The organism is Leptospira harrisiae (assembly GCF_002811945.1).
GTDB lineage: Bacteria > Spirochaetota > Leptospiria > Leptospirales > Leptospiraceae > Leptospira_A > Leptospira_A harrisiae.
This window is the reverse complement of record NZ_NPDX01000002.1, coordinates 230687-288357: the sequence shown is the minus strand read 5'-3', so window position 1 is coordinate 288357 and position 57671 is coordinate 230687. Positions and strand designations below refer to the sequence as shown.

At 38.1% G+C, this 57671-nt stretch carries 58 protein-coding genes and 3 pseudogenes (2 of these 61 running past the window's edge); 28 read left to right on the top strand and 33 right to left on the bottom strand.

What is annotated here, in order from left to right; translation table 11 throughout:
• Positions 1-328: the 3' portion of an acyl-CoA dehydrogenase family protein gene (locus CH364_RS11215; protein ID WP_100743979.1), read on the top strand. 1385 nt of this gene lie to the left of the window's left edge; 328 of the gene's 1713 nt are visible here — the last part of the coding sequence; its start codon lies beyond the left edge, outside the window; its stop codon occupies positions 326-328.
• 86 nt (positions 329-414) lie between these two features.
• On the opposite strand, the gene CH364_RS11210 is transcribed toward CH364_RS11215, so the two are convergent.
• Together CH364_RS11210 and CH364_RS11205 are read right to left on the bottom strand one after the other, a co-directional pair.
• The gene (locus CH364_RS11210) at positions 415-1596 is read right to left on the bottom strand and encodes a fatty acid desaturase family protein (protein ID WP_100743978.1); all 1182 of its coding nucleotides are present in this window, start codon (positions 1594-1596) and stop codon (positions 415-417) included.
• A gap of 58 nt (positions 1597-1654) precedes the next feature.
• On the bottom strand, positions 1655-2740 hold the full coding sequence (locus tag CH364_RS11205) for a flavin reductase family protein (protein WP_100743977.1): 1086 nt from the start codon (positions 2738-2740) through the stop codon (positions 1655-1657).
• Between the two features lie 149 nt (positions 2741-2889).
• On the opposite strand from CH364_RS11205, the gene CH364_RS11200 reads away from it, so the two are divergent.
• Positions 2890-3513 (top strand): TetR family transcriptional regulator, encoded by a 624-nt coding sequence (locus tag CH364_RS11200; protein ID WP_100743976.1) that lies wholly within the window; start codon positions 2890-2892, stop codon positions 3511-3513.
• A gap of 22 nt (positions 3514-3535) precedes the next feature.
• On the opposite strand, the gene CH364_RS11195 is transcribed toward CH364_RS11200, so the two are convergent.
• Together CH364_RS11195 and CH364_RS11190 are read right to left on the bottom strand one after the other, a co-directional pair.
• Positions 3536-5347, bottom strand: a complete 1812-nt coding sequence (locus tag CH364_RS11195) for a PAS domain S-box protein (protein ID WP_100743975.1) — start codon at positions 5345-5347, stop codon at positions 3536-3538.
• Between the two features lie 417 nt (positions 5348-5764).
• Complete coding sequence (locus tag CH364_RS11190) at positions 5765-6166, bottom strand: 6-carboxytetrahydropterin synthase (RefSeq protein WP_100744742.1); 402 nt, start codon at positions 6164-6166, stop codon at positions 5765-5767.
• Positions 6167-6231: 65 nt separating this feature from the next.
• Here CH364_RS11190 and CH364_RS11185 point away from each other — a divergent pair, with 65 nt between their 5' ends.
• The 3 genes from CH364_RS11185 to CH364_RS11175 all read left to right on the top strand — a co-directional run bounded on the left by CH364_RS11185 (position 6232) and on the right by CH364_RS11175 (position 7935).
• Entirely contained in the window at positions 6232-6453 is a 222-nt protein-coding gene (locus CH364_RS11185) for a DUF1858 domain-containing protein (protein ID WP_002973441.1), read from the top strand.
• 88 nt (positions 6454-6541) lie between these two features.
• Positions 6542-7504 carry a fumarylacetoacetate hydrolase family protein gene (locus CH364_RS11180; protein WP_100743974.1) on the top strand — a complete coding sequence of 321 codons (963 nt, stop codon included), beginning with the start codon at positions 6542-6544 and terminating at the stop codon, positions 7502-7504.
• A 5-nt stretch (positions 7505-7509) separates the two neighbouring features.
• A complete protein-coding gene (locus CH364_RS11175) occupies positions 7510-7935 on the top strand; it encodes a DUF2721 domain-containing protein (protein ID WP_100743973.1) in 426 nt (141 codons plus the stop codon).
• On the opposite strand, the gene CH364_RS11170 is transcribed toward CH364_RS11175, so the two are convergent.
• From CH364_RS11170 to CH364_RS11135, 8 genes are all read right to left on the bottom strand, one after another.
• Positions 7891-8901 (bottom strand): zinc-dependent alcohol dehydrogenase family protein, encoded by a 1011-nt coding sequence (locus CH364_RS11170; RefSeq protein WP_100743972.1) that lies wholly within the window; start codon positions 8899-8901, stop codon positions 7891-7893. The genes CH364_RS11175 and CH364_RS11170 overlap by 45 nt on opposite strands.
• Before the next feature lie 50 nt (positions 8902-8951).
• On the bottom strand, positions 8952-9383 hold the full coding sequence (locus CH364_RS11165) for a VOC family protein (protein WP_100743971.1): 432 nt from the start codon (positions 9381-9383) through the stop codon (positions 8952-8954).
• Between the two features lie 176 nt (positions 9384-9559).
• Entirely contained in the window at positions 9560-10807 is a 1248-nt protein-coding gene (gene ccrA, locus CH364_RS11160; protein WP_100743970.1) for a crotonyl-CoA carboxylase/reductase, read from the bottom strand.
• 65 nt (positions 10808-10872) lie between these two features.
• The gene (locus CH364_RS11155; RefSeq protein WP_100743969.1) at positions 10873-11784 is read right to left on the bottom strand and encodes an LIC11086 family outer membrane transporter; all 912 of its coding nucleotides are present in this window, start codon (positions 11782-11784) and stop codon (positions 10873-10875) included.
• Positions 11781-12575 carry a hypothetical protein gene (locus CH364_RS11150; RefSeq protein ID WP_243401353.1) on the bottom strand — a complete coding sequence of 265 codons (795 nt, stop codon included), beginning with the start codon at positions 12573-12575 and terminating at the stop codon, positions 11781-11783. The genes CH364_RS11155 and CH364_RS11150 overlap by 4 nt, the downstream gene beginning before the upstream one ends.
• 98 nt (positions 12576-12673) lie before the next feature.
• The gene (locus CH364_RS11145; protein WP_100743967.1) at positions 12674-13879 is read right to left on the bottom strand and encodes an MbnH family di-heme enzyme; all 1206 of its coding nucleotides are present in this window, start codon (positions 13877-13879) and stop codon (positions 12674-12676) included.
• A gap of 57 nt (positions 13880-13936) precedes the next feature.
• On the bottom strand, positions 13937-14776 hold the full coding sequence (locus CH364_RS11140) for an MbnP family copper-binding protein (protein ID WP_100743966.1): 840 nt from the start codon (positions 14774-14776) through the stop codon (positions 13937-13939).
• Positions 14777-14891: 115 nt separating this feature from the next.
• A complete protein-coding gene (locus CH364_RS11135) occupies positions 14892-15359 on the bottom strand; it encodes an LIC_11090 family protein (protein ID WP_100743965.1) in 468 nt (155 codons plus the stop codon).
• Positions 15360-15482: 123 nt separating this feature from the next.
• Here CH364_RS11135 and CH364_RS11130 point away from each other — a divergent pair, with 123 nt between their 5' ends.
• Both CH364_RS11130 and CH364_RS11125 read left to right on the top strand, forming a co-directional pair.
• A complete protein-coding gene (locus CH364_RS11130) occupies positions 15483-15809 on the top strand; it encodes an LB_289 family protein (protein ID WP_100743964.1) in 327 nt (108 codons plus the stop codon).
• Positions 15810-15878: 69 nt separating this feature from the next.
• Positions 15879-17855, top strand: a complete 1977-nt coding sequence (locus tag CH364_RS11125; RefSeq protein WP_100743963.1) for a 7TM diverse intracellular signaling domain-containing protein — start codon at positions 15879-15881, stop codon at positions 17853-17855.
• A gap of 15 nt (positions 17856-17870) precedes the next feature.
• Here the strand turns inward: CH364_RS11125 and CH364_RS11120 are convergent, their stop codons facing one another.
• Positions 17871-19547 carry a Na/Pi cotransporter family protein gene (locus CH364_RS11120; RefSeq protein WP_100743962.1) on the bottom strand — a complete coding sequence of 559 codons (1677 nt, stop codon included), beginning with the start codon at positions 19545-19547 and terminating at the stop codon, positions 17871-17873.
• Between the two features lie 93 nt (positions 19548-19640).
• Here CH364_RS11120 and CH364_RS11115 point away from each other — a divergent pair, with 93 nt between their 5' ends.
• Together CH364_RS11115 and CH364_RS11110 are read left to right on the top strand one after the other, a co-directional pair.
• Positions 19641-20132 (top strand): FKBP-type peptidyl-prolyl cis-trans isomerase, encoded by a 492-nt coding sequence (locus CH364_RS11115; RefSeq protein ID WP_004785810.1) that lies wholly within the window; start codon positions 19641-19643, stop codon positions 20130-20132.
• Positions 20133-20388: 256 nt separating this feature from the next.
• Positions 20389-20652 (top strand): RNA recognition motif domain-containing protein, encoded by a 264-nt coding sequence (locus CH364_RS11110; protein ID WP_035983131.1) that lies wholly within the window; start codon positions 20389-20391, stop codon positions 20650-20652.
• 149 nt (positions 20653-20801) lie between these two features.
• On the opposite strand, the gene CH364_RS11105 is transcribed toward CH364_RS11110, so the two are convergent.
• Positions 20802-21209: a P-loop nucleotide/nucleoside kinase family protein gene (locus CH364_RS11105; protein ID WP_207762289.1), complete on the bottom strand. Its 408-nt coding sequence runs from the start codon at positions 21207-21209 to the stop codon at positions 20802-20804.
• A 142-nt stretch (positions 21210-21351) separates the two neighbouring features.
• On the opposite strand from CH364_RS11105, the gene CH364_RS11100 reads away from it, so the two are divergent.
• Entirely contained in the window at positions 21352-21723 is a 372-nt protein-coding gene (locus tag CH364_RS11100; protein WP_100743960.1) for a hypothetical protein, read from the top strand.
• Between the two features lie 141 nt (positions 21724-21864).
• The gene (fumC, locus tag CH364_RS11095) at positions 21865-23244 is read left to right on the top strand and encodes a class II fumarate hydratase (protein ID WP_100743959.1); all 1380 of its coding nucleotides are present in this window, start codon (positions 21865-21867) and stop codon (positions 23242-23244) included.
• Between the two features lie 61 nt (positions 23245-23305).
• Here fumC and CH364_RS11090 read toward each other — a convergent pair whose 3' ends face one another.
• Both CH364_RS11090 and CH364_RS11085 read right to left on the bottom strand, forming a co-directional pair.
• Positions 23306-23662, bottom strand: coding sequence for an SRPBCC domain-containing protein (locus CH364_RS11090; protein ID WP_243401352.1), 357 nt, complete (start codon positions 23660-23662; stop codon positions 23306-23308).
• Between the two features lie 155 nt (positions 23663-23817).
• Positions 23818-25431, bottom strand: coding sequence for a fumarate hydratase (locus CH364_RS11085; protein ID WP_100743957.1), 1614 nt, complete (start codon positions 25429-25431; stop codon positions 23818-23820).
• Between the two features lie 152 nt (positions 25432-25583).
• On the opposite strand from CH364_RS11085, the gene CH364_RS11080 reads away from it, so the two are divergent.
• Together CH364_RS11080 and CH364_RS11075 are read left to right on the top strand one after the other, a co-directional pair.
• Positions 25584-26546 (top strand): LA_2444/LA_4059 family outer membrane protein, encoded by a 963-nt coding sequence (locus tag CH364_RS11080; RefSeq protein ID WP_100743956.1) that lies wholly within the window; start codon positions 25584-25586, stop codon positions 26544-26546.
• A gap of 60 nt (positions 26547-26606) precedes the next feature.
• Entirely contained in the window at positions 26607-27203 is a 597-nt protein-coding gene (locus tag CH364_RS11075) for a class I SAM-dependent methyltransferase (RefSeq protein WP_100743955.1), read from the top strand.
• Between the two features lie 217 nt (positions 27204-27420).
• On the opposite strand, the gene CH364_RS11070 is transcribed toward CH364_RS11075, so the two are convergent.
• The 5 genes from CH364_RS11070 to loa22 form a co-directional block, all read right to left on the bottom strand.
• Positions 27421-27879: a DUF1801 domain-containing protein gene (locus CH364_RS11070; protein WP_100743954.1), complete on the bottom strand. Its 459-nt coding sequence runs from the start codon at positions 27877-27879 to the stop codon at positions 27421-27423.
• 79 nt (positions 27880-27958) lie between these two features.
• Positions 27959-28198 carry a hypothetical protein gene (locus CH364_RS11065; protein WP_100743953.1) on the bottom strand — a complete coding sequence of 80 codons (240 nt, stop codon included), beginning with the start codon at positions 28196-28198 and terminating at the stop codon, positions 27959-27961.
• Between the two features lie 19 nt (positions 28199-28217).
• Positions 28218-28760 carry an LIC_10705 family lipoprotein gene (locus CH364_RS11060; RefSeq protein ID WP_207762263.1) on the bottom strand — a complete coding sequence of 181 codons (543 nt, stop codon included), beginning with the start codon at positions 28758-28760 and terminating at the stop codon, positions 28218-28220.
• Positions 28757-28894, bottom strand: coding sequence for a hypothetical protein (locus CH364_RS18745; protein WP_207762301.1), 138 nt, complete (start codon positions 28892-28894; stop codon positions 28757-28759). Before CH364_RS18745 ends, CH364_RS11060 begins: the two co-directional genes overlap by 4 nt.
• Positions 28895-29206: 312 nt before the next feature.
• Complete coding sequence (gene loa22 / locus CH364_RS11055) at positions 29207-29776, bottom strand: OmpA family outer membrane lipoprotein Loa22 (protein WP_207762288.1); 570 nt, start codon at positions 29774-29776, stop codon at positions 29207-29209.
• A 56-nt stretch (positions 29777-29832) separates the two neighbouring features.
• Here loa22 and CH364_RS11050 point away from each other — a divergent pair, with 56 nt between their 5' ends.
• From CH364_RS11050 to CH364_RS11035, 4 genes are all read left to right on the top strand, one after another.
• Positions 29833-30771: an RluA family pseudouridine synthase gene (locus CH364_RS11050; RefSeq protein WP_100743951.1), complete on the top strand. Its 939-nt coding sequence runs from the start codon at positions 29833-29835 to the stop codon at positions 30769-30771.
• Between the two features lie 153 nt (positions 30772-30924).
• Positions 30925-32364 carry a hypothetical protein gene (locus tag CH364_RS11045; RefSeq protein ID WP_100743950.1) on the top strand — a complete coding sequence of 480 codons (1440 nt, stop codon included), beginning with the start codon at positions 30925-30927 and terminating at the stop codon, positions 32362-32364.
• Between the two features lie 73 nt (positions 32365-32437).
• Positions 32438-33175: a TerC family protein gene (locus tag CH364_RS11040; RefSeq protein ID WP_207762287.1), complete on the top strand. Its 738-nt coding sequence runs from the start codon at positions 32438-32440 to the stop codon at positions 33173-33175.
• Positions 33175-33741, top strand: a complete 567-nt coding sequence (locus CH364_RS11035) for a DUF1569 domain-containing protein (RefSeq protein ID WP_100743948.1) — start codon at positions 33175-33177, stop codon at positions 33739-33741. The genes CH364_RS11040 and CH364_RS11035 overlap by 1 nt, the downstream gene beginning before the upstream one ends.
• Here CH364_RS11035 and CH364_RS11030 read toward each other — a convergent pair.
• On the bottom strand, positions 33733-36165 hold the full coding sequence (locus tag CH364_RS11030; protein ID WP_165779508.1) for a hybrid sensor histidine kinase/response regulator: 2433 nt from the start codon (positions 36163-36165) through the stop codon (positions 33733-33735). The two genes, CH364_RS11035 and CH364_RS11030, sit on opposite strands and share 9 nt — an antisense overlap.
• Before the next feature lie 6 nt (positions 36166-36171).
• Between CH364_RS11030 and CH364_RS11025 the strand changes: the two genes are divergently transcribed.
• From CH364_RS11025 to CH364_RS11010, 4 genes are all read left to right on the top strand, one after another.
• On the top strand, positions 36172-36768 hold the full coding sequence (locus CH364_RS11025; protein WP_100743947.1) for a response regulator transcription factor: 597 nt from the start codon (positions 36172-36174) through the stop codon (positions 36766-36768).
• A gap of 45 nt (positions 36769-36813) precedes the next feature.
• Positions 36814-37326, top strand: a complete 513-nt coding sequence (locus CH364_RS11020) for a SixA phosphatase family protein (protein WP_100743946.1) — start codon at positions 36814-36816, stop codon at positions 37324-37326.
• Entirely contained in the window at positions 37323-37844 is a 522-nt protein-coding gene (gene hpt / locus CH364_RS11015) for a hypoxanthine phosphoribosyltransferase (RefSeq protein WP_100743945.1), read from the top strand. Before CH364_RS11020 ends, hpt begins: the two co-directional genes overlap by 4 nt.
• A 134-nt stretch (positions 37845-37978) precedes the next feature.
• Complete coding sequence (locus CH364_RS11010; RefSeq protein WP_100744740.1) at positions 37979-39421, top strand: putative Ig domain-containing protein; 1443 nt, start codon at positions 37979-37981, stop codon at positions 39419-39421.
• Between the two features lie 24 nt (positions 39422-39445).
• Here the strand turns inward: CH364_RS11010 and CH364_RS11005 are convergent, their stop codons facing one another.
• The gene (locus CH364_RS11005; RefSeq protein WP_100743944.1) at positions 39446-40357 is read right to left on the bottom strand and encodes a phosphate ABC transporter substrate-binding protein; all 912 of its coding nucleotides are present in this window, start codon (positions 40355-40357) and stop codon (positions 39446-39448) included.
• A gap of 109 nt (positions 40358-40466) precedes the next feature.
• Between CH364_RS11005 and CH364_RS11000 the strand changes: the two genes are divergently transcribed.
• The gene (locus tag CH364_RS11000; protein WP_100744739.1) at positions 40467-41831 is read left to right on the top strand and encodes an OmpA family protein; all 1365 of its coding nucleotides are present in this window, start codon (positions 40467-40469) and stop codon (positions 41829-41831) included.
• Here the strand turns inward: CH364_RS11000 and CH364_RS10995 are convergent.
• Both CH364_RS10995 and CH364_RS10990 read right to left on the bottom strand, forming a co-directional pair.
• Positions 41828-43096 (bottom strand): lysophospholipid acyltransferase family protein, encoded by a 1269-nt coding sequence (locus CH364_RS10995; RefSeq protein WP_100743943.1) that lies wholly within the window; start codon positions 43094-43096, stop codon positions 41828-41830. The genes CH364_RS11000 and CH364_RS10995 overlap by 4 nt on opposite strands.
• Positions 43097-43143: 47 nt before the next feature.
• Positions 43144-45552, bottom strand: coding sequence for a sulfatase (locus tag CH364_RS10990; protein ID WP_100744738.1), 2409 nt, complete (start codon positions 45550-45552; stop codon positions 43144-43146).
• Between the two features lie 11 nt (positions 45553-45563).
• On the opposite strand from CH364_RS10990, the gene CH364_RS10985 reads away from it, so the two are divergent.
• The 5 genes and pseudogenes from CH364_RS10985 (at position 45564) to CH364_RS10960 (ending at position 48013) form a co-directional block, all read left to right on the top strand.
• Positions 45564-46430 (top strand): alpha/beta hydrolase, encoded by an 867-nt coding sequence (locus tag CH364_RS10985; protein ID WP_100743942.1) that lies wholly within the window; start codon positions 45564-45566, stop codon positions 46428-46430.
• Between the two features lie 14 nt (positions 46431-46444).
• Positions 46445-46882 carry an FAS1-like dehydratase domain-containing protein gene (locus CH364_RS10980; protein WP_002988441.1) on the top strand — a complete coding sequence of 146 codons (438 nt, stop codon included), beginning with the start codon at positions 46445-46447 and terminating at the stop codon, positions 46880-46882.
• 15 nt (positions 46883-46897) lie between these two features.
• Positions 46898-47317, top strand: coding sequence for a MaoC/PaaZ C-terminal domain-containing protein (locus CH364_RS10975; protein WP_100743941.1), 420 nt, complete (start codon positions 46898-46900; stop codon positions 47315-47317).
• Positions 47318-47669: 352 nt separating this feature from the next.
• A pseudogene (locus tag CH364_RS10965) lies at positions 47670-47801 on the top strand (type II toxin-antitoxin system HicA family toxin); the annotation flags it as partial.
• A 5-nt stretch (positions 47802-47806) separates the two neighbouring features.
• Positions 47807-48013 carry a type II toxin-antitoxin system HicB family antitoxin gene (locus CH364_RS10960; RefSeq protein WP_100743938.1) on the top strand — a complete coding sequence of 69 codons (207 nt, stop codon included), beginning with the start codon at positions 47807-47809 and terminating at the stop codon, positions 48011-48013.
• Positions 48014-48016: 3 nt separating this feature from the next.
• On the opposite strand, the gene CH364_RS10955 is transcribed toward CH364_RS10960, so the two are convergent.
• The 8 genes and pseudogenes from CH364_RS10955 to trxA all read right to left on the bottom strand — a co-directional run bounded on the left by CH364_RS10955 (position 48017) and on the right by trxA (position 57512).
• Positions 48017-48694 carry a M15 family metallopeptidase gene (locus tag CH364_RS10955; RefSeq protein ID WP_100743937.1) on the bottom strand — a complete coding sequence of 226 codons (678 nt, stop codon included), beginning with the start codon at positions 48692-48694 and terminating at the stop codon, positions 48017-48019.
• Positions 48695-48930: 236 nt separating this feature from the next.
• Positions 48931-50517, bottom strand: a pseudogene (locus tag CH364_RS18935) (efflux RND transporter permease subunit); the annotation flags it as partial.
• A 104-nt stretch (positions 50518-50621) separates the two neighbouring features.
• Positions 50622-52179: pseudogene (locus CH364_RS18930) on the bottom strand (efflux RND transporter permease subunit); the annotation flags it as partial.
• A gap of 424 nt (positions 52180-52603) precedes the next feature.
• Positions 52604-53596: a GDSL-type esterase/lipase family protein gene (locus CH364_RS10945; protein ID WP_244280411.1), complete on the bottom strand. Its 993-nt coding sequence runs from the start codon at positions 53594-53596 to the stop codon at positions 52604-52606.
• Between the two features lie 32 nt (positions 53597-53628).
• Positions 53629-54516: a VanW family protein gene (locus CH364_RS10940; protein ID WP_100743935.1), complete on the bottom strand. Its 888-nt coding sequence runs from the start codon at positions 54514-54516 to the stop codon at positions 53629-53631.
• Positions 54506-55828 carry a hypothetical protein gene (locus CH364_RS10935; protein ID WP_100743934.1) on the bottom strand — a complete coding sequence of 441 codons (1323 nt, stop codon included), beginning with the start codon at positions 55826-55828 and terminating at the stop codon, positions 54506-54508. Before CH364_RS10935 ends, CH364_RS10940 begins: the two co-directional genes overlap by 11 nt.
• A 6-nt stretch (positions 55829-55834) precedes the next feature.
• The gene (locus CH364_RS10930) at positions 55835-57127 is read right to left on the bottom strand and encodes a discoidin domain-containing protein (RefSeq protein WP_100743933.1); all 1293 of its coding nucleotides are present in this window, start codon (positions 57125-57127) and stop codon (positions 55835-55837) included.
• Positions 57128-57197: 70 nt separating this feature from the next.
• Positions 57198-57512 carry a thioredoxin gene (gene trxA, locus CH364_RS10925; protein ID WP_100743932.1) on the bottom strand — a complete coding sequence of 105 codons (315 nt, stop codon included), beginning with the start codon at positions 57510-57512 and terminating at the stop codon, positions 57198-57200.
• A 121-nt stretch (positions 57513-57633) separates the two neighbouring features.
• On the opposite strand from trxA, the gene CH364_RS10920 reads away from it, so the two are divergent.
• Positions 57634-57671 carry the 5' portion of a Crp/Fnr family transcriptional regulator gene (locus tag CH364_RS10920; RefSeq protein WP_100743931.1) on the top strand. 529 nt of this gene lie beyond the right edge of the window, so the window shows 38 of its 567 coding nt (coding positions 1-38); it begins with the start codon at positions 57634-57636; its stop codon lies beyond the right edge, outside the window.

Sequence of the window (57671 nt, the reverse complement as noted above, 5' to 3'; positions counted from 1 at the left end):
TTCGGGGATGAGTCCTACAGGTACGTTTCGTGCTTACTTAGATCTACTAGCAAAGGGTTCAGAATCAAATCCCAAACTTCTAGAAGTTCGTAATCTTTTTGAATCAATTGTTGAGACTTACAAATCAATTGAGAACCAAGAGACTAAAGAAACATATAGTTTTGAAGTTGTGGAATCTGCTGCCAGAGTCGTTGTCGGATACTTAATGGAAAGAGCAAAAAACAAATCTTCCAAACGTAAAGAACTGCGTACAACTTGGTGCAAAGCGTTCCATGCTGATAGTTTAGCAATTCTTTCTGCAAACAAAATTAGACTCACGGAAAGGTAAAAAAAAGGGTCCTCTACCTGAGGACCCGAAGAAAGGAAAGGGATGGACCCCCACAATGCGCCAGTGGGAATCCAAAATTGTTCAGGTTAAGTGAGAGTAACGGATTTCTCTTTCGCAGGAAGGGAGATCTGGAAACTGGGTTGTGTGATCATTCCTGTTGGTTCCAAATATACTTTTCGATTTCCCATTAATTTTCCGGCAATCGAATCTGGAAAAGAATAAGCAATGATACGTTTCCACACAGAAGCAAACTGTTTTAGAAAACTTCCTGTATTGTAGTGTTGACCATACTTTGCACAAATTTCTTTCAAACGAGGTGCCACTTCCCTATAACGTTTTGCCGGCATACCTGGAAACATGTGGTGTTCAATCTGGTGACTCAAGTGTCCAGTCATTGTATAAAACAACTTACTGCCGTCCAAGTTTGACGAACCTTTCAGCTGTCTCAAATACCATTGTGCTTTGCTTTCACCAACAATTTCTTCAGTAGAAAAAGATTCTGCATTTTCTGTAAAGTGACCACAGAATATCACCGCATAGGTCCAAAGGTTACGAATTAAATTCGCAATCATATTCCCTAAAATGATTTTTGGAAAATTAAGTCCGGCAAGTACTGGAAACAATAAGTAATCTTTTACAACCTGTAGTTCAATTTTTTTAAAGAACACTTTCTTAAAATCTTTTAAGGTTCTTTTATTTCTTTGTTTTTTGGGAATTTCTAAGTGTTCAACACGGAATCCATGTGCACCAATTCCCCATTGAAAGTTCATAGCAAGGAATAGATTAGTGAAAGGCTGTGTTAAATGAACCGGCTTCCATTTTTGCCCTTCTGTCAAACGTGTAAAATTATAACCATAATCATGGTCTTTGTTTAAAACATTCGTAAAGGTATGGTGCATATAGTTATGATAAAATTTCCACTGATGTGCATCACAGACGATATCCCACTCGAAAGTTCTTGAATTAAAACGTGGATCGTTCATCCAATCATATTGACCATGTAGGACATTATGACCAAGTTCCATATTGTTGATAATTTTAGATGTCGCCAGTAACAAAGTCCCAGCTACAAACGATATTGGTTCAAAACTAAAATGAATGAGTCCACGACCCAAAATTTCAGTATATCGGTATGTTTTATAGATGAAACGGATATGATCAGCATCTTCCTTTCCAACTTTGGACATCACTTCTTCTCGTAGTGCTTCTACTTCATTACCAAATGCTTCGATTTCTTCTTTGTTTAATTTTTTGCTAATCGTTTTCATTATTTTTTCCTATGATTAATTCGTCCTTTCAATTTTGTTAGCTTCGACTATAAGAGCTTTACAGTTCTAATTCCAAATTTGATTCCGCGCGAGAGATACAAATTTGAATATTTTCTTCACCTAACTCAGATACTTCGCCTTTTGATAGATCCGTAACAGAACCAGCAGCTTTTTTACAAACACAAGTATGGCAAATACCCATTCTACATCCACTTTGTGGATAAATTCCTTGGTCTTCTAACTCTTCTAAAAGGGAACGTTCCCCTTTTACCTGTATGGTTTTATGACTCAAAGAGAGAAACACATCCACTGTTCCCGTTTTTTTCACTTTTAATAAAGATTGGCCTGGCAACATAAATAACTCAGACTTCACTTCATTACCTTCTAAAAGAGAAAGTGCTTTGGTTTGCATGGGAGCTGGACCACATACATAAACAGAATAGGATTTTAAATCATCCGTATACTTCTGTAAAATTTCCTTTGTTAAAAAACCGGAGTCGTAACCTTCTTTAGGAACATCAGAAAAAATATAACGTATCTCTAACCAACCTATATCTTTTGTAATTTCTTCTAAAGAAGAACGCAAGATGATATCTTCAAAGGACCTAACAAAGTAAAGAAGTGTCGCTTTACCATTGTATTTTATAGATTGAAGTTGTTTTAGAATCGAGTGGATAGGAGTGATTCCACTTCCACCGGCTAAAAATAAAAATTTAGAAGGTAATGTTTTAGGAAGAATGAACTCACCTTGTGGTTCACCAAGTTCCAACAAATCACCTTTTTTGATATTTTGATTGATAAAGTTCGAAACAAGACCACCTGACTGACGCTTTACGGTGATTGAAACATACTTACTATTTGGTGCGGAGGATAAAGAATAAAATCTTGTGACTCTTCTTCCCGCAATTTCTAGAGTGACGGGAACATGTTGGCCTGACACAAATCCTTTCCAAAGCCAGTTGGGTTTTAAAACGAAAGTTTTTGCATCGGCAGTTTCTTCACGGACTTCGATTACTTTTGCCTTGGTGGTAGTGACTGAAAACTGCGGATTGATTTCTCCTAGAAGGAAATCAGCCCAATCTTTCAATTGGAGGGATCCCAGGAATTCCTTGGGTTCATTGTAAATAAAAGGAAATGTCTTCATTTTCGCCTCATGTTTCGCATTTAAGTGAACACTCGTTCACGGAGATATTTAATAGTGTTAACTTACGACGTTAGCTATGTCAATCCCAAAATCCACCTTTTGTCCTTGCTTTTTAAAAAAAGTGAACAATCGTTTACTGAATTCAAACCATGAAACTCAACAAACGCTATGCCCAAAAGCTCCGTACCCATAGCAATTTGCTCGAAGGAGCCTTGCGCCTGATGGGAGAGGAGAAAGGTCTGGGGGATTTGAGCCTTAGAGAAGTGGCAGGAGAAGCTGGGATCGTTCCAGCCGCATTTTATCGGCATTTCAAAAATATGGAAGAACTGGGTTTGTCACTGGTAGACGACTGTGGTGGTCGCATTCAAACCATTGTTGGGGACGCCAGAACAAAAGGAGCCTACAAGTCCGCTTTGCAACTTACGATTGGGTTTTTCTTTGATTACGTAGCCAATAACCGCTCCCTCTTTCGTTTTATTGCGAGAGAAAGAACCGGAGGGAATCGAAAGATTCGTGAAAAAATTCGTGAGTCGATGAAACTGATCGCAGCCGAACTAGCAAAAGACATGCGAATGCCAAAAATGATTCCCGTACAAGACATCCAATTTGCTTCCGAATTGATTGTGAGTATTTGTTTTCAAATGGCTTCCGATTTTTTAGATCTGGCAACCGATGCCCATTCAGAGATGAGAAAATTAAAATTGCAGACGATCAAACAAGTGCGATTGGTTTTTATTGGAACTATCCGAGGAAGAAAACGAAAAGAAAAGTAAGTTTGGTGAATAACAAAACGTTTTAGTTTTTATCTTTTTGGTTTAGTGGGAAAGAAATCATGATATTAAGACCTTCTCCTTTTTTGGAAATAGAAGAAAGCACCCCTTTTAATTGAGAAGTGAGGCTACGAATTAATTCATACCCAAAATGATTTCCTTTTTCGATATTCACTGAATCCGGTAAACCTTCTCCATCATCTCCGACGGACAAAATAATATTTTCATTTGATTGTGATAAATGGATACGAACATCGCCGCCTTTTTCATTGGGATAAGCATATTTTAATGCATTGGTTAATAGTTCATTTAGTATCAAACCAAGTGGCAATGTACGTTTTAAATCCAATCGGATTTCTTCTAACTTTACATCAAATCGAATTTTTGTAGGATTCAGGACAAAGATATCATGAAGACTGAATACTAAATCCTCAATGTACTTACGCAAATCAACAGATTCCAAATCTTCTGATTGGTATAAATTTTCGTAAACTTTGGACATGGACATGATCCGAGACTGCGCATTTAAAAATGATTGTTTGGCGATATCATTTTCAACTTTAAAAGATTCTAAATTCAAAAGTCCAGAAATGATAGCGAGTGTATTTTTAACTCGGTGTTGTAATTCTTTCAGTAGAACATCTTTTTCTTCTAAAGATTTTGCGAGCCTGTTTTCTATATCCAAAATTTTTGTCACATCTAAATTGATCCAGAGTATAAACCTTTCTCCAGCAATTTCAAATGCTTGGCTAAACACCATTACATCAAATTTTTTACCATCGGAATGTTCGACTGACATTCTTTCGCCGTTCATCCTACCTTTTTCTTGATAAATTTGCGTTAGGCGGGCAATTTGTTCAGGATTACTCCATGCCTCAAAGTCTGTGGTTTTTCTTCCAATGACTTTTGATTTTTCCATTTGGAAAATGTTTTCCATTGAAGAATTAACATCTAAATACGTTCCATCTTTTACAGTCGAAATTGCCATTGCAATGGGACTAAGTTGAAACACCTTTGCATAAAGGCTTTCCCCATCTTTTGGAGGAACCATAACAGAAGTATTTGGAGTTTCTCTAAAAACAATCACAACTCCACTTAGTTTTTTGTTTGAATCTAAAATAGGAGAAATAGTTTCTGTAACGTGCGTTTCACGACCACTTCGAGAAACAATAATGAGATCATTTCGTCTTTCTGTTTTTATTAGCCCACTTGGTGAATTGAAAAACGGATAGGATACTCTGTTACGAGCTTCTGACTGCACTAAATACAAAAATGAGGATAAATCCTTTTCTAATACTTCTGATTTTCGGTGTCCCAACAAATCTAAAGCCTTATGATTGATTTCACGTATCAAACCTTCTGGCGTTAGGACAATCACACCATCTCCCATGGCTTCAAATGTTATACGAAGTTCTTTTTCTCTAAATGCTAACGATTGTTCAGCCTTGTAAAGTTTGAGAGCCGATCGTATCATACACTCAACTATATCTGGACTAGATATTTTTGGAATGAATCCGTAGTGTTTTATTTTACATACACGATCTAATATTTTATTATCTGAATAGCCACTAACAAATAAAATTGGAATCTCACGATACGAAAGAATTTTTTCAGCAAGTTGGATCCCATCCATTCCATCAGAAAGATTTATATCCATAAGGATCAAGTCTACTTTTTCACCTGAAGTGATGTAGTCATATGCATCATTTGTATTTGATACATACTGCACGGAATACCCTTTGTTTTTAAGGAATTCTGATTGTGAGATAGCCAAGATAGCTTCGTCTTCCACAAGCAAAATATGACCTAAACTGTGTTTGAGTTCCGTGTGTGGCATAGAGTGTTCTATCGATTTTCATAATGAGTGGGTAGAAAAGCAATCGATTAAGATGCTAAAATTTTATGAAAAAAAACGGAAACATCTGCAATAAAAACAAAGCGTGAATGTTGAGGATAAAAGTGTTCTTGTTTGCGAAAGTTCTCAGGACTGATGAATTATGTCGATTTTAAAGCACAAACGAATGTTTGTTGACATAAATTTTACGTAAGAAACTGAGCTACGAAGTTTTTTTCTACCAATCGTTCTTTTTTCATATTCGTCGCATTTAAAATAATTTATTTCCGAGACAACTCAAAAGAGCGCATTACATGATTTTGGATTTATATTGAACAACCTTTCGCAATCGAAAGTGGGTCCGGAAAAAACTAAGGAGTAGTACCTAACTATTGTTACGAATGAGATGTAATTAGGCTCTCATTCCGGTTCGAAGAATGCAAGGTTTTCAGGCCCCTCGTGGATTACGATCCGGCGAATTTTCCCTTCAGAAGAATTGACTTCAGATTTTAAACCTGCATAAAACCATCGTGCTACGTTCTCGGAAGTGGGATTTGTTCCCTTAAAGTCCGGATGGTCGTTGATTAAAATATGGTCGATGGAATGGACTAACTCAGTGAGGCGGGTCCTAGCTGTCAAAAAATCGTAAGAAATACCATCTGGACGAATGTTTGTATTTCCCTCTAAAAACACCTCAACCTTCCAAGAATGGCCATGGATGGGCTCATCGGAGCCGTCTGCAAAGTACTGGTAGAGGAAATGGGCCGACTCAAACCGTCCCTCAATTCGAACATAAAATTTCCCGTTTTCCTGGGTAAACATTCCATTGACGAATAGAGCATAGTCCAATATTTGTATAGTAATTTCCTTCCCGAGGGTTTGATAAGATGACTGAAACAACAAAACCGCGTTTTTTTAAAGAAATGACTGTGGGAGAAGCAATTGCAATCCACCCAGAAGCAGGACTCGTTTTCTCCAGCTACCATTTAGGTGGATGTTCTCATTGTTCGATTAACGAAGTTGAGACGATTGAACAAGTTTGTATGGGTTACGGTGTAGAAGTGGACACTCTCATCGATTCACTCAACAATCTTTTTTCTGAAGAATAAACCAACTTTTCACTTTCAGATCACAAGGGCCAACGTTTGGCCCAGGTGTTTTTTTTCCCACCCCCAAACTTAGTTTCTTAGGTTTACAATGGCAAAACACTTTGTACGTTTTCAAAATAAAAATAAAATTGATTGGGGAATGGTCACTGGTGATACAATCTTTCCTTTACAAATAGGAGATTTATCCACCAAAGGTCTGCTAGCTGACCTCCAAAAGAAAAAAATAAAAATTCCTTCGAACTTTATTTCAAAGAATACAATCCCCAAAAATAAAATTACTATTTTGTCTCCTATCACTACTCCTTGCCAAGTAGTTTGCCAAGGTGCTAATTACAAAAAACATTCGTTAGAAGCTGGAATTGATCCAAAATCAAAGACGTATAATTTGTTTTTTACTAAATCAGATGTTTCCATTACAACTGCGTTAGGTGAAGTGATCCGACCAAAACAGGTAGAACTTTTAGATTATGAAATTGAATTAGGAATTGTATTTGGAAAAGAAATCAATGAACCTCTTGATTTTTATTCTTATAACCCAAATGAATATATAGCCGCTCTCTTTATTGCCAATGATATTTCTGCAAGAGACATCCAACTTCCCCAATTGCAATGGTATAAAGGAAAATCCTACCGAACCTTTTTCCCTGCGGGACCCGTTCTTGCTGTTTTAGAACCAAATGATTTTGACAAAATTGATCTGTTAGAATTAAACCTAACTGTCAATGGGCAATTGAGGCAATCCGCAAAAACAAATCAAATGGTTTATCCCCCTAAAGAAACCATCGCTGAACTTTCACAGTTTACTCATATACAAGTGGGAGATGTTTTATTAACAGGAACACCATCTGGTTGTGCACTTAAGGCTCCAGGAAAGGTAAAACAAATATTTGCAAGTTTTCTGTCTGAACACAAAAAATGGGAAGTTTTTATCAAGGGACAAAAAAAACGAAAAGAATATTTACAACCCGGGGATCTCATCAAAGCAAATATTCGCACTCCTGATGGAAAAATTGATTTGGGAGAACAAGTCCTTCAGGTAAAACAAGGATAAATTCATTGGACAACCTAACATACAGTATACCAGGACTATTGTTTCCTGCAATCTCTTTGCTTATGCTTGCTTATACCAATCGTTTTTTTGGATTGGCAAAATTATCCAGACAACTGCTCAGTGAATACGAAACAACAAAGTCGGACATTATAGAAAAACAAATTCATAATTTACGTTTTCGTATTTCTCTAATCCTATATGCTCAGAGTGCGGGGATTTTTAGTTTGATCCTATGCACTTGTTCGATGGGGATGATTCCATTTTATAATATTGTTGCTTGGATTTTATTTGCTTTATCATTATTATTTATGGTGATCTCGCTTATTTTAGCGTTGATTGAAATTCATTTATCTGTGATTGCCTTGGACATTGAAAGGAATTCAATTTTAAATACGAATGACAATTTTTCCAAAGTGAGAGCCCGATCGTAAGTATCGGATTGCCTCAGCGGATTCTTCTAAGGTAAAAACTTTATCAACTACTGGTCTTAGGCCAGAAGTCTCGATCGCTTGGTTCATTTCGATAAAGGCGTTCCTTCCACCGACAACTAAACCTTGGATCTTTAAATTGTTCATCACTGCTGGAAGTAAATTCAGCTCTCCTGATTTACCGGCAAGAATCCCAATCAAATGGATTACGCCAAACGGACGACAGGCGGCAATGGATTGTTCTAATGTCCCTGCCCCACCGACTTCAATAATATGATCGGCTCCTACTTTTTCGGTGATCCGACGGACTTCTTTTCCCCATTCAGGTGTTTCTTTATAATTGATTAAATAATCAGAACCTAACTCTTTTCCACGTTCAAGTTTTTCTCTACTTGAGGAAGTTAAAATGACTTTGGCACCCACCAATTTTGCAAACTGTAATGCAAAAATAGACACTCCACCTGTTCCTTGTACTACGACAAATTCACCAGGTTTTAATTGACTAAACTGAAATAATCCTGACCAGGCAGTGAGTGCAGCGCAAGGTAAGGTGGCTGCTTCTTCGTAAGTTAAATGGGAAGGAATTCGAACAAGTCCTGTCTCCGGAACCAAAGCAAATTCGCGTAAGGTGCCTGGTAGTGGGCCTCCAATGGTATGGCGCATTTCTGCATGGGTTGCTTCTTTCGCAATCCACTTTGGTGCAAATGTGAGAAGTACACGGTCTCCCACTTTCCATTCTGTTACTTGCGATCCAATCGCCACCACTTCGCCTGCACCATCACTACAAGGGATCAAAGGTAGTGGAAATTTAGGATTGTATTTACCGTCAACAACCAAAGAATCACGATAGTTTAATGAAGCTGCTCGCATTCGAACCAAAACTTCTGTTGGATTTGGATTTGTTGGCTCCGAAACTTCTACAATTTTTAAATGATCCAAACCAAAATGACTGACTTGCGCTTGTTTCATAATTTTCCTTAAAAAGATTTCAAATTAAAAATATAATAGAAAAAATGTGGTTATTTACTTAAAACAATTTCACCTTTTTCATTTAATGGGAAAAAAGGATTGTAAGCGACTTCAAAAATATGTCCGTCAAAGTCTTTAAAATATCCACTGTAACCTCCCCAAAAAACTTTTTGAGGTTCTTTGAGAATCTCTGCACCTAACGCACGCACTTTGTTGATTACAACATCAACTTCGGCTTCACTAGTTTGGTTTTGTGCAAGTGTTATTCCCGAAAACTCTTGTCGTTTTTGAAATGGGATTCCAATGTCTTCAGCCAATGCTTTTTCACCGAATAAACCAAATACGAGAGTTCCAATTTGAAAAAATGCAACACTATCGTTACTTTCTTTTGATCGTTTCCAACCCAGGCCATTCTCATAAAAATTTATGGAACGTTCTAAATCGGAAACACCGAGTGTGATTAAATTGATTCTTGGATGCATAAACGAACTCCTATTGTTAAAATATGAACTTTATAGAAATAAAAACTGCGATGACGGAAAAATAATTCACAAAACGGAAGTTTCATGGTAGATGGAGCCATTGGGTGGCGGGTGGATAACCCCACCCAGTCTCAATAGGGTGGGGACATGTACTCTAAATACACACCTGGAAAGAATTACTTCTTTCCAAGACCTGTAGTTTTTGCACCAACGAGGATTGACATGTTTCCTGCTGGGTGTTTATTTTCTCTCATCAATTGGTGGCATTCACCTGTTTGATCGAAAGTAAAAGTTTGTGCCAAAACTGGATCCACTTTTTTATCAATCACCAATTGGTTGAGATCACGACAATTGTCGTCGTTTGCGAAGTGAGAACCTTGCAGACGTTTTTGTCTCATCCACAGATAACGTAAGTCAGCTGTTGCATTAAAACCAGTGGTTCCCGCGCAAATCACCACCATACCACCTGTTTCACAAACAAATACAGATGTAGGAAGTGTCGTTTCACCCGGATGTTCAAATACGATTTGTGGGTTTTTGCCTTTTCCAGCAATGTCCCAAATCGCTTTTCCAAATTCACGAGCTTGTTTCGTCCATTCAACAAATGCTTCTGGTTTGTTGATATCAGAAGTAAGTCCACCCCAATGTTTGAACTTGTTACGGTTGATGACACCGGCAGCACCTAAGTTTTTACAAAAATCAATTTTGTCATCGGAAGAAACAACTGCGATGGGAATTCCACCAGCTGCTTTTACAATTTGGATTGCCATAGCACCAAGGCCACCAGCTCCACCCCAAATCAATGCAACATCACCAGGTTTTACATCGTTTGGTTTCCAATGGTGTAACATTCTATAGGCGGTAGCAGCGACTAACATATAAGCAGCTGATGCTTCCCATGTTAGGTGTTGCGGCCGAGGAAGACACTGATGGTCTTGCACTTTGCAAAACTGTGCGAAGGAACCCCAGTTGGATTCATATCCCCAAATGATTTGAGAAGGTGCATACATTGGATCTTTTCCAGAAAGAACCCACGGATCTTTTGGATCCCACATTGCACAATGGACAACAACTTCGTCACCCACTTTTACATTTTTAACATCGGATCCAACTTTATAGACAATACCAGATGCATCAGATCCACCGATGTGGAATTTTTCTGGTTCGCCTTTTTTATTACGAGCTGCAATCACATCAACTGGATATCCTAAAGCTGCCCAAACATTATTATAGTTAACTCCAGCAGCCATAGTGGCTACGAGAACTTCGTTCGGACCGATCTCCGGAACATCAATGACTTCTGATTGGAAAGAAGTTTTCGGTTCGCCGTAACGTTCCGGGCGAATGACCTGTGCGTGCATTTTTTTGGGCACAACTCCAATAGGAGGGAGTTCCCCTACTGGTACGATTTCTACGTTGCTCATAGATTACCTTTTACGATTAAAAATTTATAGAGTTTCTTAGAACGTTTTAAAAAAGGCATCAAATGTCAATCGCTTCCCCACTCCATTGAGAAGGCAAATGTCCATGCAGATTGGTAGAGTCGATACTCACGATCTCTTTGCAAAGGATAGCGATAGGCTAAACTCATATTATATTTCTCTGAAAAATTCCAAGAAAATCCCGCACTCGCCTCTGTAAAATAAGATGGATTCGCTTTGTCTTTTTCTTTGGAATAATCCACTCCGTTATAGGGATTCCGATACAATAACCCAGTAAAGAGTGAAATTTCAGGCAACAAATAATACGTCACATAACCAGAAATGAGAGTGGTTTTTTTGAACTCGTATTCTGGTTCAGGTGGAGAAGCTGAAGGTTTTCTATAATAATATGGAACTCCGTCGTTATCTTGTAAGTTGTTTGGTTGTGGACGAGAGAGTGGATTTAATCCACCGATCTTCGTGACGAATGACCACTTCTCATACAAATAACCAAGTTTGATAAACCCAGAACCAGTATAATAATTTCCACCAGTAAACCTATCTGTATCCGGGCCACTCGGAAAACCAACGGATCCCTCAATGACAAAGAAATAAGGTTTATCTAAATCAAAAAATGGTTGGTATTTAAAACCAAGATACGTTTTTCCAATCCTTGTCGCATCTTCCCTTCCTCTTTGTTGGTAATAGTTCCAAGGAACAGAAGCATTGAGAGCAAACCTTCCATCAAAAAAATTCATCTCAGCAAATGCTGTCGTTGTGAATAGATGACTATTTTCACGAGTCGATTGATAATAATCTTGTGTCATTACCAAATAGTTGGTTGGTTTTTCTCGTTTTCCAGTAAATGGATCCACAAACCTTGCTGTTGCATTGGGACTATCCGACGAACCCGTGTGATGCGAATGAATCGATTGAAAGCTAATTAAAAAAAGAAATAAAACTAAAACACTTTGTTTCATCGTTCCACTCCAGGGAAACAACCGGGAAAACTAAAAACGATATCTTCTGCTTGGAGATTTTGTAGAAGTATATTGTATAAATTTATATTGGATACTTTAGAAATGACTACAGGCCCCGCCACGAGTGACAATTGTTGTAAAAACCGCAGAGGTGTGCCAGAAACGGTGCGATCTTGGAAAAGTGAAGATAAAGAAAATAAAATTTCAATATTGCCAGATCGACTAGGTTTAATTGGGATTTTACATTTAGGAGTAATGGATTTATTTCCTTGTGGAAGTAAAATTGTTACATCCTTTCCTGCGACATCCATCCTGATAGAAATCTCCTCCCAACTCACATTCGCAACCGCTACCACTCCTAATGGCATACTCGAAATCTTCGTGTATGGAAAAAGAAAACTAGCACCAGTTTCCATTGTGCTATTGAATTGAGTGATATTCGATACAATTCCTGTGGGTAAGAATGCATAGGATTTTCCGTACAAATCATCGGCTGGCAAATCGAGAGGCACAGTATAGGGAGTATGAGTTTTTGCAGTTGCGTTAGAACTTTTTTCCGAACCAGAAGTAGAGACACCTAAAACCTGATTAGGTGGATTGATGCGGTAAGTTCCAGTTTCCCAATTGATATAAGTACTACTTTGAATGGTGATATTGTAAACTACAGAATTACTAGTTAAACTAAACTGATTTAGATTATCATCCGCTTGGTCATCGTAACTTCGCAGATTCGTTCCAATAGGAATCGTCTGGTTGTTATTAAAAAAAATTAAGTTCTGAAGGATTTCCATTTTTTCCTTATTGCTATCGCCCACCGAACCAAAGGTACAGTGGGTGAATAAAAATACGAAAAACGGTACAGCCCAAATTTGAAAGATCAGGCGCTTCATTAAAAGGGACTCGCAAATTTTGGATTCGATAAAAACTCGTCATCGGTCAGTGCTAAAAGGAAATTCACCATATCATCTCGTTGGGAATTTGTTATGGTGAAAGCACGAATTAAAGTGCTATCTTTTACTGTATGATTTTGACCTCCAGATCTGTAATGATCTACCACTTGCGTCAATGCATCGCGTGCGCAATCAACCTTAGTTTTCCCACTTCCTGCAGGTTTGTCTGGATTGTTCGCATCCGCACACATAAAAATTCCATCATGCATATAAGGATAAGTAACCCCAATATTACGCAACGACGGTGCTCGGAATTTTCCCGTATCTGAAGCAACACCTGTTAAATCAAACAATCCTCGTTTATTACTGGGAACACCCGCATAGTATGCATCATCATGAATTCCATTACTATGGTAAAAGAATTCTTCTATTGCTCCACCATGAAAGGAAGTATCCGTAAAATTAAATCCACCATGACAGTGAAAACATTCTGCCACTTCCCCATTAAATAAATTGAGTCCTCGAATCTCAGAAGCAGTTAAGGATGATTTATTATTTCGAAAAGTATATTGATCATATCTTGAATTTCCTGAAATCATTGATCTTTGGAAACTAGCAAGGGCATATCGTACATTTTGTTCGGTAATCCCAGAACCACCAAACGCTCGCTGAAACATAGGTGGATAAATTGCATTAGATGATAATTCATTCAGAAAATTATTATTCTGCAGGCCAAGTTCAATCGGAGTTTCGCCAAACATGGGAGCACGTGCTTGAATCTCCAAACTTGACATTTTCGGATTACTCCAGGTAAGTCTTGGCATATAGGCTACATTAGAAAGATGTTGTGCATTTCTTGGATGAGATTGGCCCGTAATTCCACTTGGAAAATCTTTCCCGTCTGCAAATGCCAATGATTGAAAATGGCAACTGCTACAAGCCATCGTACCATTCCCTGACAATTTCTTTTCATAAAACAAATGCCTGCCCAGTTCTACTTTTGCTTTGGACATGGGGTTATCAGACGGAACGATGGGCTGCGGAAAACCTGGTGGCAAATCCCAAACCCAATCGGAAGCTGTTGCCAAAATCCCAAGTGCGGCAAGCAGCATATCATTATTAGTTTCTTTTTTCTGGAACGGAAGTATGTTACAGCTAAAGAGAAAACTAGAAAGTACGAACAAAGGAAAATGAAAATACTTCATATATATATCCTATAAAAAGCAAGGTTGGTACTAAAAATACCAACCTTGGATAAAAATTTATTTGAGACTAAACACTCGTTGTGTGATAGAACTATCTACCGCCCCGCTAGTAATATTCAATCCAAATGCTTGAACCAAAGTATCACATGGTGCCCCAGTTCCAGGCATACACATACCCATAGCACCGAAAGTATGCCCATTTATTAACTTATCAACGTCAAACGAAACCTTTTGGTTACCTGGGCTAAACTGACCTGTTAATCGAATTGATGCTCTAAATTTTTTAGAACAGTTACCATAGTTAGGTGCTCCGTTACAGGTAGTCGATCCAACATGTAAACTTGTCCAATCAGTTCCGCTATTATATGTGAATTCAATTTTCGAATGTTTATATCCGCCTGTCCAAGACCAATACATAGCTCCGTTGTTTAATGGTGCAGTCTGATTTGTTTTATCTAAGTGATTTAATGCCTCAGGAACGCCGACAGTAAACTGGACTCCAGTATAACTTCCTGCAGGTGCAGTTCCAGAGACCTTCGTATTTGTTTCAGTAGTCTGAGTTGTTTCTAGATCCACTAGAGCAACTCCATTAGATTGCCAAACATTATCCGTAGATAAAGACACATCCGCAGTCGTTCCATCTGCTTTCACTAGTTTCACTTCTGAAATATACAATCGGAAGTCACGAAACTGCACAGTGCGACTATCTGCAGTGATATTCGAACCGGTAACCAAAGGTTGTCCATTGGCAAGGGCTTCAAAATTCAAATTCACCGTTTGTGGTAAAGCTAATGCCAGAAGAGCTAAAGTTTCGTTGTCATCAGATTTGGAATTCGGGTTACAGGAAATAACTCCCACTACCGAAAGGAAAATTAAAAAAGATTTAAATATGTTCATAAATACCTAATATTCTAAAATACGATTATTGTTTTGTTATTGATTGGTATGAAAAATAGAGAATGTAAATTCATCAATCAATCAATCAATCTACTAAATGTAAATTTATAGAATCTTAGATACGAGGTGGCCGGAGTAAAGAAGGGATTCTTCCATCTTGAAGAGTGGAAGGAGACTCAGTCATTATATAAATGATAACTGAAGAGGTAACCAATTTCATTTCTAAATTTGGTCGATCCATAGTTTGGTGGTGTGTCCGCAAAGAAAGTGCATCTTTTTTTTGTTTTTTACAGGAACAGAGGTGAGCTTCACCCGATTTAGCATCATGACAACTTGGTTTCATTGTCTCTTCTTCTGGGTTTTGGTGGTTTTGAGAAGAAGCTAAGGTAACGGTTGTTTCTCGGTCTTCTGAAAAAAGTTGGTCTTCCGCGTTCCCATGTTTTTCCTTTTTGGATCCATGGTTGCATTGGCAGATTTTTGATGCTGACTCGACACAATACCCAAGTAACCCACTCCCCAAAAATAGGAATTGAGTACATAGGAATAAAGTCAAACTTCCGGCAATCCACCGTTTGAGGAACATCCTCCCCATCTTTGGCCACCCAACGCAAAAATCGAGACAATTTTTGGACAAATTTGGTGTCGTCCCTCCTGCCCTCTGAAAACATGGTCTTGGAACCAATGCAAACGAGCTAGAGGCCATCAGATGAAACGCACGGAACTAGAACGCAGGGAACGAGAACTGCGAAAAGCAGAAAAGAAAAAAATCCAACCTGGTGAAAAAGAAGCCATGAGCGTTGGAGATTATATCGACGCCCTTTTCGGAATGTTTCGTTATGATTCGGAAGAGATTTTTAACGCATCCGATGACGAAAACATTTTAGAACTTCTGGAAAACATGAAAATGGAACATCCAGAAAAACAATGGGATGTGATCATCCGCAAGGCTGTGAACAAAACCAAAGTAGAACAAAAAGAAAAAGCTTACGACTCCCTTAGAATCTTAGCAGGAATTCCTGCAGTTACAGCTTAATTCCTTTTTTTTCTAAAACAAACATATTTACAAAGGAAGGTCTTCGTCTTATACTTGTGACCTTCCTGTATGAAACAGACATTCACCGTCATCCTGTTATGTCTCTTTTATACAAACCTCTTCGCTGAATCAAAAGTTTGTCCTAATGCAACGCCTGTTACACTCTCATCCTTCCGAGGCGAAACATTTGATCTATCAAATCACCTCATTTATTTCTCAATAAACCCGGCAATACAGTCGGTCACCGAAGTTTCAGACCGCTTCCAAACATTCCCTACGGAAAAATCAGATGGGATCATTCCCAATTTTGGAAATACAGAAAAACAATATTGGTTTTGTTTTGTTTTACATAATGATGAAAATCATTACAAACGCATTATTACCTATATCAAGTATCCATTACTAGACGAAGTTAAATATTACGCCTTACGCGAATCAGGTGAAATTTTAGAAAATGTACAAGGAAGATTATTTCCACTAAGAAACAGAGAAAGGGATTATCGTGGGTTTAGTTATGCAAACGATTTATTACCGAGTGAAACCGTTACATATTATGTAGGTATCAAAACAGATAGTTCCATGTCCGTCCCTCTGATGGTAGCTGATGAAAAAAATTTTGATAGCTTTGTATCTTTAGATACTTTGTTACAAGGATTTTTTTTCGGAATTGTCGGAGTCATGACTCTTTACAATCTATTTGTGTATTTTATGGTTCGAGACAAAGCGTATATTTTTTATGTTTTGTATTTATTCATTTCTGCAATTTTGTTTCAACTTTCGTTGCAAGGATTGTTGCCTGTTTATTTTTTCCCAAATTCTCCCGAAATAGTATACGATACTCATAACCTCCTATACTTTTTATTTTTACTCACTTGTTTTCCAATGAGCATTACCTTTATGAACTTAAAGGAAAATGCACCATTCATATATAAATGGTTTTTAGGTTTAATGATTATTCCTATTGTAAGCCTTTGTTTACTTCCTTTTTTACCTTACCGTTTGATGAACAGGTCCGGTGATATATTTTCTTTTCTTTTGGCCTTTTATGTATTGTTTGTATCCTATTATATAGCCTATATTAAAAAATTCCCGCCGGCAAGATTTTACTTTTATGGTTACTTCATGGTGATCATTGGAGGACTTGCCACAGTCCTCAAATATATGGGTTTATTCCCAGTCAATTCATTTACTGAAAATTCATTTCAGGTAGGAATGGCCATTGAAGTTTTACTGATGGCATTTGGCCTGGGTGATCGGATTTCTGTAGTTCGAAAAGAAAAAGATAAAATCCAACTCAAAGCAGAAATCAACAAACAAAAGTTAATTGCTTATGGAAAAGAATTAAAGTTAGCTCAAAAACTACAAGAATCCACTCTCCCACAGATTCTTCCCAAAATTCCTGGTCTTATCATCAAAACAGGATATTTTCCAGCTTCGTTAGTGGGTGGAGATTTTTATGATTTAACTGCTTACGGTAAACACCAAATATGCGGGCTCATTGCAGATGTCACAGGACATGGTGTACCGGCAGCTATTGAAGCTGCCATGTTAAAAATTGCTTATATGCAAACCTTGGCCTTTGCCAATAAACCAGGAAAAGTATTGGAGAGTATTAACGTTTCGTTAGTTGGTAACTATAAAAACCAATTATTAACTGCGAGTGCAATTTTTATCGATTTGGAACAAAAACAATTAAAAGTGGCCAATGCAGGACATCCCGCCTTATACAAGTTCAATCAAAATTCAAAATCGATTGAGGTCATTCGGCCCAAAGGAAAACTCATAGGATATTCCAAAGATGTCCATTATCCAGAAGAGGTTCATCTCCTATCTACGGGAGACAAAATTTTACTTTTTACTGATGGGATTTGGGATTTGTGGGAAAATGGTGACTCGGGAGAAGAGGAACTACTCCAGTGGTTACTCACAAGAAAAAGTGAATCAGTGGAATCTTTGTATGGAGGAATTGATGAACACATTCGCCTACGGAACAAAGAAGGTTCCGCAGACGATGACATAACATTTATTCTATTAGAAATTACTTAAACAATTGAAAGCGGACTAAACGTCCGCATAAATTGCCGCATTCAATAGTCTGGAAATATTATCCAAGTTACGAGAAATATCACGATAAAGGAGAGCTGGCATCAAATTGTCTTTTTTCTGATACTTTTTCTTCTTCACTTTAGAATCGTTCTTTTTAATGGAACGAATCATTTGAAAACGATACTCGCGACTTTGGTTACGAATTTGTGGATTTCCAAGGATGTCAAAAGTTTCACTTTGGTCCAAATTCACTAGTAGAATGTCATAGTGGTGTTTGAGTAAGTCCATTTGGTCTTTTACAGATTGGCCGAATGTTTTGTCCAAAGATACTTTTTGGCGGTGAGACTTTCTCATTTTTCTTGCAATGGATGCAAAGTTATCACCCATCTCTTCCACTGCTTTTACTCTTTCCATAATTCCTAAAACATCTTTCGCATAGTTACCAGTGACACCGGTTTCTTGGATTTGATTTAGGTAGGTCAGAACTTCTGTGCGAACTTGGTCCAATTCTTCTTCTTTTTTCAATACTTGGCCAATTCTTGTAGCATCGTATGGTTGGAGTAAAATTTGTTCTGTCAATCGAAGGAAATCATAGGTATCACGAATGATTTTTTTAGTGAACTCAACCAGTTCCACCATCGCAAGTTCAGTAGTTTTTACAGTACCAGCTTGTAGAAGGCGAATGGAATCTTTGTCTTTTCCTGTTTTGGATGCAAGTCCATCGACAATTGCACTCACCACTTTGGAGATTGTATTCACAAACCAAATAAGGATCAGAGTATTCGTGATGTTAAACATTGTGTGAAACAGTGAAATATGGAACCTTGTTGATTCTTTATCTGTTAGTGGATCACCAGGAATCAAATCATCTACAATTCCAGTAAATAGTTTAAAGAATAGAAGTGCCCAAACGACTCCAAACACATTGAATAAGGTATGTGCAAGGGCTGCTTTTTTGGCATTTCGATTTCCCGGAATGGCTGCAAGGTTTGCTGTAATTGTTGTTCCAATGTTTTCACCAAGAATCATACCATAGGCAGCATCAATCGGAATGTAACCTGAGAATGCAAGTGTGATGGTGATGGTTGTGGAAGCCGAAGAAGATTGGATCACAATGGTGAGTAAGGCACCAATCAAAACAAACAACAATATAGTATTGAATCCCATATTGGTGTATTGTTGTAAAAAGAGAAAACTATCTGGATCTTTTGCGCTATCAGGAACGGATGTTTTTAAATAATCCAATCCTAAAAATAAAAAACCAAATCCAATGAGGAAACTTCCCCAACCGGATCTGCTTTCTTTACGTGAAAAATTTAAGATCACCCCTGCTGCTACCGCTGGTAATGCAAAGGATGCAATGTTAAACTTAAAACCTAAAAAGGATACAATCCATGCAGTGATGGTGGTTCCAATGTTGGCCCCCATAATGACACCGATGGCTTGGGCGAGTGAAATTAAACCAGCATTCACAAATCCAACCACAAGAACGGTAGTTGCCGAGCTGGATTGTATTGTAGATGTAATAAATAGTCCGCTGAACACAGCAGAGACTCTGTTTCTCGTCATAGACGAAAGAAAGGAACGAAGCCGATCTCCCGCCACACGTTGTAAGGACTCACTTAGTAATTTCATCCCGTAGATGAAAATCCCGAGCCCACCTAAAACTTGAATAAGTAGTGACCAATTCATAGATGTAATATTTCCAAGGTTCAATTTCTTCGATTACAATTTGGTACCAACCTTTTATTCGGTTGCAGTATTTTTTTCCATTGGTACAATGTAATGAATATGTCAAAAACCATCAGCAAAGGAATGGTTGTAGGATTTTCCTATCACCTAAAGAACGCCCAGGGAGAAACTCTGGACCAATCAGACGAACCACTATTATACCTCCACGGCTGGCAAAACATCATTCCCGGTTTGGAAAAAGAACTAGAAGGATTAGTAAACGGAGATTCTAAAAATGTAACTGTACCACCTGAAGATGGTTATGGGACATATAACGAAGCTCTGATTTTTCAAGTTCCCAAAACGGAACTACCTCCAGAAGCCGAGTTAGAAGTAGGAATGGAATTCCAAACGGACACTCCCGAAGGTAGAATGGTTCTATACTTACAAGAAGTTCGTGATGCAGATGTCATTCTGAACGGCAATCACCCGTTAGCTGGAGAAACACTCCACTTTGCAGTCACCATCAAATCCATTCGCGAAGCCACGGAAGAAGAATTACAACACGGTCACGTACATGGCCCAGGCGGACACCACCACCACTAGAAATCTCTTTTTTCGTAATTTTCTCTCTGAGTCTTCTTTCAGATTGCTTTTTTTAGAAAGGGTAATTAGACTGACAGAAGATTCAGAGTATTGTTGATTTTCACCGCCGAAGTAGTCCTTTCAAGCTTGCACGCTGGTAGCTTTCCCAAGTTTTTCCCTGCATTTTTCTGGAGTTCTTACCCAAAATCCCTTTTAGGGTTCCGACGATTGTAAATCTAGAATTCCCGAGTCAACTTTAACAAACAGGACAAAAACTATGTCAGTAAACATTTACGTTGGCAACCTCTCTTACGATATGACTGAAGGTAAACTCAGTGAACTTTTCGGAGCACACGGAGCAGTAACTTCTGCAAAAATCATCACTGACCAGTATTCTGGCCGTTCTAAAGGTTTCGGATTCATCGAAATGAAAGATGGAAAAGAAGCTGATAACGCAATCAAAGAACTTAACGGAAAGAACATTCTTAACCGTGAGATGAAAGTAAACATCGCAAAACCTAAAACAAACAACTGGAGATAATCCAAGTTTGTTAAAAGACCGTCGCTTAACTTAAGGTTACGCGGCGTTTTTTTTTTGCCTTTTTTGTTTTTAGGAAAAAATTGAAATGCTGCGTCCTATCTTTCTTTAAACATATTTCCCTTTTCCTTCATTACAAGCCCAATCCCTCCTTACAAAACCACCTGGTATTTCCCCTTCATCTTCTCGATTTGTTCTTCCGGAATCTGATGTACATTGTTTCCGCCATGTCGATTTTCCACAGTCACAACAAAAAGTTTATATTCACATTCTTTCGCTAAACGGACGTAAGGTTCCAGTTCCCAATCTAAAGTAAATGTATTGTCCACGATAACAAAAGGAATTCCCTGTTCGAGGGCATGTTTTGTTTTCGCTTCACAATCTTTGTAAGCTAAGTGATTTTTTTGATAATCGAAAATATAATTACCAGCTTCATCTTCAAAATAGGAATCAATCGAAAAGATAGGTGCACCATTGGTAATAGAAATGGCTTTTGCTAAACTTGTTTTTCCTGAACCGGGAATTCCTCGTAAGGCGAGTAATGTTTTCGATGGTTTGATGGAAGTGAGATCTATTCTCAAATCTTCTGAATTCTTAGATTCCATTTTCCAAATCTTGGTTCTTTTTCCTAGTAGGGAAAGAGAAAAATCTAGCCTAGAATGATTCTATCTGAAAGAATAGAGCAGGAACAAGGAGACTTTTGTGTCATACGAAGCGTATAAACTCATCCATATTTTCGGAATGTATCTTTTATTTTTATCCCTCGGCGGAATTACCCTCTATACCATCAATGGGGGAAAAAAATCGGAAAACAAATTCAAAGCAGCGGCAGCCATCTTTCATGGTGTTGGACTTTTGCTTTTAATCGTTGCTGGCTTTGGCCTCATGAAGTTCCGAGGAATTTCTCATTCGGCACTCCCAGTTTGGGTGATTTTGAAAATTGTCATCTGGCTTGCGTTTGGTGGACTTTTAGCGATGGCATCTAAAAAAGAAAAATTTGCCAAAATCCTTTGGTTTGTATTCCCGATATTGGGTTTATTCGCAGCTTACCTCGCATTTTACCAACCGTTTTAATTTTCTAAAACAAAACACTCCTGCAGATTCTAATGTAGGAGTGTGTCATTTTTTCATCCCTACCATTTTCTTTTTCGATTCTCCAAACAAACTCTGTCTACATAAAGAATACAATGAATCTCTATTGATTCGCGAGGGTATATGAAAACAAGAATCGAAACCGACTCTATGGGTGAAATTGAAGTAGAAAACACTCGTTACTGGGGTGCCCAAACGGAGCGTTCCCTCCACCACTTTCATATAGGTACTGATAGATTTCCCAGAGAAATGATTCGAGCATTCGGGATATTAAAAAAGTGCGCAGCTCTCACCAATCAAAACCTGGGAATCTTATCCACAGAAAAAACAGAACTCATCGTAAATGCGGCCGAAGAAGTCATAGAAGGTAAATTGGACGACCACTTCCCTCTTGTGGTTTGGCAAACGGGATCGGGAACACAAACCAATATGAATGTGAACGAAGTCATATCCAACCGTGCCATCGAAATGGCAGGTGGGGTTCTAGGTTCGAAAACACCCATCCATCCGAATGATGATGTCAATAAAGCCCAAAGTTCAAACGATACCTTTCCCACAGCCATGCACATTGCTTGTGCCGAACAACTCGTTCACAAACTCATTCCTGCCTTACAAACACTTCATGACACTTTGGAGAAAAAATCAAAAGAATTTGCGAGCATCATAAAAATTGGAAGAACTCATTTGCAAGATGCCACTCCTCTTACTTTAGGTCAGGAATTTTCTGGTTACGTACAGCAGCTTTCTTATTCGATAGATAGAGTCAAACGAGTGTTACCTTCTGTATATCGATTGGCACTCGGGGGAACGGCCGTAGGAACAGGACTCAATACGCATCCAAAGTTTGCAGTGGAAGCGGCGGCGGCGATTGCATTAGAAACAGGGCTTCCCTTTATCAGTGCAGAGAACAAGTTTGAGGCACTTGCCGCCCATGATTCATTAGTCGAAGTCAGTGGAGTTTTGAAAACCATCGCCGCTTCTCTGATGAAAATTGCAAACGACATTCGCTTGTTAGCCTCTGGCCCACGCTCCGGGATTGGAGAAATCTCTATTCCCGAAAACGAACCTGGCTCTTCGATTATGCCAGGAAAAGTCAATCCCACACAATCCGAAGCCATGACTATGGTGGCAGCTCAGGTGTTTGGGAATGATGTGGCTGTGAATGTGGGTGGTGCATCAGGAAATTTTGAATTGAATGTATTCAAACCAGTCATTATTTTTAATGTGCTCAATTCCATACGACTGTTAGCTGATGCAACTGTGTCATTTGAGGAACATTGCGCACGAGGCATTGAACCAAACCTAGACACCATCCATCAGAACTTAAACCGGTCACTGATGTTAGTGACAGCACTGAACCCGCACATTGGGTATGACAATGCAGCCAAAATTGCAAAACTTGCCCATAAGGAAAATATCACACTGAAAGATGCTGGGATCAAATTAGGTATTATAACTGCAGAACAATTTGATCATTGGGTAAAACCGGAGGATATGATTTGAAATCAACTTCTATTCTAAAATACAAACTGCATTGAGTAGATCTGGTTTTCTTTTTGTAATCTCATTTAGATTGTGTTTTCACAGTAGTCCGAATTTTATCCCAATAATTTTGGCGCCAACTTTCTTCCACATCAGGGATCAGTTCCTTCGGTACACCACGGTGTGTCAGTACAACTTCTGTTCCACCTTCTGAAGTTTCTTTCAATGTAAACGTAGCCATTGAAAAAATTCCTTCGGGAAAATCGGATCTTCTCCATGCTTGCACAATTCGTTTCGAAGGAGCAAGATCGACGATGATTCCGGAAACTTTTCCAGACATAGTGGAAAACGTACCACCGATATGTTTGCTGATCGTGGCCGTTTCCCCAGTGAGTGTAGTGACTTTCTTTGAGTCAGCGATGCATTGGTATATCGTCATTGGTGAGGCTTTAAATTTCACTTTCTGTTTAATTGTTTTACACATCGCAACTTGCCTTACCTTGTATGAGTTCCAAAATTTTGTTTTTTACCGTACTTTTAGTACGGTTTTTCAAAATTTTGATCCAACGAAAAACTACGAATTTAAATCTAAATTTAATTCAACATTTGGAAAAAATCATTTCCTTTGTCATCCACTACGATGAAGGCTGGAAAGTTTTCCACATCAATGGACCAAACCGCTTCCATACCTAACTCTGGAAAGTCGAGGACTTCTACTTTTTTGATATTTTCTTTTGCAAGAAGGGCCGCCGGACCTCCTATAGATCCGAGATAAAACCCGCCGTTCTTTTTGCAACTATCGGTAACCACTTTGGAACGGTTCCCTTTGGCAAGTGAGATCATCGAATAACCTTTCTCTTGGAAAAGAGGAACGTAACTATCCATACGACCGGCAGTAGTGGGGCCAAATGATCCTGATGGCATACCTTCTGGAGTTTTGGCAGGGCCCGCATAATACACTGGATGGTTTTTGAAATATTCAGGAAGTGGTTCGCCCTTATCTAATTTTTCCTTTAACTTAGCGTGGGCAATGTCACGAGCCACAACGAGGCGACCAGACAACATAACACGTGTTTTAACAGGATATTTGGTAAGAACCTTTAGAATTTCAGGCATTGGTTGGTTAAGATTGATATGTACAGATTCTGTACTTGCATCCACTTCATCGATTGTAGGCAAAAACTTAGAAGGATCATATTCTAGTTTTTCTAAATAAATTCCGTCTTTTGTAATTTTTGCTTTGATATTACGATCCGCACTGCAACTCACACCAAGTCCAACAGGGCAAGAGGCTCCATGGCGAGGAAGGCGAATGACTTTAAAATCATGTGCTAAATACTTTCCACCAAACTGAGCCCCAATTCCTGATTTTTGAGCTGCCAGTAACATTTTTTCTTCGAGTTCTACATCTCGGAAAGCAGAACCAAATTTGTCTCCTTTGGTCGGCAAATGATCCAAATAACCAGCTGACGCTAGTTTTACGGTCTTTAAGTTGGCTTCTGCTGATGTTCCCCCAATCACCACTGCGATGTGGTAAGGAGGACAGGCCGCTGTACCTAAGTTGGATACTTTTTCTGTGATGAATTTTTCGAGTGAGGTTGGATTGAGTAAAGCCTTAGTTTCTTGGAACAGGTAAGTTTTGTTCGCAGACCCACCACCTTTTGCCAAAAATAGGAAACTGTATTTATCACCAGGTGTCGAATAAATATCGATCTGAGCTGGCAAATTGGATCCAGAATTGACTTCGTCATACATTGTAAGAGGAACCACTTGTGAGTAACGTAAGTTTCGATTGACATAGGTATTATAAATTCCACGAGAAAGAGCTTCTGCGTCATCACCACCGGTGATCACATATTCCCCTTTTTTTGCCATGACAATCCCGGTTCCTGTATCTTGGCAGGAGGGAAGCTGTTTGTCAGCAGCAATGACCGCATTTTTAAGGAGTGCCATTGCCACAAAACGATCGTTTGGCGTTGCTTCCGGATCATCCAAAATTTTACGAACTTTTTCCAGGTGTTTTGTTCTTAGATAAAAAGAGACATCTTCCATTGCTTTTTCCGCAAGGAAGGTAAGCCCATCTGGTTCCACTTTCAGAATTTCTTTATCACCAAAGGGGACAGTGCTTACAAAATCTTTTGTTAATAATTTGTATTCGGTGGTGTCTTCTTTTAAAGGGAATGGATCGGCGTAAAAAAAATCTGGCATGGGAACCTCTATTTATAACTTCTAATTTCGCGGGATTCCTCGTTTCGTAAATGAATTTTTGCCGAGACTGTTAGAAACACTGAGACGAAAGAGGAAAACTGGTAGGGAAAAAATCGTTTCCATTTTCCAAATCCAGTCTATAACAAGGAAAAATGAAACAGAACCTATTTTATCTATTTCTTGTTTCTGTCTCTTCAATGATTTTTGCAGAAGGCCGGGAAACGGAAGTCCCTTTGTCCGAAGGAAAAATTAAAAAATCAGAATGGAGTTTGCTCTTAAAAAGACAGACTTACCAGTACCTTCCTTACGAATACAGCTCCCTCACTGATAAAAATGAATCCATTGTCCCCACTCGGTCCAGCTCCGCTTTGAAAGAAAATGGAAAGGTTCTCATTCCCTTTGTCTTCAGTTATGAAAACATAGAAAAGGGATTCAAAGTGGATCTTTCTTATTTTGAAATTGAAATTGTAAATGCAAACACCTTACTTTACCAGCAGTCAATCGAAGGAGGAAACGTATCTCGGTTTTATCTTTCGCCAATGGCAAGGTCGGAATTTGAACTGAATCTTTATAAAACTTTTGTACCGACTAAGGATTGGAAATTGTATTTAGGAGGTGGGGTTCGTAATATTAACCGATACTTATATGGAAATTATTTAGGACAAGGAACCTTTAAGGAATACTTTTTTACCTACGGCCCACAAGTCTCAGTACAAACCGTTTACCAGTTGCCCTATGATTTGGCATTCCACCTAACAATGGATTTATTTTACACACAAGGCACTCGGTTTTTCAAACAACCCAACTTAATGGAGGACCGGTTCCAATATTCCCTATCCACTGCCGGTACAGAAGGAATCTTTCGCGGTTATGAATGGGATGGATCTCTTACCTATTCGTTTCATCCTAATATGAAATTCTTTGTGGGTTATAATATGATCGTATCTAAGTTTTCTTATTTGCATTACAATGAAATTCAATTCAGTCGGAGCACAGACAATTTAGGTTCGCAAAATCCTTCCATCTCTGGTGGTTGGGAAATGAATTTTCCTAAAAAATCAGAAAACTTTGATAATTTACGAGGAATTTATTTGGGAATGATGGTGAGTTTTTAAGGAAACGTTAAGAACCTACGAAAGCAGTTAACACCCAATGCCAGTCTAAACTTAAGCATTATGGAACCAAATGTTTTTGACCAACTAGCAAAAGAGTATGATACAAACGAAAGAATAGAATTAGCAAAAATCATTGCGAGTGCCGTGCAAACAGAATGTGCAGAAAGCCAATCAAAAACTTTATTTGATTATGGTTGTGGCACGGGTCTTGTCGGCCTCACTTTAACTTCCTTAGTCGGCAAAGTGTTATTCATTGATTCTTCGGAGCCAATGTTAGACATTGTTCGAGAAAAAATCAAAAGAACAAATATTCAGAATGCAGAAGTAATCCACTCCAATTTTCTGCAAAATTCAAAAACAAAAAAAGCAGATATTTTACTGGTTTCTTTGGTTCTATTGCATATCCCCGATACAAAAAAGATTTTAAAGTTTTTTTATGAAATTTTAAATCCCCAAGGAAAGATCATCCTTATTGATTTTGATAAAAATGAAAAGATTTACCATCCTAAAGTGCATAACGGATTTACCGATTTAGAAATTAAGTCCTTACTCTCTGAAGTTGGGTTTCAGAATATAAATAAAAAAACATTTCATTATGGAAAAAATATTTTTATGAAGGAAGATGCTTCGCTTTTTTTGGCAACAGGGATCAAATGATATTACAAAAAGTCAAAACTGAAATCCTTAGAACTTACCTTATAACAAACGAATTCCGAATCGATTTAGAACCAACTGGTATAGATAAAACCTCCCTAATGAAAATCCAAAACATTTAGATTAAAAACATGATTCGAGTTCATTGCAAAAGTTACAGTATTCATTGTTTGATTTATCTTTTCATTTTATATGTCGAGAACGAGTTTACAACTTTCCCTTAGTTTCGTTTTGAACTTGGCAGATTTTTTTCATAAATCTGAATCCAATCCTTGGGACTCATCTTCGACACCAGTTCCCCAATCAATTTCCACGGAATCTCATCTAAGTTTTTAAAACGAATACAACTTTTTCCCATATCCAATTTGGTTTTACAATGTTTAGGATATTCGGTTTGGAACCATTTGAGTAATTTTAGATCTGCGTAAATTCCCATATGATAGAGAGCAAGTCCATTCTTTTGGGAAGCAATATGGAGAAAGGGAAGAGCTAGTTCCGGTGTTACATGGTATCCTGCAGGATATGTTTTTTTAGGCACAACATAACCAACCATCTTGTATTGGATGGTTTCCTCAAAACCCTTGGGGAGATTTTTTTTGACTGTATTTCGAAGTTTGAGGAAGGCTTCTTTTCGATCTTCAGGTAAGGATTGGATGTATTCTTCTGCGGTGTTTGGCATAATAGATCCTTAATTTCCGGTACAGAGTTTTTTATCGTAAAGAATTTATTTCAATCAAAATATACAAACAAAGGTACATCTAAAAAGGCCCTAAACTATCTCCATAAAAGGTTAAAAAAGTTTTATTCAGCTCAAAGGATGTTGGATGGGAATCATCAAATTGCGTATTACAATCAGTATATTCCACAAAATTTCTATAGTTAAAGTATGAATCTTTTAAGATGAAATTGAATGCATTTTTATCTGCGTTGATTTGAGTAGTAAAAATAAAACTGATTGAGAAAACTAAGTAGATTTTGAATTTTTTATTTTGTTTCATAATGATTGTGACCTATCTATTAGTGGGCATTTTCTGGATCAGCAGACGTTGGTGTCGTAATTGAAATATTACCAGATCCAGAAATTGAGGTTAGTTTAGTAAAGAAAAACGTTCTTTTTGCTGGAAATGGGGGTGTCCTTAAACCAATATAAATCGTTTCTAATTGGCTAGAAAGTCCGGAATCTCCTTTAGAAGGTGCCTCAAACGAACTATCACCACAAGCGGGTGAGGTTAGTTTGATATTCTGCCCTGGACTTTCCTGAATTGTAAAAGTAAAAATTCTAGTCTCTCCAGCAGGTGCCGTCTGTGTAAACCTTGCTCGGTTATCAAAAATAAAACTATCTCCTGCTGCCATATAACGATTGTATGTTCCAGGTTCTAAAATTGGAATTTGTTCGGTTGGTGGACAGAATTGGTTAAAGTCCAAATTGGGAACCACAAAGAAAAATAGATACGTGGATAATTGGTCACTGGGAATTCCATACGTGTAACCATTTTTTGAATCCGCATAACAACCGAAAAAAGTATATGTACATAGTAATATGACTAAGATGGTCTTCATAGGCTGGTCACTCCACGTTTGATCAGTTCTTCATTAACTTTTTGGCGAATGGCCACTGCCTTTTCCCGAGCCATAATCAAAAAAGAAGTAGGAATTCCATTGTCTGTGGTATTTGAATAAAACTGGTTTTGCATTATCTTACAGTTGTTTTAACAACCATACGATAAGAAAATTCCAAAAAAGATAACCATTTTCTTGTTAGTTTTCACCCCCTGCGCCATTTACACTGAGTGTATCGAAGTGGCGATAGAAGCTGAAATCCGAAGGATTGGAGCGGATAGCGCGGTCGTGATAGAATGAAATTTTCATTCGCATAACCAATACGAGGTGCCCAAGTCGATACGGGAAGATTACTTCTTTTGATAAAAAATGGAATGGGTATAAAAAAACCCACCAAAGGTGGGTTTGATTTAGAAAAAAATCTCTAATCGAGAAAGGTTACTTTCTTATTTAGAAACGACTTGGAAAGTCACTCGGCGGTTGATTCCGTCTTTTTCATCAAAACCAGAGATTGGTTTTGCAGAACCAGAAGCTTTTGTTACGATTCTGTCAGCAGGGATTCCTTGTTTTACAAGAGCATCTTTCACAGCATCAGAACGAATTTGTGAATAGTATCCGTTTCCTTTTTTAGCACCTTCTGCTTCTTCTGGACCAGATGCATCCGCATGACCAGTTACTTCTAAAGCGTATCCTTCGGGAAGTTTTGCAAGAGCGTCTTTGATGTAAGAAACGTTGTCTTTTGCCCAAGTTTTGAAATCTTCTGCTTGGATGTCCGCTTGTTTGTAGCTAAAACCTCTGCGACGAACACCATCTGGATAACGGTAGTCTTTGAGTGCTACATTGATTTCATCCAAAAGAGCTGCATTGAGATCTCTGGAAGATACAGTGGATGTTGTTCCCGTAGTGGAAGTTGTGTCTTTGGGAGTTTCTTTTTCTTCAGAAGACGAACAATTCGTTAATGAAAGCGAAAGACCTGCGAGGAGGATGAGGCTTAAAAAAAATCCTTTTTTCATCAGTTGACCTACCTTAATGTTTCCATAGTTTAGTTCTTTTCATTAGATAACAACCGAAAATGCAAATATTTGTAACCGTTTCCGAAGATTATGACCAAAGTCGCCTGGATGTCTTTCTAAAAGACAATGCCGGAGACGATCTCAGCCGTTCTACCGTTCAAAAGTGGATTGATTCTGGATTTGTGACAAACAAAACCAAAGAACAATTGGCCACTAAAAACGGATATAAGGTGACTCTTGGTGAAGAGTACGTCGTGGATGTGATCGCAAGACCACCATCTAGACTCGAGCCCATTGCCATGGACATTCCTGTTCTTTATGATGAGGACGAATTTATGGTTATCCATAAGAAAGCTGGGATTGCTTGCCACAGCGGTCCAGGGGATGACCAACCATCACTTGTAAATGGACTCCTCCATCAATTTAAGAATCTATCAGCCACAGGCGGTGAACGCCGTCCAGGAATTGTGCATCGATTGGACAAACCCACGGAAGGGGTTCTCATCATTGCGAAAACAGACAGGGCGCACGCTGCGCTTTCAAAAATGTTCCAAGATAGACTCGTGGATAAAACATACTATGCCTGGGTTTTACAAGCTCCTGTGGAAGCAGAAGGAACCATCAACCTGCCTATTGGTCGCCATCCGGTCGAACGAGTGAAAATGTGTGTGCGTGAAGATGGACGTATGGCTACCACCCATTACAAAACAGAAAAAATTGTGCAAACACAAACCGGCCGAAAATTTAGTTTGATGAAACTGGGATTGGAAACAGGTCGTACCCACCAAATCCGTGTCCATATGGCAAAGATGGGTTGTCCTGTTGTAGGGGACACTTTGTACTCTCGTTCCGCAAAAGACTATACCCAATATGGACTTTTACTTTTTGCCAAACGCTTGGAATTTCCTCATCCTTTTATCGCCGACAAACGAATCTTAGTGGAACTTGATTTTCCAGAACGGTTCAAAACTTTTGAAAGGAAATGTCCGAGTTATTAAGCAGTTTTTACAATCCATTGGAATTAGATGGAAATTTCCATTTGGATTAATGATCTGTTTAGATTTAAGTGTGGATTTGGTTTCGTGATCGGTTTGGCATAGTTTGTGGAATGAGTTTAGATTAATTTTGTTTAGGTGACTTAAGAGATTCCGATGAAATGGAGAAATATAAAACCGATCCTAATTCTATTGATTTTATTTGGTACCTTTCATTTATTTTTTGATGCCATTTATGAAAACCATTTGGGAGAAGGTACCGATAGCGATATTCTATATCCTTATTTGTTTTCTCAGGATTTTTGGACAGGTGAATGGAAAGCGGTTCTTGGATGGAACCTTCCTCCTTGTTCCAATTTATTTCCAGAAATTCTTCTTTCAATTCTCATTTATCCATTCGTAAATTCCGTTTATTGGTTTCATTGGGCATTTGGATTTTTTTATTTTGTGATGCCTTATGTTTTTGCAAGGGCTCTGGATGTTCCCAATAAAATTTCTTATTTGTTTTCTTTGGGATTTTTAGCCTTAGCCGGTGTTTTGCCCAATAGCCTTGGACAGTTTTATTTTCCGGGGTTCCACGCTGTTGTATTTATTTTTGCAGCTTACACCATTTATGAAATCAATCATTGGGATTCTAAAAATAAAGTTCAAACGTTTCGATTCCTAATCATCTTATCTTTCATTTGGATATCCGAGTATTGGTTCTTCATTCACATTGCCCCATTTTTATTAGCGTATGTTCTGGTTCGTTTGCAAAAAAAATCGATTTATCCCATCGGTTTGGTACTTATTGGATTTGGTTTAGGTAAAGTTTGGCAACAAGGATTGCGTTTCAGCGGGATTGGAATTTTCACCTCCAAAGAACTGCCAACAATGGACAGAATCCAAGCTGCAAAAGTATTGATTTTAAAGGATCCAAGTTCTTGGGTTTCGGGTCTGATGGAATCTATCACCAAACATCCGATATTTGCAGAATGGTTTGATTTGTATTTTGTCTTAATTACCATATACATTTTGATTTCTTTATTTCGAATCAAGAGAAAAGAATTATTTTTAGAGTTGGTTTTATTTCTTTCGCCCATCTTGACAGTGGTTGCGTTATTTATCTTTCAAATAGAACCAAACTTTCGTTATCTCTACTTTTTAGTATTTTGTATTTTTTTCCTAATCTACCGGATTACTGGGTTCATACCCATCTTTCGTTCCGTGGCAGTATTCTTTGTTTTTTTAGGGATAGTTTACTTTTACAATGATCGGTATCCAACCTTAAATCAAAATATAAAACAGGGAGAAACCAAACGTATCCACCGAATGAATTGTCTTTCCCAATTTGATCCCCAGGTTCCAGGAGCTTCGACTTACTGGCCCATTAAGTATTCTTATGCCTTTTCCAATAAAGATTGGACTTTGGTTCCATTTACAAAAGAAGGAATTTACTATCCTTGGGTTTCTAACAGGACTTGGGACAAGGGACTAGGACAAAAATCCTTTAGAGAATTTTCCTGGGGGATCACAGAAACCAAAGAACATTTGGATCTTTGGAAAGGTGTTCGTTTGGTGGAAGAATGTGAAGGTTGGTTTTTTTATCGTAGATAGTCTCTTTATGGAAAGTGTTCTATGGATTTAGATTGATTCCTTTTTTGATTTTATCAGTTTGGGATACGTTATGATAGAAATTCTCTCCGATCCCTCGGTATGGCTTGCACTATTGACACTGACTGCTTTGGAAATTGTCCTAGGCATTGACAATATCATCTTTATCTCCATCCTTTCTTCTCGACTTCCAAAAACCAAACAAAAGTCAGCAAGGCAAATTGGTCTCTTACTTGCCATGTTCACTCGTATCCTTTTATTATTTTCTCTTTCCCTCATCATGAAACTCACAACGCCCATCTTTACGATTCTAAATCAATCCATCAGTGGCCGTGATCTCATTTTGATTTTTGGGGGTCTCTTTCTCATTGCCAAGTCAACCACAGAAATCCATCACAAACTAGAAGGAGAATCTGAGTTAGGTGAAGGATCGACAAAACGAGTTTCTTTTACTAAAATCATCATTCAAATCATGATCCTTGACATTGTATTTTCTTTGGACTCAGTCATTACCGCCGTGGGAATGACTGACCAATTGGGAGTGATGGTTTCTGCTGTTATCTTATCTGTAGGATTTATGTTATTATCGAGTGGAAGTATTTCCGATTTCGTAGACAGACACCCAACCATCAAAATTTTAGCCTTAAGTTTTTTGATTCTGATTGGTGTGGCATTACTTGGAGAAGGATTCGGATTACACATTCCGAAAGGATACATTTACTTTGCGATGTGTTTTTCAGTGATTGTTGAATTCTTAAATATGAAACTCCGATCCAAACCAGAAAAACCAGTCGCATTAAAAGGAAAATTCTAATGAAACGAAAAGAGTTTATCAAACGATCTGCTTTGTTATACACAGCACTTCAATTCCCTTTACAAAGTGAATCCAAACAGGATGAAGACAAATCCAATCCAATAAAAGAATCTCCATGGTTAGAAGCCGATGACCTTGCAGACCTTCGAGTATTACTTGTTGGATTACAATCCGATCCCAAAGGGATTCAAATAGCCGGGAACTGGGGTCCTGGAAAAGTTTTTGCCCATTGTGCTCAAAGCATTGAGTATTCGCTAAGTGGATACCCAGAAATGAAATCAACTCTCTTCAGAGGTTCTATAGGTAAAATTGCATTTTCAGTATTTGCTTTTAAAAATAAAATGAGCCATGGTTTAGAAGAACCCATTCCTGGAGCAGATGAAATCACAAATACAACTGAACTAAAAGCAGGGATCACAAGGCTCATCAAAGCCATCGATGATTTTTCCAAAACAAAGGAGTCATCGCTACGACCACATTTTGCTTATGGAGAACTCACAAAAGAAGAATATGATGTTGCCCATAGTCTCCATATTAAAAATCACATGGAACGAGTGTTACTCTAAAATCGATTCGATTTGTTGGCAGAGATCCTCTGCCTTATACATTTTGGAATAATATGCAGAAACAATGGTTTCTAGTCCTTCGTCTTCCAAAAACTTATCACCACCAGAAAGTGGAGCGTCGGAACTAATCAGGATGATAGGAATTTTTTGGTTTTTGTGACGACGACCTTCCCACTCGTGGATCAAAGAAATTCCATTCATCCCTGGCATATGTAAATCGGTAATGATAAGAGAGGGAGTGATCCTTGATAAATGAGACAATGCCTCTTCTCCATTTCCTGCTTCGATTACAATCCACTGATTTCTTCGCATAACTTCCGCTAAATCTGATCTAAAGTTTCCTGAATCATCCACAAGTAATACGGATTTTGTGCTTTTTGATAAAGAAATTTCAAAAGCAGATCCAACTCCAAGAACGGATTTGATTCGAAGTTTTCCAAAGTGTGCTTCTAATATACTTGTACACAATTGTAAACCAAGGCCGGTGCCACGTTCACCAGCGGTTCCAGGCATACTTTTTATATTTTCCTCACCAGTCAGTTTATGAATTTGTTCTTCACTCATTCCAAGACCGCGATCCCGAATTTCAACAGAGAGCCACTTCCCTTTATAGGATACACCCACCCATACTTCCGAATTTAGATAAGAATACTTAATAGAATTGGTAAGGATATTTTTAAACACTTCTCCAATCAAGGTGCGGTCAGCGATGATCTCCGCTTGGATGGGAGTATCTTTTTGAATTCGTATTCCTTTGAGAGTGGCCAATGGTTCCACCGATTCGATGATTTCATTGAGTAAATCATTCACTGAAAATTGAGTTTGGATGAGTTTTGTACCAAAGGCATCAAAGCGACTTACATCCAGTAATTGTTCCAACATACGAAGAGATTGAGTGACACCTGTTTTACAAATCTCCAAAAATTTCTTTTTTTCTTCTGCCGTTGTTTCACTAAAACTAAAATCAATAACATCCAAAATTTGGTTTACACTATTTAGCGGCGAACGTAAGTCATGCGAAATCAAGGAAACAAAGTTTGCTTTCCAACGATTTGCTTTTTCTAGTTCCAATGTACGGGCTTTGACTTTTTTTTCGAGAGCTTCTTTTCTTTTGTACAATTCCTTTGATAAAGACTCCGATCGTTTATAAACACGCACAAGACCCAAAGTAACACCCAAAGTTTGAGGAAAAATAAACAGATATAGGGAAACAAGTCCCAATGGTCTATATCCAAAATTTGGATTGGCGATTAAAAAAATATCGATAAGACCACCGATGATTGCCAATAACAAACTAAAAAAATACAATCTACTTTCTTTTCTATGAAAGTATAACGCGAGTGATACTGAAAATAATCCCAAAAACACAAACACTACAGACATAAATTCGAAATAAAAAGAAATTTTTGAAAGATAGGGAATCGGAGTTAAGAGAACCACAGCTAAAAAACTAAATGCATATAGTTTCAACAAAATCAAAATACGTTTAAAAAAACGCATTTGGGCCATGTTCAGAACAATGTAACCACCAAAATATAAAACCAAAACAAATCCGATCCGGGAGAACCGAAACAACAACATACAATAATCATCTGAAAAAATATTAAAAATGACTCTTGTTTCAATCAACGTAGAAGAAAGAATTAAAATCCCCAAATATACAAACGCCATTCTCATTGCGTTTCTTTCCGAACGATTGATAAAATAAACTAACGCATGATATATGGAAAGAAACAACATAAAGATCATAATGATCCAAGAAACTGTAAAATTAACATTCCAAATATGAATGATATTCTGAAGTTTTCCTAACCGAATGATTCCATGAATCCCGGCGTATTTATGTGAGAAGTTGGAGATATGAATGACTAAATTAATTTTTTTGGAAACACCATTTAGGGGAATGATTTTAGAATGAAACGAAGGCCTGTGTAGGTTTGCGGTTTTCGCAACGGTTCCATTTTCACCAACCAACTTACCATTCACATAAATTCGATATGCACTGTGTAAAACTGGAACCGAAATAGCAAACGGATCATTTTCGGTGGCATTGTCTGGCAAAAGGACCGTTAGGCGATAGGTAGCATATCCAAAACTTGGATACAATTCTCCATCTTCATTTTCTTGGGAAAACCAAGGAACTCCCACTTTGAGATAGGATTTACTTTGGGGGAACTCAATAGTGGGGTCCAAAAACTCATTCCAATAAAATTCCCAATTTCCCGTCAGGTTTATCGTTTCCCCTGAAAAGTCTGCAGTTTGGACATCCAAAACACCATCTTTTGCGAGTAAGGTTGGGTAGGCGTCAAACCGGCAGGAGGTGGTGCCTACTAAGACTAGGGAGAAAATTAAGGGATATCTACAAAAAATAAGTAAGTCACAAAAAGATTTTTGGATGGATGCGAAGAATACTCTGAGAATCATAAGGCTGTGGAATCCGTAAAAATTGCCATCTTAGAAGATCATTCCGTTGTCACTGAAGGAATCATATCTATCCTGAAATCCAATCCTTTCTTTTCTCTTGCCGGAGAATTTCGAACGGCAGCTGATTTGTTTCATTTTTTAGAATCGAATCCCATTGATATTTTGGTTTTGGACATCGATTTGCCTGATCGAAATGGTATCGATGTATTACGTGAGATAAAAGAAAAACACCAACCAACAAAAGTCATTATCTTTTCTTTACATGGCAGCCGCGTTTATGTGGAAGATGCCATCAAAGCCAAAGCTGACGGATATATGTTAAAGTCAGATCCTATCTCCAAACTTCCTGAAGTCATTGAACTTGTAATGAAAGGTGGTTCCTTTATTTCCGATGGTGTAAGTAAAGTACAACTTCCTTTTTCAGCATTCCAAATGGAAATTTTAAACCTACTCGTACAAGGTTTGTCTCAAAACGAAGTAGCAGATCGTATCCAGAAGTCTAGAAAAACTGTGGAATACCATCTCAACCAAATGCGGACAAAGTTTTCTTGTAAGAACAATAACGAGCTCATTTCCAAATACGAAAAAGAAATACAAAAATAGTCATTTCGTGATTTCTCAGTCATTTGTTTCGATTACTATATTGTTATGAAACAAATCTATTTACTTCGCCATGCCAAATCAGAATGGGATGAACCTTATGATTCTGATTTGGATCGCAGTCTCTCTCGTAGAGGGAAAGAACAATCCAAAGCATTAAGAGATTACTTAAAAGAAAGTCGTTTTGAATTTGACCAATGTTTTGTCTCTCCGGCGGAACGAACTTTAAAAACCTATTCTTCCCTTCGTAAAGAAATCCTTCGTTTTCCAAAACCAGAGTTACGCGAGTCCATTTATGATGCGGAAAAGGAGGACTTACTTTTTTTACTCCAAGGTCTCTCCCCTGCTGTACGTTCCGTCTGTCTAGTTGGGCACAACCCAGGGTTAGAGGAATTGGGAAGTTCTCTCCTGTTTGGAGAATCAGAGGTTTCTCGCTTTCAGAAATTTCCGACAGCCGCATTTCTCGGCTTGAGTTTTTCTAAAGATTCATGGAAAGATCTTAGCTGGGGCAGTTGCCAATTATCGGTATTTTGGATCCCGGGGCAGATAGGAAAAGAATGAAACCGTTATATTCAGAAGAAAGAATCCACCAACGTGTAGACGAACTCGCAAGAGAAATTTCTCGAGACTTTTTAAGTAAGGACTTGGTTGTGATTGGAATCTTAAATGGCGGATTCATCTTCACTGCCGACCTTTGTAGGAGTATCGCCATCCCACACGAAGTGGATTTTATGGCAGCCTCTTCTTATGGAGACACAACCACATCTGGAAGTTTAAAAATCACCAAAGAGTTAAAAAAATCCGTTCAAAATAAATCTATCCTTCTTGTTGAAGATATCGTTGATACTGGACAAACCTTAGAGTACCTTTTGGAAGAAGTCGGAAAACAAAATCCAAAAGACTTAAGAGTAGCAGCTTTATTTTGGAAAAAATCAAAAGCCAATCCCCATATTCCCGTACATTATCCTGGTTTTATCATAGAAGATGAATTTCTTGTAGGTTATGGTTTGGACTACAAAGGCAGGTACCGTAACCTACCTTATGTGGCAAAACTAGAAGGAGCTGATTCTACTCTTTAGGGAAATTTATTTCCAAAGGAGTTAAATCAAAATATAAATTGCCAGGAACCTTCTGTTAGAATCTATTTCTTAAATAGATGTTTGCCCGGCTAATTTTCCTTTCATTGGTTTTATCTTTTTCTGGAAACTGCCAGATGGCATCCTTATCTAATCCTTGCGATAGCGACTCCAAGGATTTTTTCCCACAACTTATTATCTCAGCTAGTATCGAAGGTGGATTTTGTCAGTTACAAGTGGTCAATACAGGTGATTTGTATCGATTCACCGATTTTACCTTTTACAAATCCATACCTACTTCCGTATTACCAAGATTAGGTTTTAAATCAGGAGTCGTCACGTCTCCAAGTTTGCCGGCTGGACTTTTCATAGACCCAAATACCGGATCCATATCGGGAACTCCTACATCAACTGCTGCAAAACAAACTTATACAATCTATAGAAAGGGAGTTGTGCAGGGCGAAATCACAATTCAAATTAATGATTTAATTGCATCACTTGTATACGGACAAAACGGAAACTTAAACTGTGGTGCATTGTATAATTCTGCCAGTTGTACAGCAGGTGCAGTAGCAAGTGCGACTAACTTATCTGGACCAAACGATATCACCACTGATACTGCAGGTGGAGTCTATATATCAAGTGGCAATCGTGTTTTGTATTATCCACCAGGACAAACAACCGCCACAAGAGTGTATGGACAACATGGGATATTTACCTGTGATATTTCCAATGCACATACAAACCAAAGTTGTACCCCCTTAGGAGCACTTGCTGCCACCACATTGAATAACCCGAGAGGAATTTTACTCGATACATCTAACAACCTATTTGTATCAGATACAAATGCTAATCGTAGGATTTTAGTCTATGGAAATCAAAATACAGTCCCTTACCGTGCGATCGGTGTTCCTGACTTTGTTACGCCAGGTGGTGGAGTTGCTTCGGAAGCGAATTTCTATTCTCCCATTGGATTGAGTTTAGATAGTGCAGGAGGTTTCTATGTATCTGATTCTGGTAATAGTCGTGTACTTTATTTTCCAAAAGATTCAAACATAGCTACGGAAGTTTATGGACAACCAGATTTTGTTAGTAATGGCGCTACTACCTCTGCGAGTGGCCTCAATTCAAACCAAGGTGTGGTTTCCGATTACCTAGGGGGAATCTATATAGCGGATACATCAAACAATCGAGTTGTTTATTATCCAAAAGGTTCTAACGTCGCTACAAAAGTCTATGGCCAACCTGACTTTATTTCAAATTCATCCGCAACGACAAGTAACGGTCTAAACAATCCAGTAGCGGTATCTTTAGACCAAAGCGAAAACCTCTTTGTAGCCGATCTCAATGGACACCGGGTACTGGTTTATCCAAAAACAAATTTGGCCTCTGGAATGACTGCTTCTGCAGTGATCGGCCAATTTGGAAATCTCAATTGTGGCGCTGACAACAATAATGGAGCATGTAGCATAGGTACGCCGAGTCCCCAAAATTTATACCGACCTACTGCCGTTCATTTCGATCGGCAAGGTCGTTTGTATATTTCAGATTACAGTAATAACAGAGTATTGGTTTACTGAGAGTTGCTGAAGATTTGTCTCTAACTACTTCACCGGCTCCGCCGATACTTCTACTTCTGGAAGTGAAGCTCTTAAATACCCTGATTGTAAAACCGCAACTTGTCCTTGTTCGCTTGTCAGGAAAGTAACAAAAGCATCAATTTTATCACCTTGGTCTGTTTTATAAATGATAAACAATTCACGGGCAAGTTTATATTTTCTGTCATATACGTTTCTAACGGAAGGAGAAACAAAAGGATCTTTTTTGATTTTTGCGTAATCAAGTGCCTTTAATTTATCTTTATTGTCGACAAGGGCTGTTCCCATTCCCATATAACCAATGCTATTCGGGTTTTCTTGGATGAATTTTGACATTTCAGCATTGTCTTTTACAATTTTAGCATCTTTTGAAAAAACATTGGCTTTGTATTCATTGAATTCATTCAAACCCAAATCCTTTCGTTTGAGAATATGATTTTGGAAATAATCCTGAGTTCCGGATTTATCATTACGAATTACTATTGAAATGGGAGCATCGACTCCACCAACTTCTTTCCAATTTTTAATTTTTCCTGAAAAGATATCGGAAGTTTGGGTCAAGTCAAGTTTAGTGATAGTATTTTTTGGATTCACAACAAGGGCCACTCCATCATAAGCCAAACGCACTTTTTCCAAGTTTCCTGTTTTGCGCAGGTCATCAAATTCTGCTTGGTTTAAATCTCTAGACGAAACTGCCATATCGATTTCACCCTTTCGTAATCTGTCAATTCCTGATTCGGACCCACCACCTTCGACTGTTACACGAACATTAGAATTAACCTTTTCATATTCGGTTCCTAAATATCGCATCATACTGTTCATAGTTTCAGAACCCGCAACTTTTAAGGTTTGTTTTTCCTTACAAGCGACAAAGTTGATTGTAATCAAAATGTAAAAAAGCAGAGAAAGGTTTTTCATGGTAATTCAGGTAAAGCCAAAAATCCATCCTTCGTCAATCGCAAAAACCGCTAGTTTTTTCCATTTCCCCTATCAGTTTTTCAAAAATTTCCCCGATCTTTGTTTTGTGATGACCTTCCGCCGATTGGTATTTTATAGTTTTGTGACAATTCTTCCTGTGGTGGCGACCTCTGCCGATCCTCAAACCAAAACCACTTTCCAGTGGAAATGGAAAGAAAACCAGGTTTTAGAACTAAATGAATACCATGACGTTTTCTTTCGTGTTGGGACAAAAACTGTCGAAAGAGAGGATAAAAACAGAGTGGTTATGAAACCAAAAAAGTGTTCAGCTGACTCATGTTTGGTGAATGCGTTTTTTGATACTTACCTTCGCTATGGAAAAACTTCAGGTCCTTTTTGGAAGGACAAAGAATTTTTGTCTGATTTTACACTCTTTCGCAATGGTAAATATGAAGTTCCAAACGAATTCATTATGCCAAACCTTCGCAGTTTTCCCAGTTTTCCTGAAACTCCAGTTTCTGTTTCCGATGTATGGAAATTGCCAGCAGAAGAATCTTTTGATTTTAATTCTGAACGTATACGAGTGAAAGTCCTTCCCGAATATACTTTCCAAGGGATCTTTCCTTGGTCAGAAGGAAATTATAAAGGCAATTGCGAGAAAATAACTTATACCTACCCCATTTTTTATAAAAAACCTGATGGGGAAAAAATGGTACCAAACGTACCTTATAAAATCTTTGGATTTGCCTCGGGAACAGTTTTTTTTAACGCCACAAAAGGAGTTCCTGAATTTAAAGAAGTAAAATTATCTTATACCTTTATCTATCCCAATGGAACCGTCCAAGAAGCAAACTTTCATATCAAAGGAATTTATTTTCTTCGCAACCAAGTCAATGCCAAAGACAAAGAATCCATTCGAGAAGACATACTCGAAGATTTAATTGTGGGTTATACGGGAGATCCAAACGGTAATAAATTAAGTAACTCAAAAATAGAACCCAATAGAAATGGCAAATTACCGAATGACGAATACTTAGGAAAAGTGACAGACACAGGTGAAATTCCTTCACCCGAAAAAAAAACAAATCCCGAAAAACTTCCCATCACCGTGCGAACCTCCGATGATGGAATTGTATTTTCCTTAGATTCCATTCTTTTTGATTTTAACGATAGTAAACTAAAACCTGAAGCTGAAACAGCAGTCGCAAAGATTGCAGAAATTTTAAAAAAATATCCGGACAGAGAAATTCGAGTTTCCGGTCATACAGACAATATTGGAAAAAAAGAATACAATCAAAAACTTTCTGAAGACAGAGCGAAGTCCGTACTCCACTCGTTAGTTGATAATCACAAAATGGACGAAAAACATATTTCCTTCAAAGGATATGCTGACGAAGTTCCGATTGTTCCGAACGATACCGATGAGAATCGACATAAAAACCGCAGAGTTGAAATTACTTTAGTTTTGGACTAACCAATTTCTAAATCTAATCCAACAGAATATGGAGGGACAATGGGTTCACTTTCTTTTTTCCCACGTTCCATAAGAAATTCCATTTGTTTTCGTATTTCTGCGAGTAAACTTTGAATGGCATCTTTTTTCTGTGACTTGTAAGTTTGATAGTATGGTGCAAGCGAAAATGCAGGACCCACTACCACGTGAGCCTTTCGTGGTCTCATTTCTGTTTTTCCAAAAATATGTTTTTCAAAACTACAGATCCATTCCATCAATCTTTCTGCAGATGGCCATTGGATTAAATTTTTAGGTTTGGTAATGATAAAGGCATAGGCAGTATCCACCAATTGTTTTGCACGACGGATGTTTTGGTCTGTCAAATGTTTGGGAGTAGAGGTAAGTGGAACACCTGCCTCCAAACGGTCCAAGGCAGTGAATAACAATCGAATCTTTTGAATGGCATTGTCGGATTCTTGAAACTTTACATTCAAAATAGAAGCAGCCACATTGAGTGCAGTATGTCTTGCTCTTCCCAAACGATAATCAAAATCTTTGCCTTCTGTTTCTGCTCTAGGAATTCCCAATTCAAATTCAGTTTCTTCCAACATCACTCGCCCCACAGTTAAAAATCTGCGAAGTAAGGTCCTTCCTCCTGGATAAAGTTTTAGTTTGCGTTCAATTCGCGAAAGAGAAGTTTCAATGTCGGCAAGGATCGAATCTCGGGATCCCGAAATTTTATATTTAACAAATGTTGGTTGGATCCATAATTCTGCATTGGGATCTTTTTCTAAAGCAGCTTCTAATCCCCAAAAAGAAACCTGCGCAACTCCTGGTAAAAACGAAACCAAATTATCATTTTCGCCTGAAACCATTCCTTCCGGGTACATGACAAGTTTGCCATCTCTTTCAGATAATATTTGTTTGGTGGTCTTAATGGCACTTCGATTGAAAGAACCGGAGATGACGGAAAAAGCACCAACTCGTTTGATGAGTTCACCCACTAATCCAAAACCCCAATTAAAAATGCTACGAGAAGTCATAAAATGGAAACGAGTTCCTATTTTACTGGCAACATAGTATGCAATGATGGGTTCCAAATCGCTTGGTTGGTTGGAAAGATACATGACCCTTTTGTTTTTGATTTCCTTTAGGCGAAGTTCATCTTCTTTCTCTATTACAACACCGTCTATGTTGAAAAGAAGTTTAGAAAGAATGGGAAAACCTAAATCTAATCCCAATGCGATTGGGAATTCAAAACGGGGAGGAATAAAATGATCTTTCATACAATTGTCTTGATAAGTAAGCCAAACCCGTTTGTCAATACGAGCAATTATTCGTGGATGTATCCCCAAGTTTCTAATATTTTTTTCACTTCTTTTCCCATCTCCTTCTGTACTTCCGATTCTCTTGTCCCACTAAAGGCACCATCGTTATACACCCATGGCAATGATGAGGACGGAAATCCTTCCGGTTGTCTTTCAGAAACAATTAAGTCTTCTAAGTTTGTGATCGACCTTTGGAATTCCAATCCATACCTTCCAAAACGAACAGGAATCGTTTTTCCATTGCGAGAAAAACTAAAGTAAGCCCCCAGTTCTGGATTCACTGTTTTGAATACCACCTCTTCGCCTTCCGATGATTTGGAACGTTTTGATTCTTTTTGTAAAGAAATTGTTTTTGCGGATCCAGAACCCAGTTGGATCGCAGGTGAGATCTCCCAATCATAAATGGATCCTTGTACATTCAAAGAAAGGAAGTCTCGACATAGAGGTTCCGAACAAGGTGGAATTAGAATTCGTAAATTATTTCGTTTCAAAAAATTTTCTCGACGAAAATCTGCTCTAGCTATTTGCAAAAGGCTTTCGCCTTCAGGCAAAGGACTTAAATTATTTTTTTCATCCTTGTCTCTGGTTAAATCATACAATTCTTCGGCCATTGTATGAGGTTCACCAGCCAATGTTCGCCTAACAGTAGTAAAACCTGGATATCTGCGTATGTATTTATAGTTTTCTGTCCGGACCGATTCGGACATCCTACCTTCAGTATAAATAAATTTTTCCTTTGGACAAACATTTGTCATGCGAATGCAAGTTGAATAATCGACACCTTGGTAAGTGGAATTTTTTGGCAACAATTCTAGAAAACCTAAAATGGTTGGTGCAATTGACATCAAAGAAGACTGGCCGGAAATTCGAATTTGCCCCCCATGTGTTTCCTTTGCCATATCGGAGTCCAAATTTTCTCTTAAGGACTTAGGAAGTTTGATAAAATACGGTACGTTAATTTCTTCGTCATAATGAGTTTCCCCATGGCCAAAACGAGTTTGCATTATGAAATGGTAACTATAATCATGATGCGCACTGAATAGTTCCCCGTGATCACCGGTCACAATGATCATAGTTTCATCATAAATTCCTTCTTTCTTTAATTCAGCAACTAATCGTCCAATCTCTCGGTCAGTATAATGCATTTCGCCTAGGTATCGCTGCACAGGTGATTCATACCTATAAAAAACATCTGGAGGAACAATGGAACGAACAGAGGCCATGTCCTCTGGTGGTGGAGAATAAGAAGCATGAGGAGTGTTTAAATTAAAATGTAAAAAATAAGGTTTATCTTTGTATTCCCTGACAAATTGGATTGCTTTGTTTGTCAGGACTCCCGTATCCACTATGTCCATTCCCACTTGAAACGAATTGTGAAATCCCAAATCCAAACCAACTGTGGTATAATCCAAAAAGAATACGTTATTCATAATTGTTTGGGTAAAATAACCTGCTTCACGAAAGGTTTTCGCTAAGTTGTCTCTTTTTTTTCCATAATAAACTTTTCTTTGGTAAGGTTTTGTGGAAAACCAAGAATTCCCCAAACCGAGGTTAGATGAATACTCGGAATGAAAAAAAGACATCATTGAAGGTTTCGTCCAATTTCCATTGGCAAAGGGATTTTCAAAAAATACCGATTCCTTCGCCATCTCATCCATTACAGGAGTGACAGAATAACGATACCCGTAAGAACCGAAAAAATCCTTTCTAGCGGAATCAATCACAATGAGAATCACTGACTTTGGTTTGCCAGATTCCTGACTTTCAAAACCAAACTCTTTTTTTGGATATAACAAAGGTTCGCCGACAAAAAGATAACTATCCGGACTCTCCCAAACCAATCGTAATAATTGTTGTTCCCCTATTTCGAAAATATCTTTTTTTGAAAACCAACGTTCCTTAGATAATCCGGTTAGGTCCCATTCTTTTAAAAGAGTTTCTCCTGAATAAATTTTTAACTTTCCTGAAACTTGGGTTTGAAATTCCGATCCACCTAACAAACCCAAAAGGGAAGAAAATTCATATTCTCCTTTCTTTACCTTAAATTCATACTCTTGGCCTGGGGGAAAAAATAGAGAATCAAGCGAATGGTTTAAAAAAATCTCTTTATCAGTATTGAATGTGATTTGTGTATTTTCCCATTTGCGAGAGAGAGGAAGGTTACTTTGGCGACCGGGATTTTTTTTCCAATGGTAAGGTAGTAAATCTTTGGAAATCGAAATTTTGGATTTTGCATTTCGTAACTCCAAAACCAAATCCACTGGGAAACGTCTTTCTGATTTGTTCAAACAGCTGAAGAGACAAAAACAGATCGTCAGGGCGAAAGGAACAGTCGCTCGCATATGGAACCAGTTTGGAAAACTCGTTTCCGACGAACAGGAAAAGTTCTTTCTTTTTAGGTTTCCATCGTCCATCGTTGACATCTATGAGTAATTGGGAACAAGCCTACTCCCGTGAGGAGTCTACCTTTCAAAACAAAGACGGAGGTAAAATTTACTATCAAATTTACCGACCTAAATCGGGAGTCAAACGTGTCCTTGTGGTCCACCATGGAATTGGTGAACACGGTGGCCGTTACAATTTTTTATTGGAAGCAATGGCAGAACGTAACTACGCCATTTACCTCATCGATGCCAGAGGCCACGGAAAATCCGATGGACGCAGAGGGGTCATCACTCATTTTTCTGATTTTTTTGCTGACCTCAAAGAAATGATTGATATCGCCAAACGTAACGAAGGCGTAAACAAAGTCACTTTGCTTGGTCATTCTATGGGAGCAGCCATTACCTTCCTTTACACTGCCACTGATAACTACCAAAATGATTTAGATGCTTATATCTGTAGCGCCCTTCCTATCAAAGTCAAAACCGACTTAGTCATGGATATTAAAAAAGGTGCCGGTGGATTTTTGGCAAAACTTGTTCCTACTCTCACCATTCCTACTGGACTTGATGTGAATTTAATTTCACGTGATAAATCGGTAGTGGAAGCCTACGTAAAAGATCCTTTAGTACATGGAAATGTTTGTGCTTACTTAGGTGATTATTTGCTCAACTGTTATACCCTTGCTTTAGAATCGGCAGCAAAAATTACTGTACCAATTTATATGTTCCATGGAAAGGAAGACCAAATCGCACTGGTTCAAGGAACACTGGAAGCCTTCGAAAAGGTAAGTTCCAAAGACAAAACAATGAAAATTTTTGACGGATTGTACCACGAAACCATGAACGAACTTCCAGAAGATAGAGCAATCGTCTTGAAAGAGTTAGTTTCTTGGATCGATAAACATTAAGGAGATAAATGCCAATGGCAATAACCAAAGATATAGTTGGAAAAAAACTAGATCGTTTTGATTTCACAGTGGAACGAGGAAAGATCAAAGAATTCTGCCTCGCCATCAACGAAAAAAACCCAATCTATTTTGACGTAGAAGAAGCAAAAAAAGCTGGATACTCTGATGTTCCTGCTCCACCAACTTTCCCTACAGTCATTATGTTTTGGGGATACCCAAAGATTTGGAACGATATGGCCGAACTTGGTATCGATCTTTCCAAAATCCTTCACTTAAAAGAAGAGTATACGTACCACAAAATTCTGTATCCGGGCAAAGTGTACGCACAGTCCGAAATTGCCGATGTAAAATCGGGAAGAGCAGAAATCGTAACATTCAGAACAACCATCTATGATGAAAAAAATGACCCCATCCTTTCTGCTGAGATGGCGATCTTCATTCGTAAGGACTAATACAGGAGGCTAACAATGGCAAAAATCGAATTTGATAAAGTAGAAGTTGGTCAGTCCCTTCCATCCCTCGACATCCCAGTCATCGAACATGCAAATTTAGTTCGTTATGCGGGAGCATCTGGAGATTTTAACCCCATCCACAACGATCCTGATTTCGCAAGAAAAGCGGGTCTTGATGGAACCATCTCTCATGGTATGTACGTTATGGCCCAAGTGGGAAGACTTTGTACTTCTTGGGCAGAACAAAAAGACATCGCATACTTTGGTGTGACTTTCAAAGCCATGACGAAACTCGGCGAAAAACTAACCATCGTTGGAACCATCAAAAAGAAATTTGAAAAAGATGGTAAAAAAACCGTAACCGTACTCGTAGAAGCAAAAAACGAAGCTGGCGAAGTAAAAGCCGGTGGAGATTTAGTCGTCAACGCAGTATAATTAAAATTTGATTTCTTCCTGATTTTTTAATACAGAATCTTAACGGAATCAAAAACTTTAAAAGCATCGGAGGAAGCTTCGGTGCTTTTTTATTTTCTAACTACATTCTTTTATTTTTGTGGGGCGCCTCGGATCCGTTAGTTGATCAAAGTTTCCCTCTAGTAACGACCGCGCTATCCGCTCCAATCCTTCGGATTTCCGCTTCTATCGCTGGCGCAGGAGTTGGGTGGTCTAGATTTGTCCAAATACTAAGAACCAAAATTAAAAATTCCAACTTCACGAGTATATGCCTAAGAAGGTTAGAGAAATCTTGGGGATCCTTTTTCAAGATGGATGATATGTTTTTTCTCAAAAAGGAAGCCACATGCAACTGAAACATCCAGAGAAGATAGGGCGTGTCACTGTACCAAACCATGGTTTGGGAAAAGAAGTTGATATTAAAACAGAAAAAAGTATCTTAAAACAAGCAGGGATTGGGGATTAACGAACATGAAATATATGGTTGAAATTGTGAAAACTAATACCGGATACTCTGCACACGTACCTGATTTACCAGGTGTATTTACCGTTGGCGATTCGTTAAAAGAAGTGGAAACATTCATCCAGGAAGCCATTCAATTGCATCTGCAGGGTTTAGAAGAAGATGGGATTTCTTTATCAGATCCCAAAACGAATGTTATCTGGGTGGAAGTCTAAACCCTACTCCAATTCTTCAAAAGGGATATCCAGTACCTCAAACCCAGAACATTCCAAAAAATCATAATGCCACCATTCTGTTTTGTTCACACGAAATCCATATTGCTTGAGCACTTGAATCAATGTAGTTCGGTTTTTTAAAATTTCAGGATCAGAAACAGGGGCTTCGGCCCAAGCTTCTTTTCGAAAGGAATCATATTCCGTTGGCATCGGCAGTTCTTTTTTGGTTTTTGTATCCACTAAAGTTAGATCAATCGCACAACCTTTGTTATGTCTTGATCCGGTTTTGGGCGAGGCCACATACCTTGTATCTCCTACAATTTCAAAAAATTTGACTGTGGCTGCATAAGGTCGATATGCATCAAAAATTTTGATCGAATATCCAAGTTGTAGAAATTCAATGTGAGCTTTCTTTAGTGCTTCTGCGACTGGCTTTCTAGCATATGCTTTGGGTTCCTGATAGATAACTTGTTTTGTAAAGTTATCTGGAGTGGCATATTTGATATCTAAAGTAATGCCAGGAATTTTCTTTTCTAAGTTAATGAGTTCTTTATTTGGGTTTTTTTGAACAGATTGTTCGTATGCCTTACGATCCAAAACAACTAGTTTGTTTTCCTTTGGTTCGCCAACCAAAGATAAAAAAGGAAATCCCAAACAAATTGCAATCGTGAAAAGTTTCATAACTTAGAAGATAATTTTCGTAATATTTATACAATCTTCAAGATTTTTTATTGGAAATTCAGGTTATAATTTATTTATACTTGCACCCCGGACAGAAGGAGCGCCCTCGTCGACTGATGGCCGGAGATGGTGCCCAAGAGTTTCACAATGATTTTGTAGATGATGGTCTGAATACAAAAAACCCCACATAACGTGGGGTCGTTGAAAAGAATTTTCTAAATGAAATTTCTACGATTCTATTTTGCGTCTGGGTTTGGTGAATGCCTTCTGATGAAATTGTTTAATCTTTCAATATAAGAGAAGGCAGCGGGAACCACAACCAGAGTGAGTAGTGTTGATGAAATCACACCACCGATAAGCGCCCAACCCATACTCGTTCTTTGTTTTGATGCTTCGTTCAAACCAATGGCAATTGGTAAAAATCCGGCAACTAACGCAAATGAGGTCATAAGGATTGGACGAAGTCTTTCCCGGCCCGCTTCAATGATCGCTTCTTTCATTTCCGTTCCTTGATGGATCAACTGGTTTGTAAAGTCCACAAGTAGAATTGAGTTTTTGGTAGCGACACCGATGAGCATAATCAACGCAATCATGGAAAAGAGATTCATCGACTCGTTGGCGAGGAAAAGTGCAATGAAGGCACCACATAAAGCCAATGGCAACACTAACATAATGGCAATCGGAGTGATGAAACTTTCATAGAGAGATGCAAGTACAATATAGATGAATAGGATTCCAAGACCCATTGCAATCGCCATCGAAGAACCTAACTCTTTGAAGTTTTCCGCTTGTCCCAGGTAATTGATTCTTACGGAAGATGGAAGAGGAAGTTCTGTTTCAGTGATTTTGGTTATCTCTTCAATCGCACCACCCATCCCTGGACCATCCGGAGCCATATCCGCATAAATTTCTAACGATTGGTTTCTGTTCAACCGGTTGATGGTTGCAAGTCCCGTTGTTTCTTCGGAAGTAGCAACGTTTTTAATCGGGATCATGATGTTGTTGAAGTTCGGAACATAGGATTGGTAAAAACTTTCTTTTAAGTTTCTTTGGCCTTCTTTCAATCGAACTCTGATATCATATTCCACACCATTTTGTCTGTAAACAGCTGGTGTTGTTCCTTCAATCAAAGTTCTAAGTTCCATACCTATGGCAGAACCTGAAACACCTAACATGACTTCTCTGGCACGATCAGGAATCACTCGAAATTCAGGAGAACCTGCTCGGTAACTTGTATCTACGTCGAGTAAAGCTTTTGATTTTCTCAATCTTTCTAAAAGTTTTAAACCGTATTCTTGTACTTCCTCACCTTTTTGTCCGCTCACAACAAGTACGAAAGGTCTTTGTCCTCCACCGACGTTATCAATATCTTTTACGATAGGAGTTGCATAACGGTGAGTGGTTGCCAGTTCCTTTCTTAAAATGTCTTTGAATTGGCTAGTGTTGACCTTTCTTTGTTTCGAAGGAACCATTTCCACAAACATAGAAGTGGTTCGGTTCGTGTTGAACATGGCTACTTGTTTTGTTTCTTTGTGTGCTGAAATGCTTTCATACACTTCTTTTGCAACCGTAGCCATCTTATCAACAGATGTACCAGGTGGCATATCCAAAGTTACCTGGAACTTACCTTGGTCCTGTGCTGGTAAAAAAGTTTTTGTAACATACTTAGTAAGATAAATACTAAATACGAATAAAAAGATCGCCCCAGAAATAATCAAAATTGGAAAACGTAGAGTAAATTTTAAAATTTTTGCATAAAGGTTTTCTAGTTTTGTTTGGAATTTGTTGAATACGACCAGCACTTTATCTAATCCAAAGCTCAATACATTGAGAAGGATGCGAACAGGAGTAAAAATCAGAAACAAAATTTGAACAACTTTCCCTCGTTCGGCGGGGGCTCCACTATGAATCAGTTCTTCCTCTCTAGATTTTTTCTTCGATTTGGAAGCAGTTGGTTCACCATGAGAATTTCCTCCGCCGTGGCCACCACCATGAGAAGCAACAGCTCCACCAAAATAAGCAGATAACATTGGCGCAATGGTAAGGGCATCATAAAGGGAGATGAGTAAGGCAAAACAAATGGTAAGCCCAAATTCTCGTAGGAACTGACCAACAACCCCACTAATAAACGCAATCGGCATAAACACGGCAATGACAGCCATCGTCGTTGCAATGACGGCAAGAGTTACTTCTTTGGTTCCGTCAATGGAAGCCTGTCTTGCGGTTTTTCCCATCTCTCTATGCCGGAAAATATTTTCCCGAACCACAATCGCATCATCGATGAGAAGTCCAACCGCCAAACTGAGTGCGAGCAGTGTCATTACGTTGACTGTAAAACCAGCAATCGCCATCAAAATAAAGGCACCAAGTAGTGAGTTTGGCAGTGCAAGCCCTGTGATCAGAGTGGAACGAACACTACCCAGAAATAACAAAACTACGATGATGGTGAGTGCAATCCCAATAAAAATTGTTTCATTTACATCATAGATATTGTCTTCGATGGCAGTGGAGTTGTCGTTTGCGATCGCAAGAAAAAGAGAACCATCTCTTCTTGATAAGTCCTTATTGATATCAGCTGCTCTTTTTTTAATCGCCTTGGCAACAGCAACCGTGTTTGCTCCTGATTGTTTATATACAAGAAGAAAGACCGCCTTTTTTCCGTTAAAGTAAGCCCTGGAAGCTTCGTCTTCCATCGTATCTTTTACTTCACCCAACTGACCTATCTTAATTGGAACTTCATTCCCAAAAAGAGAAAGAGGAGTGTCTCGAATTTCATCAGGGGATTTGAACTCATTGATGGTTCTATATACTAATTCGTTGTCCGAGCGGCTTACTTTTCCTGCTGGGATGTTGGTTCCACCAGAAGCCAAACGATTGGAAACCATAGAAGCAGAAATCATATGGGACTTTAATTTATCCCGATCCAACTCAACATGAATTTCTCTTTTTCGTCCACCATAGATGGTGATGTTTCCCACGTCTTGTGTTGTGAGTAATATCTGTTTAATCTCTTCGTTGGCAATATCGTAAATTTGTGCTTCAGGAAGATCCGCTCTTAATGCTAAGATGATAATTGGTTGGTCGGCAGGGTCAATCCTTCTGATGATAGGTTCTTTTGCATCATCGGGTAACTTCGGTTTGACCGCAGAAATTTTGTCGCGAACTTGTTGTTCTGCGTATTTCACATCTGTTTCCATTGTGAATTCAACTACGACAGTCCCCAAACTTTCGTTACAGATTGATTTGATTCGTTTCACCCCAGAGATCGTAGACAATTCGTCTTCGACTGGTTTCGCAATCAATGTTTCAATTTCGTTTGGTGCGGCTCCAGGATAAGGAACAGTGACAGTCACCACTGGAATTGTAATATTGGGGAATAAGTCGACTCCCAATTTGTTTAAGGACAGATAACCTGTAATCAAAATCAAAACAATTGTACAGGTAATAAAAATGGGTCGTTTTATCGAAAGCTCAGCAAAGCTCATCTTATTCTCCAGAGGTCTAAAAACATAATTTTCACCAGTCCTCGGCAAGGCAAATAAAAATAAACGCTGACCAGATGGTCAACTTTAAACATCAAACAGGCTGGTTCTTTTATGAGACTGATTGTACTGTCTCGTTGGTACATAAATTTAGTAGAAGTTCTTGGGTTTGGTTCTGAAAAAAACTTTTTTTGACATAACTCGAACAGGAAATTCGGGTTTGTAGTGATTTTTCAATTGAATGAGTTTCTAAATTGTAAGGGAGAAAGTGTCGTTTTTAATAGATCGCCCAAATCATTAGGAATGCCAATTCGGTGTCTTTAATTTGTCGAATCTAATGAATAGGTCGAGTGAGAAGAAATCCAGCAGTCCTTCAATTAGCGTACGTTAACTGAAGGACATTTTGACTGAGTTTTTGATTAATATATTATTTGAATTCAAACTTTCCGTTTAAGACTTTATCTAACTCTTCGTCCGTAGGTTGCATCTTTTTAATATCCTGCTCGGAAGGAAGAATTTTTGCTTTTATGTTATCTGTTTCGATTCCGCTACAAGGATCACTTGGATTGGTTTTTTGACTTTTGATTGCATTAATCCAAGTACAAGAGATTTTCATATACCCTAAAGGGCTTGGATGAACATCGTCAAAATAATCTTCTGGAAGATTTAGGATAGGGTGCATATCAACCAAGGTAATTCTTGATCTAAGAGCTGGTATTGTATTGATCCAATATGTATCAATTAGCTGATTATAATCTCTGATATTCTTACTTAGAGTTTCATAATTCGGCAATTTAGTAGCAGCAGTCGGTGAAATTCGAATTATTTTTGCGAGAAAGATTTGAGTTCTCGAATTGTTTGCAAGTAGAGCATTAACAACTTTAAATAGATCGATAATCGCATTATTCGGAGATTTTCCTTGGATTAAATCGTTTGTACCGGCATGAACGAGAGTAATGTCAGCAAAACTCGGATAATTAGCTATTTGAAGCAGCTGATCATTTCTCCATCCAGGATAACCATCGTGAGTTTGTGTATTTGTAATCCATTGTTGAATATTAGAACCTCCACTTTGATATCCTTCTGTTGCAAATGTTAATGCTTTGTTTGTAATTGCAAATTCAGTCATCCAAACTCGGTAACCTCCGACAGCCTGGTTTGGTGGCATACAAATAAATTGTCCGATTGGATAAACGGGACAGAATCCCCAGTCTGTAAAACCAAATCCATAAGTAATAGAATCTCCGAAAGGTCGAATCAGAACGGGTTTGCTTAAGTCAAAAGATTTATCTTTCGCCTGAGTTTCAAAGGTAAATGGAAATAGTAATGCAGTAAGTACGATTACCAACTTACTTGATAGAAAAATTTTCTTTAGGTTCATTTTGTCCTTCCTTTTGTTCTTATTATCAAATTGAAACATTTCGTAAAACTATTGACCAATGGCTTGAAGTCTCATTCGGGAGCAGAAGAACTAGAATTTGATTCTTTGGATTCCAAAAGTGGTTCATACATCATCCAAGCAGTATTTTCTGTTACCAATTCATCTTTCAAAATCTCCTTTCTGTCCTTAGAAATTTTTTTTCTGCGAATGGTATTCCTTCTGGTATAACCTCCCCAAGGTTCTGCATGAAAACCATGATACGATTCGTAGACTTGGTAAAAAAAAGGGACTTCTAGATCAGTCAGCCATTCCCCTTTTAAAAAATCATCCTCGACCCAAAGATGTAAAACAAATGGTTGTTTGGTTGTATTTTTAATTTGTAAGTCAATATAATTATACGACAAAGTGGCACCTGAGCCAAAAGGAAGTGTTCTTTCCGAATCAGGAAAAATATCAAAACTATGGCGCCATCTCTCTTTCACTTCGAGCGGACTATGTAAAGTCATCCAATAAATCAAATTCGCCATTTGACAAAGTCCGCCACCGGTACGTTCAATAAAACTTCCATTCCTAAGTTGCATTCCTGGCAGATACCCTTTTCTTTTCGTTGGTTTCCCAACCAAATACCAAAAAGAAAAAACTTGATTGGGATTTAATACTAATCCATCTAACTTAGAGATGGCGATGTTTAGATTTACCCTTTTGTTTTCTTGCAGATACATGGGAACGTCTTTTAGTTTGCGATAAATGGGAGACGAGTGTTGAAAAATTGAGATAGGAAATGTTTTTTTGATTTCTGTCGGAAGAACTCTTTTGGTAGCAAATGATTTTTGTTCCAAAATCCAAACAACATACCGCTTCCACTGGAAGTAAATTTTTCCTAAAAACAAACGCAAAAAACTACGATGTACTTTTTCGTTCATTCCATGGATAGGTTTTCTTTTGAAATTAAATCCCATTCGTATGTTTTCTCTTAATAAAATTAGGACGTTCTTTATAAGGATTTTTCCAAGACTTTGCTATCATTAAAAGTTTTGAATTTCTTTTTTCCAACCACAAACGGTATCTTTTCCAATCCTCTTCTAGAACCAGTTGATACTCACCTAACGGTTGGATGAACGAAAAAATAGGTTTTTTATTTTCATCTTTGCTTGTTATCAAATTCTCATACCGAATTCCATAGACAGCACGATAAATTTCTGTACCTTTTGGTAATTCAGAAATGGCTTTCGTATCTGGTTCGAAAGAAAGACAGTCTTTGCGAAATTGGAAATGATAGTATTCGCAAAAACCATGGTGGGCGACAAGCAAACCATTGTTTGGTACTGATGCCATTGATTCACCAGGAATCCACATTTGTTCATAAGAATAACGAAATTGGTTAGGGTTCGTAAACATAGAAAAAATCCAAAGCCCAGTACTAACAGTCCGAACCAAAATTTGAAATGGATTCCACTGAATAAAAACTTGAGAGAGGAGGATTAAACTCAATAGAATCCGGTATTGTATGTCAGCAAAATGAAAGATTGGCAATAATAATAAAAACCCAAAAAAAGCCAAGGCTCTACGGATTCTATTGAACTTTAAATCAGAAGATCCAAAAACTAAAAATGCCCAGTCCCAAAGGATTCCTAATCCAGCTAACGCAAAAGCTGCGGATAGAGGAAAATTTTCTTTATCAGTATAAAACCTTCCATTCGGATCTTCGGGGAATAAAAAGGGAAAGAGGATGGTTGCAAACAAAATCCCTGGATAGAATTTTTCAGGAATCTGGTAAAGAACAAGAACACCAAAACCAAGGAGAGCCACCATAGGGTGAAGCCAAAAAGCTAATAAAAAAAAGACCGCAGATGCAATCCATCGCAGTCGGAATCGAAGTAGTGAAGTAGAAAAAAAAGAAGCGGATGATGATGATATTGTTGGAATGGGAAAAGAGAATCCAACACTAAGAATTAAAAATCCCAATGCCCAACTTTGTTTGGGATATAAAAATCCCAAAACAAAAACCAAAATACTAGGTATTCCCAAAGAAAGGACTCTAAATCCTTTTTGTGTATCCATTGTTATGAACCGAGCCAAAAACAATGAAAATGCAAGCCAAACGGTCGTTAGTATCTGAAAAACAATTAAAGTTTCGTCACTGACTCCAAAAATCTGAAACAAAAAAGCAACAATATGAAAAACAGGTGAATGGTCAGGTGAATGCAATTTCCCCGATTCTAAGAGGGAAATTGCTTGGACACCATACCAATAAATATCCTTACCAAACAAAAGAATTTAGTTTTTGATTTGGACTTTTTTGCCAATCATCTGCAATCCATTAGCAGACTTTTTAACAATGAGTGTATCACCAAAGATAACTGTCGATTTTTCTTCCGTGGTTTCTGCATAAGGGCTATTCGTATCCAAACTTTGTGTCACAACCTTATGATCCCTTCCAAATATTTTGATTTTAGCTTCCGAAGCATTCGCATCAAGTAATACCCAATTTCCGTCTAATACTCGTTTTTCGGATACATCATCTTTCCAAATTACAAAAGAACCGTTGGAACGAAATACGTAATCCAATCGACCTTCCGATACATCCCCAAAAACTGCTTTGTTTACGAAACCTGAAAGAATTGTATTTTTTGTTTTTGAAAGAACAGACTTTTTGAATTCATCTGCATTTTTATCGACTACGGTAAAACGTTTTCCCTTTTCACCGAGTAAAATTATTTCTGCAATGACTGTGTCTTTCCAGGTTTTTCCTGGGCGAACCTTTTGAATTTCAAACTTAAACTTTTTACCCGAGAGAGTTTTTGGAAAAAAAATTCTCTGTCCACCTTGTTTGTCCGCTACTTTGATTGTAAAAGAATCCGAATCATTTGATATGAGTAACTCTGTCACTGATCCATTTTTAAAAAATAATGCATCCAATCTTTGGTAACCATTAAAAATCTCAATTCCAGATAAATCGATTTCATCTTCTAATTCAATTTCAAAAGATTCACCTACTCCATCCGTGGGAGCTCCCTCTACCCAGGCAAAATCGATACTACCATCGAACATGCCGTAGGCGGGATAACTTGGAAGTGTGCTACTTGCTGTTACTTCTCCTGTGATTGGTTCAGGATACACTACATCCAACTTTTTTCCATTTTGGAAAAATGAAACTGTTTGGATTCCATTCCCAGATTCAGGTAATAAATAAATTACACGTACTCCATTGGATCGGATTTTTTGGGGAGTTTCTTTTGAGCAGTCAAAATTTGTCGCATAACTACCGTCCTTATAAAAAGCAACAAAGCCTTTTTTATCTTTGCATTCGATTAAGATTTCATTAAAAAATGAGCGTCCATCTGTTTTACCTGCCTGGTTCCATTTGGCTCCATTTGAGAAAAAAATCGTAATTCCATCTAAACTCGATTCGGGTTTCCAGTATTTGCCGGAAATGAATACATTGATAGGACTTGTGCCATCAGCTGATGATGCAGCTTGAATTCGTTCAATGACAATGGAATTTTCAATAGGACTATTCTTACAAAATAGGACAAGGAAAGCCAAAAGTGTTAGGATTATTTTTTTCAAAGGTTGTACCTCGGCAGAAACAAAGAATCCAATACACTTTCGCTAGATACAAGCAAAAAATTGACCGATCTTAAATCATTCCGCCAAATACTTTTTTGATTTCTTCACTTCGCATAGCACCCGAAATACGATGAATCTCTTTTCCATTTTTGAACAAAATCATTGTAGGGATTCCTGTGATGCCATATCTTCCCGCAATCTCTTGTTTTTCGTCAGTGTTGACTTTGATTACCGAAACTTTCCCCTTCCAGTCTTTTGCCAATTTTTCTAGTTCCGGAGCCACCATCTGACAAGGACCGCACCAAGGAGCCCAAAAATCCACAAGTATCGGTTTCTCATGCGTTTGTATCAACTCTTCAAAACTTTTAGGTAATTTTTCCGACATAAAATTAACTCCTATAGATTAGACACATATACCCTGCTGGGTATATGGAAAATTTCAAAGAACCACCGAAAAGAATCGGTAGACAGGCTCTTAAATTCTATAATCTTAAAACTCATATCAAATGAAAGTTTTGTTACCCAAAGTATTTGGTTCCGCAGA

What these genes read in the sequence shown, in the direction of transcription:
- CH364_RS11210 (WP_100743978.1), bottom strand. Translation starts at nt 1,596, where the DNA reads ATGAAAACGATTAGCAAAAAATTAAACAAAGAAGAAATCGAAGCATTT.
- CH364_RS11205 (WP_100743977.1), bottom strand. Translation starts at nt 2,740, where the DNA reads ATGAAGACATTTCCTTTTATTTACAATGAACCCAAGGAATTCCTGGGA.
- CH364_RS11200 (WP_100743976.1), top strand. Translation starts at nt 2,890, where the DNA reads ATGAAACTCAACAAACGCTATGCCCAAAAGCTCCGTACCCATAGCAAT.
- CH364_RS11195 (WP_100743975.1), bottom strand. Translation starts at nt 5,347, where the DNA reads ATGCCACACACGGAACTCAAACACAGTTTAGGTCATATTTTGCTTGTG.
- CH364_RS11190 (WP_100744742.1), bottom strand. Translation starts at nt 6,166, where the DNA reads ATGTTTACCCAGGAAAACGGGAAATTTTATGTTCGAATTGAGGGACGG.
- CH364_RS11185 (WP_002973441.1), top strand. Translation starts at nt 6,232, where the DNA reads ATGACTGAAACAACAAAACCGCGTTTTTTTAAAGAAATGACTGTGGGA.
- CH364_RS11180 (WP_100743974.1), top strand. Translation starts at nt 6,542, where the DNA reads ATGGCAAAACACTTTGTACGTTTTCAAAATAAAAATAAAATTGATTGG.
- CH364_RS11170 (WP_100743972.1), bottom strand. Translation starts at nt 8,901, where the DNA reads ATGAAACAAGCGCAAGTCAGTCATTTTGGTTTGGATCATTTAAAAATT.
- CH364_RS11165 (WP_100743971.1), bottom strand. Translation starts at nt 9,383, where the DNA reads ATGCATCCAAGAATCAATTTAATCACACTCGGTGTTTCCGATTTAGAA.
- ccrA (WP_100743970.1), bottom strand. Translation starts at nt 10,807, where the DNA reads ATGAGCAACGTAGAAATCGTACCAGTAGGGGAACTCCCTCCTATTGGA.
- CH364_RS11155 (WP_100743969.1), bottom strand. Translation starts at nt 11,784, where the DNA reads ATGAAACAAAGTGTTTTAGTTTTATTTCTTTTTTTAATTAGCTTTCAA.
- CH364_RS11150 (WP_243401353.1), bottom strand. Translation starts at nt 12,575, where the DNA reads ATGGAAATCCTTCAGAACTTAATTTTTTTTAATAACAACCAGACGATT.
- CH364_RS11145 (WP_100743967.1), bottom strand. Translation starts at nt 13,879, where the DNA reads ATGAAGTATTTTCATTTTCCTTTGTTCGTACTTTCTAGTTTTCTCTTT.
- CH364_RS11140 (WP_100743966.1), bottom strand. Translation starts at nt 14,776, where the DNA reads ATGAACATATTTAAATCTTTTTTAATTTTCCTTTCGGTAGTGGGAGTT.
- CH364_RS11135 (WP_100743965.1), bottom strand. Translation starts at nt 15,359, where the DNA reads ATGTTCCTCAAACGGTGGATTGCCGGAAGTTTGACTTTATTCCTATGT.
- CH364_RS11130 (WP_100743964.1), top strand. Translation starts at nt 15,483, where the DNA reads ATGAAACGCACGGAACTAGAACGCAGGGAACGAGAACTGCGAAAAGCA.
- CH364_RS11125 (WP_100743963.1), top strand. Translation starts at nt 15,879, where the DNA reads ATGAAACAGACATTCACCGTCATCCTGTTATGTCTCTTTTATACAAAC.
- CH364_RS11120 (WP_100743962.1), bottom strand. Translation starts at nt 19,547, where the DNA reads ATGAATTGGTCACTACTTATTCAAGTTTTAGGTGGGCTCGGGATTTTC.
- CH364_RS11115 (WP_004785810.1), top strand. Translation starts at nt 19,641, where the DNA reads ATGAATATGTCAAAAACCATCAGCAAAGGAATGGTTGTAGGATTTTCC.
- CH364_RS11110 (WP_035983131.1), top strand. Translation starts at nt 20,389, where the DNA reads ATGTCAGTAAACATTTACGTTGGCAACCTCTCTTACGATATGACTGAA.
- fumC (WP_100743959.1), top strand. Translation starts at nt 21,865, where the DNA reads ATGAAAACAAGAATCGAAACCGACTCTATGGGTGAAATTGAAGTAGAA.
- CH364_RS11090 (WP_243401352.1), bottom strand. Translation starts at nt 23,662, where the DNA reads ATGACGATATACCAATGCATCGCTGACTCAAAGAAAGTCACTACACTC.
- CH364_RS11085 (WP_100743957.1), bottom strand. Translation starts at nt 25,431, where the DNA reads ATGCCAGATTTTTTTTACGCCGATCCATTCCCTTTAAAAGAAGACACC.
- CH364_RS11080 (WP_100743956.1), top strand. Translation starts at nt 25,584, where the DNA reads ATGAAACAGAACCTATTTTATCTATTTCTTGTTTCTGTCTCTTCAATG.
- CH364_RS11075 (WP_100743955.1), top strand. Translation starts at nt 26,607, where the DNA reads ATGGAACCAAATGTTTTTGACCAACTAGCAAAAGAGTATGATACAAAC.
- CH364_RS11070 (WP_100743954.1), bottom strand. Translation starts at nt 27,879, where the DNA reads ATGCCAAACACCGCAGAAGAATACATCCAATCCTTACCTGAAGATCGA.
- CH364_RS11065 (WP_100743953.1), bottom strand. Translation starts at nt 28,198, where the DNA reads ATGAAACAAAATAAAAAATTCAAAATCTACTTAGTTTTCTCAATCAGT.
- CH364_RS11060 (WP_207762263.1), bottom strand. Translation starts at nt 28,760, where the DNA reads ATGAAGACCATCTTAGTCATATTACTATGTACATATACTTTTTTCGGT.
- CH364_RS18745 (WP_207762301.1), bottom strand. Translation starts at nt 28,894, where the DNA reads ATGCAAAACCAGTTTTATTCAAATACCACAGACAATGGAATTCCTACT.
- CH364_RS11050 (WP_100743951.1), top strand. Translation starts at nt 29,833, where the DNA reads ATGCAAATATTTGTAACCGTTTCCGAAGATTATGACCAAAGTCGCCTG.
- CH364_RS11045 (WP_100743950.1), top strand. Translation starts at nt 30,925, where the DNA reads ATGAAATGGAGAAATATAAAACCGATCCTAATTCTATTGATTTTATTT.
- CH364_RS11035 (WP_100743948.1), top strand. Translation starts at nt 33,175, where the DNA reads ATGAAACGAAAAGAGTTTATCAAACGATCTGCTTTGTTATACACAGCA.
- CH364_RS11030 (WP_165779508.1), bottom strand. Translation starts at nt 36,165, where the DNA reads ATGATTCTCAGAGTATTCTTCGCATCCATCCAAAAATCTTTTTGTGAC.
- CH364_RS11020 (WP_100743946.1), top strand. Translation starts at nt 36,814, where the DNA reads ATGAAACAAATCTATTTACTTCGCCATGCCAAATCAGAATGGGATGAA.
- hpt (WP_100743945.1), top strand. Translation starts at nt 37,323, where the DNA reads ATGAAACCGTTATATTCAGAAGAAAGAATCCACCAACGTGTAGACGAA.
- CH364_RS11010 (WP_100744740.1), top strand. Translation starts at nt 37,979, where the DNA reads ATGGCATCCTTATCTAATCCTTGCGATAGCGACTCCAAGGATTTTTTC.
- CH364_RS11005 (WP_100743944.1), bottom strand. Translation starts at nt 40,357, where the DNA reads ATGAAAAACCTTTCTCTGCTTTTTTACATTTTGATTACAATCAACTTT.
- CH364_RS11000 (WP_100744739.1), top strand. Translation starts at nt 40,467, where the DNA reads ATGACCTTCCGCCGATTGGTATTTTATAGTTTTGTGACAATTCTTCCT.
- CH364_RS10995 (WP_100743943.1), bottom strand. Translation starts at nt 43,096, where the DNA reads ATGAAAGATCATTTTATTCCTCCCCGTTTTGAATTCCCAATCGCATTG.
- CH364_RS10990 (WP_100744738.1), bottom strand. Translation starts at nt 45,552, where the DNA reads ATGGACGATGGAAACCTAAAAAGAAAGAACTTTTCCTGTTCGTCGGAA.
- CH364_RS10985 (WP_100743942.1), top strand. Translation starts at nt 45,564, where the DNA reads ATGAGTAATTGGGAACAAGCCTACTCCCGTGAGGAGTCTACCTTTCAA.
- CH364_RS10980 (WP_002988441.1), top strand. Translation starts at nt 46,445, where the DNA reads ATGGCAATAACCAAAGATATAGTTGGAAAAAAACTAGATCGTTTTGAT.
- CH364_RS10975 (WP_100743941.1), top strand. Translation starts at nt 46,898, where the DNA reads ATGGCAAAAATCGAATTTGATAAAGTAGAAGTTGGTCAGTCCCTTCCA.
- CH364_RS10960 (WP_100743938.1), top strand. Translation starts at nt 47,807, where the DNA reads ATGAAATATATGGTTGAAATTGTGAAAACTAATACCGGATACTCTGCA.
- CH364_RS10955 (WP_100743937.1), bottom strand. Translation starts at nt 48,694, where the DNA reads ATGAAACTTTTCACGATTGCAATTTGTTTGGGATTTCCTTTTTTATCT.
- CH364_RS10945 (WP_244280411.1), bottom strand. Translation starts at nt 53,596, where the DNA reads ATGTTTCAATTTGATAATAAGAACAAAAGGAAGGACAAAATGAACCTA.
- CH364_RS10940 (WP_100743935.1), bottom strand. Translation starts at nt 54,516, where the DNA reads ATGGGATTTAATTTCAAAAGAAAACCTATCCATGGAATGAACGAAAAA.
- trxA (WP_100743932.1), bottom strand. Translation starts at nt 57,512, where the DNA reads ATGTCGGAAAAATTACCTAAAAGTTTTGAAGAGTTGATACAAACGCAT.